This window comes from Hafnia sp. HMSC23F03 (assembly GCF_001816025.1).
Taxonomy (GTDB): Bacteria; Pseudomonadota; Gammaproteobacteria; order Enterobacterales; family Enterobacteriaceae; genus Hafnia; species Hafnia paralvei.
In genome coordinates, this window is record NZ_KV824232.1 from 85,024 (window position 1) to 141,934 (window position 56,911).

At 48.3% G+C, this 56,911-nt stretch carries 55 protein-coding genes and 1 tRNA gene (2 of these 56 running past the window's edge); 34 read left to right on the top strand and 22 right to left on the bottom strand.

What is annotated here, in order from left to right:
- The 4 genes from HMPREF3091_RS14260 to HMPREF3091_RS14275 all read left to right on the top strand — a co-directional run.
- Positions 1 to 32 (top strand) — tRNA-OTHER (locus HMPREF3091_RS14260) (it extends 52 nt beyond the left edge of the window).
- Between the two features lie 118 nt (positions 33 to 150).
- Entirely contained in the window at positions 151 to 720 is a 570-nt protein-coding gene (locus HMPREF3091_RS14265) for an LOG family protein (RefSeq protein ID WP_070716547.1), read from the top strand.
- A gap of 136 nt (positions 721 to 856) precedes the next feature.
- Entirely contained in the window at positions 857 to 1,666 is an 810-nt protein-coding gene (gene xthA, locus HMPREF3091_RS14270; protein WP_004093055.1) for an exodeoxyribonuclease III, read from the top strand.
- Between the two features lie 5 nt (positions 1,667 to 1,671).
- Entirely contained in the window at positions 1,672 to 2,091 is a 420-nt protein-coding gene (locus HMPREF3091_RS14275) for a pyrimidine (deoxy)nucleoside triphosphate diphosphatase (RefSeq protein WP_004093054.1), read from the top strand.
- A gap of 69 nt (positions 2,092 to 2,160) precedes the next feature.
- Here HMPREF3091_RS14275 and HMPREF3091_RS14280 read toward each other — a convergent pair whose 3' ends face one another.
- The 5 genes from HMPREF3091_RS14280 to HMPREF3091_RS14300 all read right to left on the bottom strand — a co-directional run bounded on the left by HMPREF3091_RS14280 (position 2,161) and on the right by HMPREF3091_RS14300 (position 7,325).
- A complete protein-coding gene (locus tag HMPREF3091_RS14280) occupies positions 2,161 to 2,460 on the bottom strand; it encodes a DUF1496 domain-containing protein (protein ID WP_004093053.1) in 300 nt (99 codons plus the stop codon).
- A complete protein-coding gene (locus tag HMPREF3091_RS14285; RefSeq protein WP_070716549.1) occupies positions 2,457 to 4,376 on the bottom strand; it encodes a DNA topoisomerase III in 1,920 nt (639 codons plus the stop codon). Before HMPREF3091_RS14285 ends, HMPREF3091_RS14280 begins: the two co-directional genes overlap by 4 nt.
- Positions 4,376 to 5,509 carry a tRNA 2-selenouridine(34) synthase MnmH gene (gene mnmH / locus HMPREF3091_RS14290; RefSeq protein WP_070716551.1) on the bottom strand — a complete coding sequence of 378 codons (1,134 nt, stop codon included), beginning with the start codon at positions 5,507 to 5,509 and terminating at the stop codon, positions 4,376 to 4,378. Before mnmH ends, HMPREF3091_RS14285 begins: the two co-directional genes overlap by 1 nt.
- Positions 5,509 to 6,552, bottom strand: a complete 1,044-nt coding sequence (gene selD, locus HMPREF3091_RS14295) for a selenide, water dikinase SelD (RefSeq protein WP_070716552.1) — start codon at positions 6,550 to 6,552, stop codon at positions 5,509 to 5,511. The genes mnmH and selD overlap by 1 nt, the downstream gene beginning before the upstream one ends.
- Before the next feature lie 224 nt (positions 6,553 to 6,776).
- On the bottom strand, positions 6,777 to 7,325 hold the full coding sequence (locus HMPREF3091_RS14300; protein ID WP_070716555.1) for an NAD(P)H nitroreductase: 549 nt from the start codon (positions 7,323 to 7,325) through the stop codon (positions 6,777 to 6,779).
- A gap of 428 nt (positions 7,326 to 7,753) precedes the next feature.
- Between HMPREF3091_RS14300 and sppA the strand changes: the two genes are divergently transcribed.
- The 3 genes from sppA to pncA all read left to right on the top strand — a co-directional run bounded on the left by sppA (position 7,754) and on the right by pncA (position 11,466).
- The gene (gene sppA / locus HMPREF3091_RS14305; protein ID WP_070716557.1) at positions 7,754 to 9,604 is read left to right on the top strand and encodes a signal peptide peptidase SppA; all 1,851 of its coding nucleotides are present in this window, start codon (positions 7,754 to 7,756) and stop codon (positions 9,602 to 9,604) included.
- A gap of 173 nt (positions 9,605 to 9,777) precedes the next feature.
- Positions 9,778 to 10,794, top strand: coding sequence for an asparaginase (ansA, locus tag HMPREF3091_RS14310; RefSeq protein WP_004093044.1), 1,017 nt, complete (start codon positions 9,778 to 9,780; stop codon positions 10,792 to 10,794).
- Between the two features lie 36 nt (positions 10,795 to 10,830).
- Positions 10,831 to 11,466, top strand: a complete 636-nt coding sequence (pncA, locus tag HMPREF3091_RS14315) for a bifunctional nicotinamidase/pyrazinamidase (protein ID WP_070716558.1) — start codon at positions 10,831 to 10,833, stop codon at positions 11,464 to 11,466.
- Positions 11,467 to 11,537: 71 nt separating this feature from the next.
- Here pncA and HMPREF3091_RS14320 read toward each other — a convergent pair whose 3' ends face one another.
- Positions 11,538 to 11,813 (bottom strand): YeaC family protein, encoded by a 276-nt coding sequence (locus HMPREF3091_RS14320; RefSeq protein WP_004093042.1) that lies wholly within the window; start codon positions 11,811 to 11,813, stop codon positions 11,538 to 11,540.
- Between the two features lie 75 nt (positions 11,814 to 11,888).
- Positions 11,889 to 12,302 (bottom strand): peptide-methionine (R)-S-oxide reductase MsrB, encoded by a 414-nt coding sequence (gene msrB, locus HMPREF3091_RS14325; protein ID WP_008813743.1) that lies wholly within the window; start codon positions 12,300 to 12,302, stop codon positions 11,889 to 11,891.
- A gap of 482 nt (positions 12,303 to 12,784) precedes the next feature.
- Between msrB and gapA the strand changes: the two genes are divergently transcribed.
- Entirely contained in the window at positions 12,785 to 13,780 is a 996-nt protein-coding gene (gapA, locus tag HMPREF3091_RS14330) for a glyceraldehyde-3-phosphate dehydrogenase (protein WP_008813744.1), read from the top strand.
- Between the two features lie 97 nt (positions 13,781 to 13,877).
- Positions 13,878 to 14,750, top strand: coding sequence for a D-hexose-6-phosphate mutarotase (locus HMPREF3091_RS14335; protein WP_070716676.1), 873 nt, complete (start codon positions 13,878 to 13,880; stop codon positions 14,748 to 14,750).
- 64 nt (positions 14,751 to 14,814) lie between these two features.
- Here HMPREF3091_RS14335 and HMPREF3091_RS14340 read toward each other — a convergent pair whose 3' ends face one another.
- Complete coding sequence (locus HMPREF3091_RS14340) at positions 14,815 to 15,558, bottom strand: MipA/OmpV family protein (protein ID WP_070716560.1); 744 nt, start codon at positions 15,556 to 15,558, stop codon at positions 14,815 to 14,817.
- A 472-nt stretch (positions 15,559 to 16,030) separates the two neighbouring features.
- On the opposite strand from HMPREF3091_RS14340, the gene HMPREF3091_RS14345 reads away from it, so the two are divergent.
- From HMPREF3091_RS14345 to HMPREF3091_RS14355, 3 genes are all read left to right on the top strand, one after another.
- Positions 16,031 to 17,965, top strand: a complete 1,935-nt coding sequence (locus HMPREF3091_RS14345) for a PrkA family serine protein kinase (RefSeq protein WP_004093037.1) — start codon at positions 16,031 to 16,033, stop codon at positions 17,963 to 17,965.
- Positions 17,966 to 18,070: 105 nt separating this feature from the next.
- A complete protein-coding gene (locus tag HMPREF3091_RS14350; RefSeq protein ID WP_004093035.1) occupies positions 18,071 to 19,348 on the top strand; it encodes a YeaH/YhbH family protein in 1,278 nt (425 codons plus the stop codon).
- A gap of 161 nt (positions 19,349 to 19,509) precedes the next feature.
- Positions 19,510 to 21,285, top strand: a complete 1,776-nt coding sequence (locus tag HMPREF3091_RS14355) for an ABC transporter ATP-binding protein/permease (RefSeq protein ID WP_070716562.1) — start codon at positions 19,510 to 19,512, stop codon at positions 21,283 to 21,285.
- A 58-nt stretch (positions 21,286 to 21,343) separates the two neighbouring features.
- On the opposite strand, the gene ompC is transcribed toward HMPREF3091_RS14355, so the two are convergent.
- On the bottom strand, positions 21,344 to 22,447 hold the full coding sequence (gene ompC / locus HMPREF3091_RS14360) for a porin OmpC (protein WP_070716678.1): 1,104 nt from the start codon (positions 22,445 to 22,447) through the stop codon (positions 21,344 to 21,346).
- A gap of 476 nt (positions 22,448 to 22,923) precedes the next feature.
- Between ompC and HMPREF3091_RS14365 the strand changes: the two genes are divergently transcribed.
- Positions 22,924 to 23,178, top strand: coding sequence for a hypothetical protein (locus HMPREF3091_RS14365; protein ID WP_035503451.1), 255 nt, complete (start codon positions 22,924 to 22,926; stop codon positions 23,176 to 23,178).
- Positions 23,179 to 23,190: 12 nt separating this feature from the next.
- Here the strand turns inward: HMPREF3091_RS14365 and HMPREF3091_RS14370 are convergent, their stop codons facing one another.
- Positions 23,191 to 23,430, bottom strand: a complete 240-nt coding sequence (locus HMPREF3091_RS14370; protein ID WP_070716564.1) for a YceK/YidQ family lipoprotein — start codon at positions 23,428 to 23,430, stop codon at positions 23,191 to 23,193.
- A gap of 335 nt (positions 23,431 to 23,765) precedes the next feature.
- Here HMPREF3091_RS14370 and HMPREF3091_RS14375 point away from each other — a divergent pair, with 335 nt between their 5' ends.
- The 3 genes from HMPREF3091_RS14375 (at position 23,766) to HMPREF3091_RS14385 (ending at position 25,869) form a co-directional block, all read left to right on the top strand.
- A complete protein-coding gene (locus tag HMPREF3091_RS14375) occupies positions 23,766 to 23,981 on the top strand; it encodes a YccJ family protein (RefSeq protein WP_004093025.1) in 216 nt (71 codons plus the stop codon).
- A gap of 65 nt (positions 23,982 to 24,046) precedes the next feature.
- Positions 24,047 to 24,616: a 3'-5' exonuclease gene (locus tag HMPREF3091_RS14380; protein WP_004093023.1), complete on the top strand. Its 570-nt coding sequence runs from the start codon at positions 24,047 to 24,049 to the stop codon at positions 24,614 to 24,616.
- Between the two features lie 53 nt (positions 24,617 to 24,669).
- A complete protein-coding gene (locus tag HMPREF3091_RS14385; RefSeq protein ID WP_070716566.1) occupies positions 24,670 to 25,869 on the top strand; it encodes a multidrug effflux MFS transporter in 1,200 nt (399 codons plus the stop codon).
- A gap of 74 nt (positions 25,870 to 25,943) precedes the next feature.
- Here the strand turns inward: HMPREF3091_RS14385 and dadX are convergent, their stop codons facing one another.
- Positions 25,944 to 27,014 carry a catabolic alanine racemase DadX gene (gene dadX / locus HMPREF3091_RS14390; RefSeq protein ID WP_070716569.1) on the bottom strand — a complete coding sequence of 357 codons (1,071 nt, stop codon included), beginning with the start codon at positions 27,012 to 27,014 and terminating at the stop codon, positions 25,944 to 25,946.
- Between the two features lie 88 nt (positions 27,015 to 27,102).
- On the bottom strand, positions 27,103 to 28,407 hold the full coding sequence (locus HMPREF3091_RS14395; RefSeq protein ID WP_070716571.1) for a D-amino acid dehydrogenase: 1,305 nt from the start codon (positions 28,405 to 28,407) through the stop codon (positions 27,103 to 27,105).
- Positions 28,408 to 29,118: 711 nt separating this feature from the next.
- Here HMPREF3091_RS14395 and HMPREF3091_RS14400 point away from each other — a divergent pair.
- Positions 29,119 to 30,654 carry a SpoVR family protein gene (locus HMPREF3091_RS14400; RefSeq protein WP_070716573.1) on the top strand — a complete coding sequence of 512 codons (1,536 nt, stop codon included), beginning with the start codon at positions 29,119 to 29,121 and terminating at the stop codon, positions 30,652 to 30,654.
- A 93-nt stretch (positions 30,655 to 30,747) separates the two neighbouring features.
- On the opposite strand, the gene fadR is transcribed toward HMPREF3091_RS14400, so the two are convergent.
- A complete protein-coding gene (gene fadR, locus HMPREF3091_RS14405) occupies positions 30,748 to 31,467 on the bottom strand; it encodes a fatty acid metabolism transcriptional regulator FadR (protein ID WP_004093015.1) in 720 nt (239 codons plus the stop codon).
- 297 nt (positions 31,468 to 31,764) lie between these two features.
- Between fadR and HMPREF3091_RS14410 the strand changes: the two genes are divergently transcribed.
- Positions 31,765 to 32,052, top strand: a complete 288-nt coding sequence (locus tag HMPREF3091_RS14410) for an alpha trans-inducing factor protein (protein ID WP_070716575.1) — start codon at positions 31,765 to 31,767, stop codon at positions 32,050 to 32,052.
- Positions 32,053 to 32,298: 246 nt separating this feature from the next.
- Here the strand turns inward: HMPREF3091_RS14410 and HMPREF3091_RS14415 are convergent, their stop codons facing one another.
- Positions 32,299 to 32,607, bottom strand: a complete 309-nt coding sequence (locus HMPREF3091_RS14415) for a hypothetical protein (RefSeq protein ID WP_139146219.1) — start codon at positions 32,605 to 32,607, stop codon at positions 32,299 to 32,301.
- Between the two features lie 378 nt (positions 32,608 to 32,985).
- Here HMPREF3091_RS14415 and HMPREF3091_RS14420 point away from each other — a divergent pair, with 378 nt between their 5' ends.
- Entirely contained in the window at positions 32,986 to 33,399 is a 414-nt protein-coding gene (locus tag HMPREF3091_RS14420; RefSeq protein WP_004093005.1) for a hypothetical protein, read from the top strand.
- Positions 33,400 to 33,553: 154 nt separating this feature from the next.
- On the opposite strand, the gene fsa is transcribed toward HMPREF3091_RS14420, so the two are convergent.
- Positions 33,554 to 34,219 (bottom strand): fructose-6-phosphate aldolase, encoded by a 666-nt coding sequence (gene fsa, locus HMPREF3091_RS14425; protein ID WP_004093003.1) that lies wholly within the window; start codon positions 34,217 to 34,219, stop codon positions 33,554 to 33,556.
- A 156-nt stretch (positions 34,220 to 34,375) separates the two neighbouring features.
- On the opposite strand from fsa, the gene HMPREF3091_RS14430 reads away from it, so the two are divergent.
- The 4 genes from HMPREF3091_RS14430 to HMPREF3091_RS14445 all read left to right on the top strand — a co-directional run bounded on the left by HMPREF3091_RS14430 (position 34,376) and on the right by HMPREF3091_RS14445 (position 38,789).
- Positions 34,376 to 35,275, top strand: coding sequence for a glycyl-radical enzyme activating protein (locus HMPREF3091_RS14430; RefSeq protein ID WP_070716579.1), 900 nt, complete (start codon positions 34,376 to 34,378; stop codon positions 35,273 to 35,275).
- A gap of 4 nt (positions 35,276 to 35,279) precedes the next feature.
- Entirely contained in the window at positions 35,280 to 37,712 is a 2,433-nt protein-coding gene (locus HMPREF3091_RS14435; protein ID WP_070716581.1) for a formate C-acetyltransferase/glycerol dehydratase family glycyl radical enzyme, read from the top strand.
- Between the two features lie 73 nt (positions 37,713 to 37,785).
- Positions 37,786 to 38,547, top strand: coding sequence for a DeoR/GlpR family DNA-binding transcription regulator (locus HMPREF3091_RS14440; protein WP_004092998.1), 762 nt, complete (start codon positions 37,786 to 37,788; stop codon positions 38,545 to 38,547).
- A complete protein-coding gene (locus HMPREF3091_RS14445; RefSeq protein WP_070716582.1) occupies positions 38,544 to 38,789 on the top strand; it encodes a DUF2164 domain-containing protein in 246 nt (81 codons plus the stop codon). Before HMPREF3091_RS14440 ends, HMPREF3091_RS14445 begins: the two co-directional genes overlap by 4 nt.
- A 39-nt stretch (positions 38,790 to 38,828) precedes the next feature.
- Here HMPREF3091_RS14445 and aphA read toward each other — a convergent pair whose 3' ends face one another.
- Positions 38,829 to 39,542: an acid phosphatase AphA gene (aphA, locus tag HMPREF3091_RS14450; RefSeq protein WP_004092994.1), complete on the bottom strand. Its 714-nt coding sequence runs from the start codon at positions 39,540 to 39,542 to the stop codon at positions 38,829 to 38,831.
- Between the two features lie 334 nt (positions 39,543 to 39,876).
- Here aphA and dinI point away from each other — a divergent pair, with 334 nt between their 5' ends.
- Positions 39,877 to 40,125: a DNA damage-inducible protein I gene (gene dinI / locus HMPREF3091_RS14455; RefSeq protein ID WP_008813764.1), complete on the top strand. Its 249-nt coding sequence runs from the start codon at positions 39,877 to 39,879 to the stop codon at positions 40,123 to 40,125.
- A 197-nt stretch (positions 40,126 to 40,322) separates the two neighbouring features.
- On the opposite strand, the gene tehA is transcribed toward dinI, so the two are convergent.
- A complete protein-coding gene (gene tehA, locus HMPREF3091_RS14460; protein ID WP_070716584.1) occupies positions 40,323 to 41,342 on the bottom strand; it encodes a dicarboxylate transporter/tellurite-resistance protein TehA in 1,020 nt (339 codons plus the stop codon).
- 235 nt (positions 41,343 to 41,577) lie between these two features.
- Between tehA and HMPREF3091_RS14465 the strand changes: the two genes are divergently transcribed.
- The 4 genes from HMPREF3091_RS14465 (at position 41,578) to HMPREF3091_RS14480 (ending at position 44,410) form a co-directional block, all read left to right on the top strand.
- Positions 41,578 to 41,865, top strand: coding sequence for a hypothetical protein (locus HMPREF3091_RS14465; protein ID WP_070716586.1), 288 nt, complete (start codon positions 41,578 to 41,580; stop codon positions 41,863 to 41,865).
- Between the two features lie 168 nt (positions 41,866 to 42,033).
- Positions 42,034 to 42,288 (top strand): biofilm formation regulator BssS, encoded by a 255-nt coding sequence (gene bssS / locus HMPREF3091_RS14470; RefSeq protein WP_004092990.1) that lies wholly within the window; start codon positions 42,034 to 42,036, stop codon positions 42,286 to 42,288.
- Between the two features lie 207 nt (positions 42,289 to 42,495).
- Positions 42,496 to 43,608 carry an N-methyl-L-tryptophan oxidase gene (gene solA, locus HMPREF3091_RS14475; RefSeq protein ID WP_070716587.1) on the top strand — a complete coding sequence of 371 codons (1,113 nt, stop codon included), beginning with the start codon at positions 42,496 to 42,498 and terminating at the stop codon, positions 43,606 to 43,608.
- Between the two features lie 175 nt (positions 43,609 to 43,783).
- Positions 43,784 to 44,410, top strand: a complete 627-nt coding sequence (locus HMPREF3091_RS14480) for a response regulator transcription factor (protein WP_070716589.1) — start codon at positions 43,784 to 43,786, stop codon at positions 44,408 to 44,410.
- Between the two features lie 109 nt (positions 44,411 to 44,519).
- On the opposite strand, the gene proP is transcribed toward HMPREF3091_RS14480, so the two are convergent.
- On the bottom strand, positions 44,520 to 46,061 hold the full coding sequence (proP, locus tag HMPREF3091_RS14485; protein ID WP_070716591.1) for a glycine betaine/L-proline transporter ProP: 1,542 nt from the start codon (positions 46,059 to 46,061) through the stop codon (positions 44,520 to 44,522).
- Between the two features lie 602 nt (positions 46,062 to 46,663).
- On the opposite strand from proP, the gene HMPREF3091_RS22510 reads away from it, so the two are divergent.
- Positions 46,664 to 46,756 (top strand): DUF2770 domain-containing protein, encoded by a 93-nt coding sequence (locus tag HMPREF3091_RS22510; RefSeq protein ID WP_321573297.1) that lies wholly within the window; start codon positions 46,664 to 46,666, stop codon positions 46,754 to 46,756.
- A 61-nt stretch (positions 46,757 to 46,817) separates the two neighbouring features.
- Here HMPREF3091_RS22510 and HMPREF3091_RS14490 read toward each other — a convergent pair whose 3' ends face one another.
- Positions 46,818 to 47,864: an AI-2E family transporter gene (locus HMPREF3091_RS14490; protein ID WP_070716593.1), complete on the bottom strand. Its 1,047-nt coding sequence runs from the start codon at positions 47,862 to 47,864 to the stop codon at positions 46,818 to 46,820.
- Positions 47,865 to 48,152: 288 nt separating this feature from the next.
- Between HMPREF3091_RS14490 and HMPREF3091_RS14495 the strand changes: the two genes are divergently transcribed.
- The gene (locus HMPREF3091_RS14495; RefSeq protein ID WP_004092977.1) at positions 48,153 to 49,625 is read left to right on the top strand and encodes a MocR-like pyridoxine biosynthesis transcription factor PdxR; all 1,473 of its coding nucleotides are present in this window, start codon (positions 48,153 to 48,155) and stop codon (positions 49,623 to 49,625) included.
- Positions 49,626 to 49,641: 16 nt separating this feature from the next.
- On the opposite strand, the gene HMPREF3091_RS14500 is transcribed toward HMPREF3091_RS14495, so the two are convergent.
- The gene (locus HMPREF3091_RS14500; RefSeq protein WP_070716595.1) at positions 49,642 to 50,691 is read right to left on the bottom strand and encodes an oxygen-dependent tRNA uridine(34) hydroxylase TrhO; all 1,050 of its coding nucleotides are present in this window, start codon (positions 50,689 to 50,691) and stop codon (positions 49,642 to 49,644) included.
- Between the two features lie 217 nt (positions 50,692 to 50,908).
- On the bottom strand, positions 50,909 to 51,469 hold the full coding sequence (locus HMPREF3091_RS14505) for a helix-turn-helix domain-containing protein (RefSeq protein WP_004092973.1): 561 nt from the start codon (positions 51,467 to 51,469) through the stop codon (positions 50,909 to 50,911).
- A gap of 142 nt (positions 51,470 to 51,611) precedes the next feature.
- Here HMPREF3091_RS14505 and HMPREF3091_RS14510 point away from each other — a divergent pair, with 142 nt between their 5' ends.
- A complete protein-coding gene (locus tag HMPREF3091_RS14510; protein WP_070716598.1) occupies positions 51,612 to 52,586 on the top strand; it encodes a DMT family transporter in 975 nt (324 codons plus the stop codon).
- On the opposite strand, the gene HMPREF3091_RS14515 is transcribed toward HMPREF3091_RS14510, so the two are convergent.
- The gene (locus HMPREF3091_RS14515; protein ID WP_070716599.1) at positions 52,527 to 53,423 is read right to left on the bottom strand and encodes a LysR family transcriptional regulator; all 897 of its coding nucleotides are present in this window, start codon (positions 53,421 to 53,423) and stop codon (positions 52,527 to 52,529) included. The genes HMPREF3091_RS14510 and HMPREF3091_RS14515 overlap by 60 nt on opposite strands.
- A gap of 128 nt (positions 53,424 to 53,551) precedes the next feature.
- Here HMPREF3091_RS14515 and HMPREF3091_RS14520 point away from each other — a divergent pair, with 128 nt between their 5' ends.
- The 3 genes from HMPREF3091_RS14520 to HMPREF3091_RS14530 all read left to right on the top strand — a co-directional run.
- Positions 53,552 to 54,430: an MBL fold metallo-hydrolase gene (locus tag HMPREF3091_RS14520; RefSeq protein ID WP_070716601.1), complete on the top strand. Its 879-nt coding sequence runs from the start codon at positions 53,552 to 53,554 to the stop codon at positions 54,428 to 54,430.
- Positions 54,431 to 54,568: 138 nt separating this feature from the next.
- Positions 54,569 to 55,003, top strand: coding sequence for a DoxX family protein (locus HMPREF3091_RS14525; RefSeq protein ID WP_070716602.1), 435 nt, complete (start codon positions 54,569 to 54,571; stop codon positions 55,001 to 55,003).
- Between the two features lie 542 nt (positions 55,004 to 55,545).
- Positions 55,546 to 56,911, top strand: the 5' portion of a protein-coding gene (locus HMPREF3091_RS14530; RefSeq protein ID WP_008813778.1) for a peptide MFS transporter. It continues 155 nt past the right edge of the window; only the first 1,366 of its 1,521 coding nucleotides appear in the window; it begins with the start codon at positions 55,546 to 55,548; its stop codon lies beyond the right edge, outside the window.

Consider the following 56,911-nt stretch of genomic DNA (forward strand, 5'->3'; position numbering starts at 1 on the left):
CTTCGAAGGTTCGAATCCTTCCCCCACCACCATCCTTTCTTATTGCAGTGCAATCCCCATACAACGTTGTCGCATTCTGAATCATCTCCTTGAATTCCTTGTACCAATCCGCTATACCACTGTTTTTCTCTCCAGCAGTAAGGTTCTGTCATGCGTAACAATATCTGCGTTTTTTGCGGCGCGAGTGAAGGCGTATCTCCAGATTATGCCGACGCAGCAAAACGCTTAGGTCATACTCTGGCTCAGCAAGGACGCCGTTTAGTCTATGGCGGCGGCAACAAGGGCTTGATGGGAATATTAGCTAATGCGGTACTCGATGGCGGTGGTGAAGTACACGGCGTCATCCCTCAGCGTTTAGTCGAGGCTGAAACCGCGCATTACGGCTTGACCTCACTCGATATTGTTCCTGATATGCATACTCGTAAAGCGCGCATGGCAGAGCTATCTGATGGTTTCATCGCCCTACCCGGCGGCATTGGCACCCTTGAGGAGCTGTTTGAAATTTGGACCTGGAGCCAGATTGGATATCACACCAAACCAATCGCATTAATGGACGTCAACGGCTATTACGCGAAGCTTATCGAGTTTCTGCGATTCAGCGCCGATCAGGGCTTTGTGCGACAGCAATACATCGATACGTTGATGTGTTTACAAGATCCCTTGGCCTTGCTAGATCAATTTGACCACTATCAGCCGCATAATCTGAACCGGTGGGCGTAATCGGTTAGCCTCTGCGATTTCTGAATCGCACGGCTTTCTGCTACTATTCACCGACCACTGTAGTTAATAACTGTTCGTTAACAACTTTTGTTAGCCGCTGTTTATTAGCAAGAATTCTTCAATATGGCCTGCGCTTATGAAATTTATCTCTTTCAATATTAATGGACTGCGAGCTCGTCCACATCAACTCGAAGCCATCATCGCCAAACATCAGCCTGATGTGATCGGTCTGCAAGAAACTAAAGTCCATGATGATATGTTCCCACTGGCTGATTTGGAGCATCTGGGCTATCACATTTTCTATCATGGTCAGAAAGGACATTACGGCGTTGCCCTGCTCACCAAAGAGCAGCCATTGGCCGTACGTAAAGGTTTTCCTACTGATGAGGAAGATGCTCAGCGCCGCATTATCATGGCCGATATCGCGACACCAACCGGCGTGCTCACCGTCATCAACGGCTATTTCCCACAGGGCGAAAGCCGCGACCATCCAATAAAATTCCCAGCCAAGACCAAGTTCTATCAAGACCTGCAAAACTATCTTGAGACAGAGCAGACCCCTGCTGGGCAGGTGATTGTCATGGGCGACGTGAACATCAGCCCGACAGACAGCGACATTGGCATCGGCGAAGAGAACCGCAAGCGCTGGCTGCGCACGGGCAAATGCTCATTCTTGCCGGAAGAGCGTGAGTGGATGGACCGCCTGAAAAATTGGGGGCTAATTGACACTTATCGCCAAGCTAATCCAGAGCGTAACGATCAGTTCTCGTGGTTTGACTATCGTTCAAAAGGCTTCGATGAAAATCGTGGTCTGCGTATAGATTTAGTCTTAGCCAGTCAGTCATTGGCCGAGCGCTGCATTGATACGGGCATCGATTATGAAATCCGTGGTATGGAAAAACCGTCTGACCATGCCCCAATCTGGGCTGAGTTCAAGCTGGCATAATCACGATGACAGCCTCTAAACCCATTGACGTGGTAGCCGCGATCGTCGAGTTTCGCGGCAAGATCCTGCTGGCGCAACGTGGCGATCATAAGGATCAGGCTGGATTATGGGAATTTCCCGGCGGTAAGGTCGAGCCCGGTGAAACGCAGCCGGAAGCCTTGTGCCGAGAGTTACGAGAAGAGCTGTCGGTAACATGCAGCGTTGCAGACTATGTGGCGAGCAGTACGTTGAAACTGGAGAACAAAACCATTCATTTGCATGCGTGGCGCGTTCAACACACTGAAGGGGAATTCACGGCAAATGAGCATGCGGCTCTGGTGTGGGTCACGCCACAGGAAGCAGAATCCTATCATTTAGCGCCAGCCGACGTCCCTTTGCTGAAAGCCTATCAAACCAAACTGGAATCACTTTCGCGGCAGGATTGATTAGCCATTAGCCTGCCGTTGAATTCCGCCCTTAACCTTTTTAAGCCGGGGCGGAGTTCAACAAAATGACTATTTACTTAATACAACCCAGCGTAAATTGTTGGTACTTAATACATTTTTATCTGCCGTGCACTGCAATAACACGCCTTCGGCTTTAACCACCGCCCCTTCTGAGTAGCTGCGATTATCATAGATACAGCAGCGTGGACAGTTAACGTTGCTGTCGGTATTGCTATAGCCGTTCGTATTGTTGAGGATCTCTGGAGAAACCGGCACTACCACATCAATACCCTTATTATGATTTGCCCACGCCGAGGCGCTGAGCAGCACCACTGGCAATACCCAGAATCCTATCGAACTCTTTTTCATGCCTTGTTCTCCTTTGCTTTAGGCTTATATTTTCGCTTGGCGCTCTTTTCCGCTGCGGGTGGCAAACCACGGAACGCCTGCGGATTTCGATTGCTACGCGCCTGATCGATAAGCTGATACAAAGTACCCACCAAAGGCTGCATGAAATCCTGATAGCGTCGCGTTTTTTCACTGATTTGCGTCAGCGTGGCTTCCCAATCAGCCGTCATATCTGGACGAGCAGCAATCTCCGGTAAACAGTGGATCAGTGCTCTGCCCGCTTCTGACGAATGAATATAGCGACCCTTTTTGTACAAAAATGTACGCCGGAACAACAACTCTATAATTCCGGCACGCGTTGCTTCGGTACCTAAACCATCGGTTGCTCGCAGGATTTTCTTTAGCTCTTTATCTTGTACAAAGCGTGCGATACCCGTCATCGCTGATAATAACGTCGCATCGGTAAACGGACGTGGCGGCTGAGTTTGACGCTCCATCAGCTCACCTTTTTCACACAGCAACTCATCGCCTTTGGCTACCACCGGCAATGGAGAACCTTCATCTTCGTCATCTCGCTCCTTCGCTCCCAGCAACGCTCGCCAGCCTGCTTCAGCTAAGAAACGTGCCTTAGCGACAAATTTGCCGTTAGCGATATCCAGATCGATAACGCATTTACGGTACATGGCATCGGGGCAAAACTGCATGAGATACTGACGAGCGACTAGCGTATAAATTTTGCGTTCATCGTCGCTCAAATTGATATTCCCAGCGCGGGCGGTAGGAATAATGGCGTGGTGGGCATCAACTTTTTTGTCATCCCAACAGCGGTTACGTTTGTCAGGATCAACCGCCGCCACCTGTTGCAGCTCTGGAACGTGCGATGCAATCGCATTCATCACCGCATGACGTCCAGCAAAATGCTCTTCCGGCAGATAGCGGCTATCTGAACGCGGATAGGTGATCAATTTGTGAGTTTCATACAGGCGTTGACAGAGATCGAGAACCTGCTGGGCGCTGAGATTAAAACGCTTGGCGGCTTCGATCTGCAGCGTGGAAAGTGAGAACGGTAACGGCGCGATTTCTGATTCACGTTTGTCATTATAGCCCGTCACAATCGCGGGTTGCCCTGCGATACGCTTGATGACGTGTTCAGCTAACGCCTTGTTGAGTAAGCGCCCCTCTTCGTCCTGATGAGGCTCACAAGACTCACTGGGCACCCACATCGCAGTAAAGCGCTCTTCTGCAGGAGTAACGATATGCGCTTTGACTTCATAGAAATCTTTGCTGACGAAGTTTTCAATCTCTTCGTCACGGCGCACCACCAGCCCCAGTACGGGCGTCTGTACGCGCCCAACCGACAGCACACCGTTGTAACCCGCATTCCTGCCTAAAATGGTATAAGCGCGGGTCATATTGATGCCGTATAGCCAGTCGGCACGGGCGCGAGCCAGCGCCGATACGCACAGCGGAATAAACTCGCGGTTATCGCGTAAACGCGACACCGCACGTTCCACCGCCTGCGGGTTTAAGTCATTGATCAGGCAACGCTGGACGTTTTGGCGCTTTTCTGGCGCAAGCTCCAAATAATCCAGTACCTCGTCAACCAGTAACTGCCCTTCGCGATCCGGGTCACCGGCGTGAATCACTTGCTCCGCCTCACCCAGCAATCTTTTGATCACATTGAGCTGCTTGGCAACCGAAGGCTTTGGCTTAAGCTGCCACTTCTCGGGCACGATGGGTAAATCAGCTAGATTCCACCGCGCATAGCGTGTGTCGTAGGCATCGGGCTCAGCCTGTTCGAGCAAATGTCCAACACACCACGTGACAGTGTCACCTGAGCCACAAGAGATATAACCATCACCGCGGCGGTGAGGTTTTGGCAGCACGTCAGCAATCGCGCGCGCCAGGCTTGGTTTTTCCGCAATAAACAGACGCATCAGTCACCGTAAGTCTGGCTGGTCGCCAATAAATAGTCCTTAACTTCCGAGTAGTTACCTCGAAAGACAATACGCTCCGCTTTCTTTTCCAGTTGATAGCGGTACATCGGGTCGTAATATTCATGCAAAAGCGGCACTAGCCATGCCAGATGCCCATCACTATTTCGCGTTTCGCGTTGCTGAGACAGAGCCTGTTCCAGATACTGTTTCAGCTTGGCGTAACGCTCCATGCCTAGACGTTTACGAATCGCGAATAAACCGTGGTTTAAATACTCGACGTAGTTATCCCAACCCTGCTCACGTCCGTAAACGCGCTCGAACTCCACACGCATCAGGTCGATATACTCTTCCTGTAGGCGCAGCACGCGTGTTTCAAACGGATCGTCCACGACCGCCACCGGCGCTTTTTGCATCTGATCATAAAAACAAACGGGCAGATGATTCGAGCCGATAATTCGTCCCTCGTCTTCAAGGAACCAATGACGGATACCTGCATCTTGTTTCTTTAACAAATCAACCGCTAAGCGATTTTCGAAATCGACTTGGCTGCTTTGGCTGACCAGCGTTCGTCCAAAAGACGATCCGCGGTGATGTGCAACGCCTTCAAGATCGATTCCCGCCGCCAGCTCGCGCAGCATACGGGTTTTACCACTGCCAGTATTACCGCCGATCAATACCATCGGCAACAGTGACGCTTGCTCGGTCGCTTGAATGGCGTAGGTGCGCAACGCTTTGTAACCGCCCTCGATCAGAGGATAGTCCACGCCGCTTTCATGCAGCCATTGCTGAACGATATGCGAGCGCAATCCGCCACGAAAACAGTAGATGTAGCCCTGCGGGTGGCGTTCACACTGCTCACGCCATGCGGCAATGCGCGCATCACGCACTGCGCCATACACCAGCTCGTTGCCAAGCTTGATCGCCGCATCTTGCCCATGCTGCTTGTAGCAAATCCCCACGGCTTCACGCTCACTGTCGAGCATTAACGGCAGATTTTGAGCGCTTGGAAAAGCACCTTGTTGGAACTCAACGGGAGCGCGAACGTCAATAAGCGGAACATCATCGACTAAAATGCGGTGGTAATCCGCGCTGTCAGCTCGAGAGCTGACCCGCGAATTAGAGAGCAAAACCATTACCGCACCTCGATAAGAGGCTGATCTGGCTGTCGTACATGCAGCTCACCGATAGCGCTAAGCGTCAGGCCAAAGCGGTTAGCCACCTCTTGCACCTGAGCTTCTGCTTCTGGCAATACTGCCAACAGTAAACCGCCAGACGTTTGTGGATCACACAGCAGCTTGCGTTGCAGCTCAGTCATTTCCCCCACAAGATGACCGTAACTTTCAAAGTTACGCCCCGTTCCGCCCGGTACACAGCCTTCATGAATATAGTTTTCTACGTCCGGCAGCTTAGGCACTTGGTCAAACCAAATAGTGGCCTGCAGATCCGAGCCCTGACAGATTTCGCTCAGGTGTCCCAGCAAACCAAAACCAGTGACATCGGTCATGGCGGTAACACCGACAATATCGGCAAAGTCAGCGCCCGGCTTATTAAGCTGACACATGGTTTCGGTCGCCACGCCTTGATGTTCTGGACGCAGTTTGCTTTTCTTCTCCGCGGTGGTGAGTACACCAATCCCTAATGGTTTGGTGAGATACAACTTACACCCCGATTGCGCAGCGCTATTTTTCTTCACGCGATCGGTACTCACCATACCCGTTACCGCTAAGCCAAAGATGGGCTCAGGAGCATCAATAGAATGACCACCCGCCAGTGAAATTCCCGCCTGTTGGCAAACAAAGCGTCCGCCTTCAATCACTTTCTGGGCGATTTCCGGTGCCAATTTGTCTACCGGCCAGCCCAAAATAGCAATCGCCATGATTGGCTTACCGCCCATCGCGTAAATATCACTAATCGCGTTAGTCGCGGCAATTCGACCAAAGTCGAAGGGATCATCCACGATAGGCATAAAGAAGTCGGTAGTGCTGATAATGCCAATGCCGTTGCCGATATCATAAACGGCTGCATCATCACGGGTTTCATTGCCGACTAACAGATTCGGATCGACAAACTTAGCTTGTTCACTGTGCAGAATGGTTTCTAACACTTTAGGCGAGATCTTACATCCACATCCCGCCCCATGGCTGTACTGAGTCAAACGAATGGCTGGCGCAGTCATATCTACTCCTTTCCATTAATCCTCAAATTAGTTGGGATTGCTGTGCATACCGCTACGCAGCAATTTCGACTAAGGAGGTTGGTAGTCAAAAAAAATCTATGACTGCTATGTTAGCGCTTGGAGGCTAACTTAGTAAGGGAGCGGAGAAAATACCGGAAAGATCTGTGGAATAAATCGTTTGATTGCGCAGTAAACCAGCAAAAATGGCTCACTGCGCAGAAAAATTAGAAGGCGCTGACAAACTTGCTGCTGTCTAACGGCGCAACACGAGCGGCTTTAAGCTGCGGCGTTCCGAGATACAAAAAGCCCACAATTTCATCCTGTTCACGACAGCCAAATGCCTCACGAACCTTAGCGTCGCTGGTCCATTTACCTGTACGCCAAATACCATTGAACCCTTGCGCCTGCGCGGCCATTTGCATCGCCATGACTGCACAGCATGCAGAAGCCACCTGTTCCCACTGCGGTACTTTGGTTTCAGTGTTGCAATGGGCTACGATAGTGATGATCAATGGTGCGCGGAACGGCGCATTTTTTGCCTTCTCAATACCTTTTTCATCCAGCTGTTCTTCCAGCGCAATAGCGTGTAACAGCGAGCTTAAGCGTTCCTGCCCTTCACCTTCTACAGTAATAAAACGCCACGGTTGCAGCGCGCCGTGGTCTGGCGCACGTAAGCCCGCTTGATAAATAGCTTCTAATGCATCGCCGGTTGGAGCCGGTGCCGTCAAACGTGAAGCAGAGCGGCGTTGTAATAAAAGTTCAAGCGCATCCATAACGATCTCCAAAATGATCTTTTTCTAATTGATAACTGTTATCAACATTATCACGATTTGTTAACCTGTACCTCATCGTTTTTGCGCGGCATAGGGGCATAGCATAAGCTCTAGTCTAAATGGCAAAGGTGTTGAGGCACCATTATGCTTGTTACAGTAATATACGGCACAGCAACCGTAACTCTGGCATAGTGAAAGCATCGTTAATCGCCGATGTTTTTCAGATACTGGCGAGACGGTAACCCAAAATAATTCGAGTTGCATTGAAACGGCAAGTAAGTGACAAATTCGTCTGGAACAGATTTGAACAACGCTTGTATTGACGTGCGGGATGAGTCACTAGGTTGAGACGAATAACGAACGCCGCCAACAAAATGCCGCTTGCAGCATGACGGGTATAAGACAATTAAATTTTATATGGAGAGCACATGCACTTTTTGTGGAGATGCATTTCAGGTGTGTTTCGATGGACCTGGCGGATACTAAATTTCATCCGTGAGTTTATTTTGAACGTATTCCTGATCCTACTGATTTTGGTCTGCGTGGGAATTTATTTCCAGATGCAAAGCAAGCCGGTCGAACCGGTAAAAGGTGCGCTACTGGTTAACCTTACCGGCGTCGTCGTCGACAATCCGGCGATCAGCAATAAATTTAGCCAGTTAGGCCGAGAGATCCTTGGGGCAAACAGCAATCGCCTGCAGGAAAACTCCCTGTTCGACGTGGTTGATATGATCCGTCAGGCAAAAACTGACCCTAACATTACCGGCATGGTGTTATCGCTCAATGATTTCGCCGGGGCCGATCAGCCATCACTGCAATATATCGGTAAAGCGCTGCGTGAATTCCGCGATAGCGGTAAGCCTATCTTTGCCACCGCTGATAGTTACAATCAAGCTCAGTATTATTTAGCTAGCTATGCCAACAAAATTTACCTCTCCCCGCAGGGCGTGGTCGATTTGCACGGTATGGCCACCAACAATCTCTATTACAAAACGCTGCTCGATACGCTGAAAGTCAACACTCATATCTTCCGCGTAGGCACATACAAATCAGCGGTTGAGCCAATGATTCGTGATGATATGTCTCCTGCTGCGCGCGATGCCGACAATCAATGGCTGAGCGGTATGTGGAACAACTATCTGACCACGGTGGCGGCTAACCGCCAAATCACTACGGATCAACTGTTCCCTGGCGCAGACGGCATATTAAAAGGTCTGCAGGCCGTTGGTGGAGATACAGCGAAATATGCGTTAAGCAATAAGCTGGTTGATGCGTTGGCTTCGCGCTCTGAGGTAGAGAATCTGTTCACCAAAGCCTTCGGTTGGAACAAATCAACCAAGGATTTCAGCGCGATCAGCATGTATGACTACACACCTCCGGCGGCGAAACAAAGCGGTAGCGAAATTGCGGTGATTTTCGCCGATGGTGCAATTATGGACGGAGAAGCGACGCCGGGTAATGTAGGTGGCGATACCACCGCGAATCAAATTCGTGATGCGCGCTTGAATCCGAAAATCAAAGCCATCGTGCTGCGCGTAAACAGCCCGGGTGGCAGCGTATCGGCCTCTGAAGTGATTCGCTCTGAGCTGGCTGCTGCGCGTGCTGCAGGTAAACCGGTCGTCGTTTCTATGGGCGGCTTAGCGGCATCTGGCGGCTATTGGATTTCAACTCCGGCGGATTACATCGTGGCGAGTCCAAGCACGCTAACGGGTTCTATCGGTATTTTCGGCGTCATCAACACTTTCGAAAATACCTTAGATAGCATCGGCGTTCACACCGACGGTGTGGCCACCTCGCCGTTAGCTGACCTCACGGTTACCAAACCGTTGCCAGAAGCGTTCTCACAAATGATGCAAATCAACATTGAGAATGGCTACAAAAACTTTATCAATCTGGTCGCCAAAGCACGTAACAAAACCCCAGAGCAAGTTGATGCGATTGCACAGGGCCGCGTGTGGTTAGGCTCTGACGCCAAGAAAAACGGTTTGGTCGATCAACTGGGTGACTTTGATGACGCGGTGAGTAAAGCAGCCGAATTAGCCAAGCTGAAAACCTATCAGTTGAACTGGTTCGTGGAAGATCCGAGCTTTGGCCAAATGCTACTAGGCCAATTTACCGGCTCAGTGCAAGCTGCACTGCCATCAGCGGTTCGAGCGATGTTGCCTGAATCTTTGGTGCGCATCTCCGCGCTGCTGAAAGATAAAACAGACTGGATGTCTACGCTAAATGACCCACAAAATCGCTATGCGCTCTGCATGAGCTGCGGTGATGTGAAATAACGGTTAGCCAGCTCTTTAAGAGTATCTAGCTACAGCCCACCGAATTTGTTAAACCATTATTCTGGTTTATCGGCTCGGTGGGCTTTTTTTATTTGGCGTTAGCCCTATAATCCACTGCAATAAGTAATGACGTCTAATCCACTGCGAAACGCTCACCAAACAGAATCCAAACCATGCAGAAGAAATCCATTTACGTAGCCTACACGGGCGGTACCATTGGCATGCAACGTTCAGAAAACGGTTATATCCCTGTTTCTGGACACCTACAACGCCAATTAGCCTTGATGCCTGAGTTTCATCGCCCTGAAATGCCTGATTTCACCATCCACGCCTACGAGCCGCTGATCGACTCTTCCGATATGACGCCGGAAGACTGGCAGCATATTGCTGACGATATTGCCGCCAACTACGATAGCTACGATGGATTTGTGATCCTGCATGGCACTGATACGATGGCGTTTACCGCCTCGGCACTGTCTTTCATGCTAGAAAATTTAGCCAAACCGGTGATTGTAACCGGCTCACAAATTCCATTAGCCGAACTGCGTTCCGACGGGCAAACCAACCTCCTTAACGCGCTGTATCTCGCGGCGAACTATCCGATCAATGAAGTTTCTCTGTTCTTCAATAACAAGCTGTTCCGAGGCAACCGCACGACCAAGGCGCATGCCGATGGCTTTGACGCTTTCGCGTCCCCTAACTATCCGATGCTGCTTGAGGCCGGAATTAACATTCGCCGTATCGCACCATTGATGAATCAACTGCATAGCGAACCGTTAAAAGTACATCAGATAACGCCACAACCGATTGGCGTGGTGACGATCTATCCGGGGATTTCAGCTGACGTTGTGCGTAACTTTTTACGCCAGCCAGTTAAAGCGTTAATCCTGCGCTCCTATGGCGTGGGCAATGCGCCACAAAAAGCCGATCTGCTGGCGGAATTACAGGAAGCATCTGACCGCGGAATTGTGGTGGTCAATCTGACTCAATGCATTTCAGGCCGCGTTAATATGGAAGGCTATGCCACCGGAAATGCGCTGGCGCACGCTGGCGTGATTAGTGGTTTTGATATGACGGTTGAAGCGGCGCTCACAAAGCTGCACTATCTGCTATGTCAGAATCTCACCCCTGAGCAAATCCGAGAGCAAATGAAGCAGGATCTGCGCGGCGAACTGAGTGTAACCGATTAGTCATCCTCATCCATGACGATGAAAAAGGAATTGCCAATGTCAGCAGCATTATTGCTTATCGATCTACAAAATGATTTTTGCCCTCGCGGGGCGTTGGCGGTTTCTGAAGGTGATAGGGTTATACCTATTGCGTTGAAAGCGATCGATATCGCGCAACATCAAGGTATGCCGATTGTCGCAACACAGGATTGGCACCCAGCCCATCACGGCAGTTTTGCCAGTCAGTCGGGGGGAAATGTTGGTGAGGTGGGCGAGCTCGCGGGTCTAGCACAGGTTTGGTGGCCCGATCACTGCGTTCAAGGTTCTGCGGGGGCGCAATTCCATCCTTCTCTGGATAGCAATGCCTTCGATCATGTTGTGCAAAAAGGCACCGACGAATCAATCGATAGCTACAGCGCATTCTTTGATAACGGTCAGAAAGCCTCAACCGAGCTGCATCAGTGGCTTCAGCATCATCAGATCGACAAGCTCTATATTATGGGATTAGCGACCGACTACTGCGTGAAGTTTTCAGTGTTGGATGCACTACAGCTAGGTTATCAGGTCGTGGTCATTACCGACGGCTGCCGTGGCGTTAATATCCATCCTGATGACAGCTCAGCGGCACTGCAAGAAATGCAGGCGCATGGCGCGGTATTATCTCGTCTAGACGAAATTGCGTTCTGTGTGTAACGGATACACCACTTCGGGTAAAAAATTATAAGGGCGGGCACACACCGCGCTCGCCCTCTTCTCTTTTAACGCTACGCTTCTGGTTTCAAACGAATAATCGCGTCGCGCTCAAACCCTTTTTTAAAATCTTGTTTACTTTTCATCTCGATCTGACCTTGGGTATTGATACTCATATGCTGAGCATCAGTGTTATGTCGCGACTGCCATAACATCACCATCTGCAGACTGTTTTCCTTCTGCTCGGGCGTTAGACTCACGCCATCCGGCCACTTTCCCAGTTCTACCGCCGTCATTAATCGCTGATAAATCTCCGGCGTCATCGCGGCCAGCAAATCGTCAAGTTCCATTTTAAACCTCACTAAGATGCACTTTGCTGAATCGTTTCTTCTGCGCTATAATAAGCACATAGAAAAAGAGTTTCGTTAGCCCTGAGTCTTTTCGCCCGAGTCTTCATCGGTGAAGCTGAGTGAAGCAGAATTCACACAGTAACGTTCACCGGTTGGCTGAGGCCCATCAGGGAAGACATGCCCCAGATGCGCATCACAATGAGCACAGCGAATTTCGGTACGCTGCATGCCATGTGAGTTATCTTCAAGATAACGAATAGCATCTGCGCTGACAGGCTGGTAAAAGCTAGGCCAGCCGCAGCCGGAATCATATTTGCTGTTTGAGTAAAACAGTGGACTGTTACAGCACAGGCAGTGATAAATGCCGTCCTGTTTATTGTGTAGCAGTTTGCCGCTGAATGGCGGCTCAGTGCCCCGCTGTTGTGTAACATAGCGTTGCATCTCAGTTAAATCGTTTGGGTGTTGAGTAGAGAAATCGTCTTTAGCCATTTGTGCGTTCTCAAAGAGTTGTTTTAATTTATTGCCGCTCACTTTTTTTGGCGATTAATTATAACAAACAGTTAACAATGGTTCAGCCGATTTTGGTCTAAACTGTTTAGCGAAGCGGCGGCAGCCTCATTTTTGTGACAAGCATCACAAATGAGAGTCGAGATGGATTGAGACTCAAAGGACTGCCCCCATGTATAATCCGAAAAGAGTGTTAATTGGGAGCGTGTAATTACTGTTCGTGTCAGGTTTGTGCTTTGATTTACAGCAAGAATTGACACGATTCCGCTTGACGCTTTATAAGGTTTTTGTAATTTTACAACCAACCTTTTATACCCTAAATAATTCGGGTTGCAGGAAGGCGGCAACTGAGTGAATCCTTAGGCGCTTACTTCGGTAAGTGAATTCGGTAAACAAAAGCAGCCAACGCACATGCAACATGAATTAGGACGGGAATATTCACTAACCAATAGCTGGTGGAATATATGACTATCAAAGTAGGTATCAACGGTTTTGGCCGTATCGGCCGTATTGTTTTCCGTGCTGCTCAAGAACGTTCTGACATCGAAATCGTTGCAATCAACGACCTGTTAGACGCTGAGTATATGGCTTACATGCTGAAGTACGACTCTACTCACGGTCGTTTCAACGGCACTGTTGAAGTTAAAGATGGCCACTTGGTCGTTAACGGCAAAACTATCCGTGTTACCGCAGAACGTGATCCGGCTAACCTGAAGTGGAACGAAGTCAACGTTGACGTTGTTGCTGAAGCTACCGGCCTGTTCCTGACTGACGAAACTGCACGTAAGCACATCGCTGCTGGTGCTAAGAAAGTCGTTCTGACTGGTCCTTCTAAAGACAACACCCCTATGTTCGTTATGGGTGTAAACGATAAAACTTACGCTGGCCAAGATATCGTTTCTAACGCATCTTGCACCACTAACTGCCTGGCTCCACTGGCTAAAGTTCTGAACGACAAGTTCGGTATCGTTGAAGCGCTGATGACCACTGTTCACGCTACCACCGCTACTCAGAAAACTGTTGATGGCCCGTCTCACAAAGACTGGCGCGGCGGCCGCGGCGCATCCCAGAACATCATCCCTTCTTCTACCGGTGCTGCTAAAGCTGTAGGTAAAGTTATCCCTGAGCTGAACGGTAAACTGACTGGTATGGCGTTCCGCGTTCCTACCCCTAACGTTTCCGTTGTTGACCTGACTGCACGTCTGGAAAAACCAGCGTCTTACAAAGACATCTGTGCAGCAATGAAAGCCGCTTCAGAAAACGAACTGAAAGGCATTCTGGGTTACACCGAAGATGACGTAGTTTCTACTGACTTCAACGGCGAAGTTTGCACTTCAGTATTCGATGCTAAAGCTGGTATCGCGCTGAACGACAACTTTGTGAAACTGGTTTCTTGGTACGATAACGAAACTGGCTACTCAAACAAAGTTCTGGATCTGATCGCTCACATCTCTAAATAATTTAGTGATAAGCTGATGAGAGGGCGACATTCGTGTCGCCCTTTTTTTTGGTTTTTGCACCTAGCATATGAAGGCCAATCTAATGTCACAGCAAAATCTGTCTGAAAAGATCTTCTCCCTGCCCGTTCAAGAACAAATCACTCCCTATATTTCCCAACGCCAGATCGACGAACTGCCCGTTGTCGTGGTTAATCATCCGAAAGTACGTGCTGCGGTTACCTTGCAAGGCGCACATTTACTGACGTGGCAACCGTCCGGCGAGAAACCTGTTTTATGGCTGAGCAGTGAATCTGCATTCAAAAATGGCGTAGCCATTCGCGGAGGTATTCCTATCTGTTGGCCATGGTTTGGCCCAGCAGGACAGCCTGCGCACGGTTTCGCTCGTAATCTGCCGTGGACATTAACTGCACATGACGAAGATGAGAATGGCGTGATCTTAACCTTCACGCTTGAGCAAAGCGCTGAAAGTAAAAAATACTGGCCACATGATTTTTGCCTGATTGCCCGCTACAAGCTAGGCGCAGAATGTGAGATGGAGTTGGAGTCTCACGGCGAATATGATTATGCCGCGGCGCTGCACACCTACTTCAATATCGGTGATATTACGCGTGTTGACGTGAGTGGCTTAGGCACTCCATATATCGATAAAGTGAACCCAGGCACGGGAGAACAGCAAGGCAACCTCACTTTTGCGACTCGCATCGACCGCATTTATACTGCGCCAGAACCTTTTAGCGTCATTACCGATAAAGCGCTGCAGCGCGTGATTGAAGTACACCACCACAACAACACCGATGTTGTCGCGTGGAATCCATGGTCTGAACTCTCTGTAAGCATGGCCGACATGCCAAACGACGGTTACAAAACCATGGTCTGTGTCGAAACCGCGCATGTCACTAGCCCGCTGAAAGCTTCCGTCGATAACCCGACTCGCCTCTCTGTCACGCTGCGTACTCATGCACTGCGTTAATCCGACGTGACTCGCTGACAAAAAAGGGACGCTCAATGCGTCCCTTGTTATTAAGTATTACCGATTAGAAGGTGTATGTCACACCCGTCCACAGCAGACCGCTGTAGCTCTTATCAATCATCGGGCTGTCTTTAACTTCATCGCTCAGGCGGATATAACGACCAGTGAAGAATGCGTTCCAACTGCTGTTAATCTGATAGCGAGCGGTTAACTCAACGTATGGGTTCCAGCTATCGTCAGCCGTATAGCGCTTGTAGCCGCTACGGTTAGACTCGCTGCCGCTAACGCCGAAGTAGTAATCGTTCTGGTTAGAGCTATTCCATGTCACACCCGCGCCCGGCGTGAACGACCATGCACCAGCGGTGATCGGGAATAAATACGCGGCATCGGCAATTAAACCGTTGCTGTTATCCAGAATGTCACCGGCAAATGAGGTACGGATAGAACCCCAGTCTTCTTTATGCGTATAAGCAACGCCAGCCATCACGGTTGAGTGACGGTTGCTCAGCTGTTTCATGTGGCGATCGTCGCTGTCGCTTGCTTTAAAATGCAGCGGATTATAGAAAGCCATTAAGCTAAGCTGATTCTGCTCATCCTTCCACAGGTAGTAACCAGCGGTCAGACTGCGGAAATAAAAATCATCGCCTTCATAGTTAATAATTGGAACAGGATATACGCGATCGTTATTGCCGCGATAAGGATCTGGACTCACTAAAGCTGATGCGCCCAATGACCAGGTTCCAGCCTGCGCAGCACTTGTCGCTGCCAGCACTAACAGCCCTAGCGTAGTTAATTTTAATGTTTTCACGTTTTTTCTTGTCCCTAACTAAATAGTCTATAAACAACGCGCTGATTGTAGACCAAAAACTTGTTTTAAGTCGATTTTTTACAAAATTGTTGGAACATTCGGAATCATTAACCTCATCAAACAGGCTATGCCGAAACACGGCTCGTTATCGCCGTCGTTTTTATATATTTCTTATAACGTCAATAGCATAAATAAATATTTGTCATAGCGGATTCGGCGAAAATATTGGCAGTCTTGTATTTTTTTCGTCTTAAATGCTGGATTTATCGCTTTTTACTCAAATTTATCCAGCATTTATCTCTGAATACTTTTCAAAACGCCGAAAACATTTATGCAAATCTTGTCTGTCGGTAACTTGACCAACTGAGGAAAGCCGCTCATAACAATATGGTAACAGTTTCAAAATTTTAACCCCCAAAATGAAGACTGTTACTTTTTTGTTCCCAACCATTTTATCAGGACGGGCATCGCTATGAACATATTTGACCACTATCGCCAGCGTTACGAAGCTGCCAAGGACGAAGAGTTCACACTGCAGGATTTCCTTTCCATCTGCCGCCAGGATCGCAGCGCCTATGCTAACGCCGCTGAGCGTCTGCTAATGGCTATCGGCGAGCCTGCCATGATCGACACCGCGCTTGAGTCCCGCATGTCGCGTTTGTTCTCAAACCGGGTCATAGCCCGCTACCCTGCTTTTGAAGAATTCTATGGCATGGAAGAAGCCATTGAACAAATCGTGGCGTACCTCAAACATGCCGCGCAAGGTCTGGAAGAGAAAAAACAAATCCTGTATCTGCTGGGGCCGGTCGGCGGTGGTAAATCATCACTGGCTGAACGCCTCAAAGCGTTGATGCAGCGAGTTCCCATTTATGTTCTGAGCGCCAACGGCGAACGGAGTCCGGTTAACGATCATCCGTTGTGCCTGTTCAATCCTCAGGAGGACGCCAATATTCTGAATAAAGAGTATGGTATTCCGCCACGCTATCTCGGCACCATCATGTCGCCGTGGGCAGCAAAACGCCTGCATGACTTTGGTGGCGATATCACTAAATTTAAAGTGGTTAAAGTCTGGCCGTCTATTTTGGAACAGATTGCCATTGCGAAAACCGAACCCGGCGATGAGAACAACCAAGATATCTCTGCGCTGGTGGGTAAAGTTGATATTCGTAAACTCGAAAATCATGCCCAGAACGATCCTGATGCCTATGGTTATTCCGGTGCGCTATGCCGTGCAAACCAAGGGATGATGGAATTCGTGGAAATGTTCAAAGCGCCAATCAAAGTGCTGCATCCGTTGCTGACCGCGACTCAGGAAGGCAACTACAACGGCACCGAGGGCATTTCCGCCCTGCCGTTTAACGGCATTATTTTGGCGCACTCTAACGAATCAGAGTGGGTGACGTTCCGTAACAACAAAAACAACGAGGCGTTCCTTGACCGTGTTTACATCGTCAAAGTGCCTTACTGCCTGCGCGTCTCCGAAGAGATGAAAATCTACGACAAACTGCTTAACAACAGTGAGTTGGATCATGCACCGTGCGCCCCCGGTACGCTGGAAACGTTGGCTCGTTTCTCAATCTTGTCTCGTTTGAAAGAGCCGGAAAACTCCAGCATCTATTCAAAAATGCGGGTGTATGACGGCGAAAGCTTGAAAGACACCGACCCTAAAGCTAAGTCATATCAGGAGTACCGTGACTATGCGGGCGTGGACGAAGGGATGAACGGTCTTTCGACGCGTTTCGCCTTTAAGATCCTGTCACGCGTATTCAACTTCGATCATGCCGAAGTGGCCGCCAACCCGGTTCATCTGTTCTATGTGCTTGAACAGCAGGTTGAGCGTGAACAGTTCCCGCAGGATGTCGCAGAGAAATACCTTGAGCATCTTAAGGGTTACCTGATCCCGAAATACGTCGAGTTCATCGGCAAAGAGATCCAGACCGCGTATTTGGAATCTTATTCCGAATACGGTCAAAATATCTTTGACCGCTATGTCACCTACGCCGATTTCTGGATTCAGGATCAAGAGTATCGCGACCCCGAAACCGGCCAACTGTTTGACCGTGAGTCACTAAACGCTGAGCTGGAGAAAATTGAAAAACCAGCGGGTATTAGCAATCCGAAAGATTTCCGCAATGAAATCGTTAACTTCGTGCTGCGTGCCCGCGCTAGCCATAATGGGCATAACCCAAACTGGACGAGCTACGAAAAACTGCGCACCGTTATCGAGAAGAAAATGTTCTCCAATACCGAGGAGCTGTTACCCGTTATCTCGTTCAATGCCAAAACCTCTACCGATGAGCAGAAGAAACACGACGATTTTGTCGACCGTATGATGGAGAAAGGCTATACCCGCAAACAGGTTCGCCTGCTGTGCGAGTGGTATCTGCGAGTTAGAAAATCATCATAATACGCGTAACCAAGACCGTGTCGGCCATTGGCCGACACGGCTCACCCGAGTTGGCAGACGGGAAATTACGGCGTATTTCAGACGGTAACGTCGTTTGGGGGAAATATGGCCTATTTCATTGATCGGCGATTGAACGGTAAGAATAAAAGCATGGTCAACCGCCAGCGCTTTTTACGCCGCTATAAGTCGCAAATAAAACATTCCATTGCTGACGCTATAAATAAACGGTCAGTGACCGACGTTGAGAGCGGAGAATCCGTTTCCATTCCCAATGAAGACATCAGCGAACCGATGTTCCATCAAGGACGCGGCGGCGAGCGTCATCGCGTCCATCCGGGCAACGACCATTTTGTGCAAAACGACCGCATTGAGCGTCCACAAGGCGGTGGTGGCGGTGGCGGAAGTGGCCAAGGTGAAGCAAGTAAAGACGGCGAAGGCGAAGATGAATTCGTTTTTCAGATTTCCAAAGACGAATATCTGGATCTTCTATTCGAAGATTTAGCGCTGCCTAATTTACGGAAGAATCAGTACAAACAGCTGACCGAGTATAAAACCCATCGTTCAGGTTTTACCTCAAATGGCGTACCCGCCAATATCAGCGTGGTACGCTCATTACAAAACTCCTTGGCGCGTCGCACGGCGATGACGGCAGGAAAACGGCGCGAACTGCATGAATTGGAGAACGTGCTGGAGCAGTTGCGTCATAGCGAACCAGCGCAGCTGCTGGAAGAAGAACGTATTCGTAAAGAAATTGCGGATCTGCGTCAGCGCATCGACCGGGTTCCGTTTATCGATACGTTCGACTTACGCTACAAAAACTACGAGCGTCGGCCTGAACCCTCCAGTCAAGCGGTCATGTTCTGTCTGATGGACGTCTCCGGCTCGATGGATCAGGCCACGAAGGATATGGCAAAGCGTTTTTACATCCTGCTCTATTTGTTCTTGAGCAGAACCTATAAAAACGTGGATGTCGTGTATATCCGCCATCACACTCAAGCCAAAGAAGTGGACGAGCAGGAGTTTTTCTACTCGCAGGAAACCGGCGGCACGATTGTCTCAAGTGCGCTGAAACTGATGGATGAAATTGTACGCGAGCGTTACAACTCGGCCGAGTGGAACGTTTACGCAGCGCAAGCATCCGACGGCGATAACTGGGCCGATGACTCACCGCTTTGCTCTGAGCTACTGGCAAATAAATTGCTGCCGCAGGTGCGGTATTACAGCTACATCGAAATCACCCGCCGAGCGCACCAAACGCTATGGCGTGAGTACGAAGGTCTCCAACAACGTTTTGAGAACTTTGCGATGCAGCATATTCGCGAACCCGACGATATCTACCCGGTATTTAGAGAACTGTTTCAGGCCCAAGTGAATAAGAATTGAGTCCCTCCCAAACCGCCAACACAGCTGTGAATGTCGTTGGCGGTTTTCTGTTCGATCTCCCCTGACACCTTCATTTACAACTGAACATTTGTGAGATTGTGCTGTCTGTCACAATCTAGAGAACAGTTTTTTTGTCACTTTTGCATCAGGAATATCGTCTTATGCAGCAACCTCTTCACCGAACAACACACTGGTCAGAAGTGTGGCAGCTCATTAAGCCCTATTGGGTTTCTGAAGAAAAAGTCAGCGCCTGGACTCGACTCATTGCGATTATCGCCCTCACGCTGGCAGGCGTTTATATCAACGTTCTGTTCAACGAATGGAACCGCGTCTTTTACGATGCGCTGCAAAATCGCAACTACGCCGTGTTTAAGGCGCAGTTAATCCGATTTAGCTATCTGGCGGTGATTTTCATCATCATTGCCATCTATCGGATCTATCTGACACAGGGGCTGCAAATGCTCTGGCGTCGCTGGATGACTGAGAAATACATGAGTAAATGGCTGTCCCATCAAGCCTATTACCACACGGAAATTCAGCAGACCATTGATAACCCCGATCAGCGTATATCTCAGGATTTAAACGCGCTTACCAACGGCACCCTATCGTTAAGCCTCGGGTTGCTCTCCAGTCTGGTGACGCTGTTTTCTTTTGTTGCGATCCTATGGACCGTCAGCGGTTCGATCTCATTCATGCTCAACGACCATGAGTTCGTTATTCCCGGCTACATGGTGTGGTTTGCCCTGCTGTATGCGGGCATGGGCTCAGTATTGATTTGGTGGATTGGACGTCCACTGGTTGGGCTAAGCTTCGACCAAGAGCGCTTTGAAGCGAACTTCCGTTTCGGCCTGATCCGTATCCGTGATAACGCCGACCCGATTGCGCTTTATCATGGTGAACAACAGGAAAAAAACCAGCTCAGCGGTCAATTTGAAAATATCCGTAGCAACTGGTGGTCGATCATGCGCCTGACCAAACGCTTGAACGTCGCTTCAACGTTTTACGATCAGTTCGCCAATATTTTCCCCATTTTGGTCGCATCACCACGCTACTTCTCAAACGCTATTCAGCTCGGCACATTGATGCAGGTGGCTTCCGCGTTTGGACAGGTTCAGGGAGCACTGTCGTGGTTCATTGGTGCGTTTACCGATTTGGCATCATGGAAAGCCTGTGTCAACCGTTTAGCGGGCTTCAATGCGGCCATCTCTGCGATTGAACAGCAGCCAAATACTATTTCCCGCACGGTCACCAGTGACAGCGACGATTCGCTGATTGCGCGCGATCTTTCGCTGTGCCTGCATCAGGGACATGAACTCTTCAGCCATGTTAATTTACACGCACGCCGTGGTGACAAAATCCTTATCACCGGTCCTTCCGGCTGTGGTAAATCAACGCTGTTACGCGCTATCGCCGGAGTTTGGCCTTATGGTCATGGAGAGATTTCTCAGCCAGACAGCGATAAGAAAAGCGTATTGTTCCTGCCACAGCGTAGCTATTTGCCGATTGGCACACTACGCGATGCGCTGTGTTATCCACGCGGATCACAAGGCGTTAGCGATGAAGAATTACAACAGGTGTTGAAGGCGTGTCGTTTACACCACCTGCATCAGGCATTGGATATTCGAGCGAACTGGACACACCAACTGTCTCCCGGCGAGCAACAGCGCCTGTCGTTTGCCCGTGCTTTGGTGATTAAGCCCGATGTGCTTTATCTCGACGAAGCCACCAGCGCTCTGGACGAAGAAACCGAGCAGCGCGTTTATCAGTTGATCAATGAAGAACTGCCAGATACCACCCTGATCAGCGTGGCGCATCGCAGCAGCGTGGCGCCATTCCATAATATACGCTGGAAATTTGTGAAGCAGGCCGATGCTAATCAGGAAGAAGCATATTACTCAGCCCCATCGGTGATCGAAATCAGTTCACTGAACCCTTAAATAGTCACCCCACCATTCTTTTAAAAATGGCGGGGTTCTATCGCTGTGCGCTAATGAATTAGAACTGATAAACCAGCCCCAATGCCACTACGTCATCGGTATTCAAATTCAGCGGATTATTATCATTGAGCTGATTAATTTTGTAATCAACAAAGGCTGACATGTTTTTGTTGAAGTAATAGGTTGCCGCTACGTCGATATATTTCACCAGATCCGCATCGCCTACCCCTTCAATATCCTTACCTTTTGACTGGATATATCCCAGCGATGGGCGCAGGCCAAAATCAAACTGGTATTGAGCAATCACCTCGACGTTTTGTGTTTTATTGGCCAAGCCTTTAACGCTGGTATTCACGCCATTGATCTCCGCCGTCCCTGAAATAGGCGTCATATTTCGCGTTTCTGCATACATTGCGGCCAAGTAAACGTTATTAGCATCATATTTTAAGCCCGCCGTCCACGCATCCGCTTTATCGCCATGACCAAAGGCTAAATTCTGCTGAGCCTGAGTACGGTCGGAAGACGCATAGGCTCCACCGATCGAAATGCCATCGACAATTTCATACGTGGTTGATAGCGAGTAACCATCGCCATTTTGCTTAGTAATATCGCGATCGTTTTCATTTTTGCCCTGATATTGCAGTGCAAAGTTCAGACCATCAACCAGCCCGAAGAAATCGCGGTTACGGTAAGTGGCAAGCCCGGTACTGCGCCCTGTCATGAAGTTATCGGCTTTGGTATAGCTGTCGCCACCAAACTCAGGGATCATATCCGTCCACGCTTCCACGTCATACAGCGCACCATAGTTACGCCCATAGTCAAATGAGCCAAACTCACTGAATCGCAAACCAGCAAAGCCTAAGCGTGTTTTGGTTCCCGTAGCGCCGTCGCTTTCAGCGCGGTTAGCGGCAATCTGATACTCCCACTGACCAAAACCCTGCAAGGTATCGTTAATCTGGGTAACACCTTTGAAGCCAAAACGTACATAAGACTGGTCGCCATCCACCGACTGATTATCTGAAAGATAGTGTTCAGCCTTTACGCGCCCATACATATCCAGCTTATTGCCATCTTTATTGTAAACTTCTGCGGCATGCAAAACAGGGGTTGCCAAAGAAGCAACGGCTAAAGTCATCATCATTGCCAGCGCGTTTTTTTTCATTTTTTCATCCATCGAAGGGTTATCTGCATTAAATTTTGTATGCCTTTCATCTCACAACCTCTGAAGGCGAAGATGTTTTACCGGATGGAGATGAAAATTTTATTGCAGAAATAATACTTCTGATGACATCGATTTAGGCTTAATAAACCTGAGGATATTTTCCAGAAAAACTTCGGTTAATTAAGCACCTAATAAAAAGTCTTGGAAACGTATTAGTATCTCGGATAATAAGCAGCGCTAATTTTTTGCGTCACAACAGAAATATAAAAATGTTTGCTAACATTTTTTAAATTATCAAAAGCCCGATTTGGGATAGGCATGCGGAAAACAAGGCTATACTTCTGAGGTTTTGTTACCTAGCTCGATTGTTATCTTGGACAACTAAAATTCATCCCTTGAAGCGCAATGTTTTAAACGCGATATTAAAAAAACATGCTTAAACACCTGCGCTTCAGCACTCATACAGGAATTTACCGATGAATACCTTGCTGATTGATGATGTGGCTCAGAGCTTATTTCGCAGTGAAGTTTCGAAAATTATTGGTGAAGCCGTTAGCGATTTAGTCGGCGCAGAAGGCGATATCGTATACGGGAAATTAATCAACTCACTGGCTCATTCTGCCGATCAGGAAACCAGCATAGCGCGTAAAACGCTATTATTAAGTGCCATCGATCGTTTGATCGGAGATGAAAACCTGCTGCGTCGTAAACGATTAGTCGAAAGCAAATAATTCAGAACGAACTCAGTCGTATGGGCCATGCTTAGCATCAAATGGCAACATAAACGTATCGGCAATCAGCGAGAACGGCACATCCAGCGCAGTCACATAGCGCCATGGGCTGTCGCGTAAATCCCACTGTACTCCCGGATAATATTGATATCCGTGTCCCTTCCCTACTGTTCGGCTAATGATGCTCCCGCAACCGCTGAGCGACGCAGCACATACCATCAGCAATAGATATTTTGGCCATAAAGCTGTCATCAAAAAGTCTCTCTATACACTCAATAGATTTCAGGCGGCAAGTGAGTCCCAATGAGCTTACATAAGTCAGTGATTAGGGGAGCAAAAGCAGCCAACGTATCGGAAGCCTGAAAGATGACGATTATAGTTCAAGCAATAAGCGGCATCGAAGTATATATCAGTGGCTAGATGCGAATACCTGCGATAAGGTAAAACACAAGCGGCTCGGGGATTTTGTCGATGCACTCTGAGGTAAGTGGTTAAATTTATAGCACTTGGCCTGACAAAACTAACCCACCAGCGAAAACAGGTTCATACTAGATCAGGTTACTTCGATCGTATCTAAGGAGACCGTTATGTCAGATCCACATCATATTGCCGAATGGGCGCGTCTACGTGAAACCTCTATCGAAATCGCACACGCTATTTTCGAATTAGCGAAGAACGACGAAGTTCTAGCACAAAAAATTTGGGACGAAGGCAGCGATGAAGTATTGCCTCTGGCGTTCTCTAAAACAGATAAAGATGAGTTATTTTGGGGCGAAGAGACTATTTTCCGCGCCAACGTATAGCTCATTTTTGCTCAGATAATGCCCGTTTATCGGGCATTTTTTTTCTCATCAACGTTAGGATCGCTATGCACCACCTCATGCTGGATATTGAAACGCTGGATACCACCCCGAGCGCGGTGATCCTCTCCATTGCCGCCGTGTTTTTCGAGCCGTTGACAGGAGAGCTGGGCGAAACTTTTTCTGCTCAAATTAGCCCACAAAAACCACAGCCTAACCGAACGATCAGCGCCGATACCGTCGCATGGTGGGCGCAGCAGTCTGACGCCGCGCGTAAAGAGGCCTTTTCAGGCACAGAAACCTTAAAGAAAACGCTGACGCAATTTAGCCGATTTATTCACATCAACAGTAGCGATAAAATCCATGTTTGGGGCAACGGTAAAGAGTTTGACTGCACCATACTCGAACATGCCTACCAGCAGTTGGAGATGGCCTGTCCGTGGGATTTTTGGCGCACTCAGGACGTTCGCACTTTAGTGACGTTAGCCAGAACGCTGGGCTTTGACCCGAAGAAAACACGCCCTTTCGAAGGGGTTCCACATTTGCCATTAGACGATGCCTGCCATCAAGCACGCTATGTCTCAGATATCTTCCGTTCCTTACGTGTGATACCGTCGGCGCTAGAAAATCATCATTAATATCTGATAAGTTCCACCTGCTTAACTGACCACAAAAAACATAAAATAAACCTATGCGAAACTATATTCTGCTCCTGCTCAGTCTTGTCTTATTTGGCCCTTTGGGGATAGACCTTTTCCTGCCGACCATCCCCGCTATTGCCGCGGATTTTCAGGTTAAAAACGAAGTCATTCAGTCCACGATCTCACTGTTCCTTTTGGTGATGGGACTGGGACAGCTTATCGCGGGGCCTCTGGTTGATAAGTTTGGTCGACGTCCTATCGCGCTAATCGGCATTGCCCTGTATATCATTGGCTCAACCGTCGCCGCGCTGTCCAACTCTTCGGATATTTTTGTGCTCGCTCGCGTCATTCAAGGATGCGCCGTATGCTGCACTGGCGTGGTGTGCTTCAGCGGCGTTCGCGATCGTCTGAACGGTAACGAAGCGGCGAAAGCATTTGGCTTTCTCAACGGTACGCTAAACATTGTGCCAGCGTTAGCTCCGTTACTCGGCGGCATTCTGGCCGAGTTGTTTAACTGGCGCGCTCCGTTCTGGTTCCTCGTGTTTTATGCCGTCGTGGTTTTCGTCATTATCGCTATTTGGTTGCCAGAAACCCGCCCAGCCGACACGAAACCGGTAAAGGGTCTTCCGTTAAAACAATATGCTCGTATTCTAAGCAACAGCCGCTTCTTACGCTTTGCGCTGGTTAACGCTGGCGCGATGGGAATGGCGATCACCTATGTCTCCTTCGCGCCTACCGTACTCATGACTGAAGGTAAACTTTCTCCGCTGGTGTTCTCGCTTATCTTTGGTGGCAACGGCTTTTGGATTTTGTTCGTCAGCCTCATCGCCAATAAAGTGATTCAGCGTGCGGGTCGCCCGTTCTGTCTGATGCTGGGGACTCTGCTAATGGCATTAGGTAGCATCGGTCTTTTTGCGGGGATGCACTTGCTGCCAGTCGACGCCAGTCAGCACTGGCTGAGCTATATGCTGCCCGTAGCCAGCGCCTGTGCGGGTTTAGCCTTTATCATGGGGCCTGCCACTAGCTATGCACTAGAGCCTTATTCTGACGAAGCCGGGATTGCGTCAGCGCTGGTAGGATTTGTGCAGATGGCGATAGGATCCTGCATCGCGCTCATCGCCATCGCACTCCCGATGGCAGCCAAACCCACTTTAGCGCTAGTGATGCTGTTAGGGGCGGTGCTCGCGCTCTCTGCGCGCTTACTGAGCAGCAAACTAAAGGGGCGCGTTAAATCGGTTCATCAAGCTTAACCGTCCTAAAAAAAGAGCGGAGCACCATGAGATGTTCCGCTCTTTTTTATTGAGCTAAGCAAGATACTTTTCCGTCATAACACCGTTACAGGCACTCTCGGGGCCACGGCACAGAGTAATTCATAACCAATAGTCCCTGCGGACTGCGCAACATCATCTACCGGCAGGTTTTGCCCCCACAGCTCGACAGATTCACCGATTTGCACTTCTGGCAACGCGGTTAAATCAATGGCTAGCATATCCATTGAAACCGTGCCTAGTAACTGAGTACGTTGCCCGCTAACCCATACCGGTGTTCCCGATGGCGCATGGCGTGGATAGCCATCCGCATAGCCGCAGGCCACAATACCTATTCGCTGAGGTTGTACCGCCTGATAGCGGCTACCGTAGCCAACGCTATCGCCTGATTGCATGTTTTGGATAGCAATAATTTCGCTGTGCAAGCTCATGACCGGACGTAAATGGCTTTCCGCAATATCATGCCAGCGACCGGTTGGCGATGCCCCGTAGAGAACAATACCTGGTCTGACCCAATCGGCGTGCGTCGGTTGATGCCACAGCGTAGCTGCCGAATTTGCCAAACAGCGCGGTGCTGAAATATCAACGGCGGCCGCATTAAACGCAGCCAGCGGTGACTCCACGCCCAGATGGTTATCGGCATTAGCAAAATGGGTCATCAGCGTAATTTGATCCACGTTCGGCAGTGCTCGAGCGGAATGATAAATCGCCATCAATTGCTCAGGCATAAAGCCTAAACGGTGCATACCGGTGTTCACTTTCAGATAGATATCAACCGGCGCGCTTAAACGAGCTCGTCCTAACATTTGTAACTGTGATTCATTATGGATTGTCGTGGTTAGACGGTATCTATCAATGAGTTGTAGATCCTGCGGTTGAAAGAACCCCTCTAGCAACAGGATTGGCCCCTGCCATCCCTGCTCACGCAGTAAAACCGCTTCTTCGATGTCGAGTAACGCAAAGCCATCGGTTTTTGCCAACGCTCGCCAGATACGACTTAACCCATGCCCGTAGGCGTTTGCTTTGACTACCGACCAGATTTTAGCCTCTGGCGTCTGCTGACGGATCTGATCGAGATTGTGAGTTAACGCCGACAAATCGATGGTCGCACGAATGGGACGAGGCATAGTCCTCTCCTATAAAAATAATCCTAAAATGCAGGTGAACCGCAGCCGCGCAGGAGGAATAGCAATCCTCCCGCGGCGTGTTTAATTGTTAGTGTGCGGTATGAATATCGCTTAGGCTACGTCCGCTCTGTTGGCGAAAAGATTTGTCATAGCGTGCGACAGAAAGATCTTCAGATGGAATTGCTGGCGTGACGCCTGAAATAATATCCGCCAACAGTTGACCGGAACCACAAGCCATAGTCCAACCTAAGGTGCCATGCCCGGTATTTAAATAGAGGTTCTTGATCGGCGTTTTGCCAACCATTGGCGTGCCGTCTGGCGTCATTGGACGTAGTCCAGTCCAGAATTTGGCCTGCTCAATATTACCGCCGTTTGGATAGAGATCGCGCACCACCATTTCCAGCGTTTTACGTCGTGCGTCCAATAAATGTGTATTGAAGCCCACAATCTCAGCCATTCCGCCGACGCGGATCCGTTGGTCGAAACGCGTAATAGCAATCTTATACGTTTCATCCAAAACGGTAGACACTGGCGCGCCGTCCGGACGCGTAATCGGGATGGTCAACGAATAGCCTTTCAGCGGATAAACCGGTATCGCTAGCATGTCGTGCAACAGTGCCGTTGAGTAAGAGCCAAAAGCCACGACATAGGCATCACCCGTGATAACGTTGTTCCCGCATTGCACACCCGATATCTGATTTCCCTGTTTTAACAGGCGATCGACCGACGTGTTAAAACGGAACTCGACACCTTCACGCTGCGCCATTGTCGCTAACTGTTGAGTAAACAACTGACAATCACCGGTTTCGTCATTAGGCAGTTGCAGACCACCGGTCAACTTATGCTGTACCTGCGCTAAAGCAGGCTCCACCGAGCCAAGCTCTGCGGCTTCCATTAACCGATAGGGAACGCCAGCGTCTTTCAGCACATCGATGTCACGAGCGGCATTTTCAAACTGCTGCGCGGTACGAAACAGTTGTAGAGTCCCTTTTTGGCGACCTTCGTAATGGATGTTGGTTTCTGCGCGTAGTGCTTTCAGGCAGTCGCGGCTATATTCAGACAGGCGAACCATGCGAGATTTATTGAGCGCATAGTGCGAGCTATCGCAGTTACGCAGCATTTGCCACATCCAGCGCAGCTGATCGGTAGTGCCATCCAACCGGATAGCCAAAGGCGCATGGCGTTGAAACATCCATTTGATGGCTTTCAACGGCACCCCAGGCGCAGCCCAAGGTGCAGCATAACCGGGCGATATTTGTCCTGCGTTTGCCGCACTGGTTTCGAGTGCAGGACCATCTTGTCGATCCAGCACCACCACCTCATGGCCAGCCCGCGCCAGATACCAAGCACTCGCGACGCCGACTACCCCACTCCCCAGCACGATAATACGCATAGACAACTCCACATCCCGATGGTTAAAAGCACAATATTCTGGTTACACAAAAATAACCAAATATAAAAATCTGACCAACAACTCTTACTGCAAATGTGAATGAAATCACGATTATTTCAATGTTGCGATATATCGACAGGGTTTAGCTTCCAATACCAAAATAAATTTAATTAATTGAAAAACAAAGAATTTCAAAATATCATCAATTACATATTTGCAACATCTAGCTTAAGCATATGACATTCGTGATGGCTTTGCTCTTATCTGGCTTTTACTTTATGTTGCGTAAATTTTTATCACCGCAGCTAGTTCTGACTCATTAGTAACAAACCTCTCACTCTCTCTATTATTGAGTGGATATCTGGAATATAACGGTGATTTTTACTCTCACACTTGTGGAATTCACCCCTAGACCTTTCCCTAGCACAACCATCACCTACCTCACTAAAAACCATTTAAAATGCAAAACTAAAAACCAATTATTTAGCTAAAAGGCAAAATAAAACTCCGATAAATTGCATTTTTATCGCCACCGGATTCTCCCCTTTAGCGAGCCAACCGCCCTAACGAAGCCACTTTAAGTCACTGGTACCGCGACAAAACATCTCGCTTTTTCTCCCTTGAGCTACGCTTGTTACAGGGTCTACATATCTGATAGATCCGCTGACAAAGAATCCACTGACAATCATGTTTTCGTCGGGAGATGCGCTAATGACTATTTCAACTCGCAAGCAGGCACGGGAAGCCGCCACCCTAAGTGATGGCCCAGATTGGACGTTCCCGTTGCTACAGGAATATTTAGATCAAATCGATCGCGTCGCGAAGCATTATCGACTGGATACCTACCCGCATCAGATTGAGGTCATTACCGCTGAACAAATGATGGATGCCTACTCTAGCGTCGGTATGCCCATCAACTACACCCATTGGTCGTTTGGGAAAAAATTTATCGAGACCGAGCAGCTGTATAAGCATGGTCAGCAGGGGTTGGCTTATGAAATTGTCATCAACTCCAACCCCTGTATTGCCTATTTGATGGAGGAAAACACCATCACCATGCAGGCGCTGGTGATGGCACACGCGTGTTACGGACATAACTCATTTTTTAAGAACAATTATCTGTTTCGCAGTTGGACAGATGCTAGCTCCATCGTCGATTATCTGCTGTTTGCTCGTCACTACATCAGCGAATGTGAGGAGCGTTATGGCGTGGATGAGGTCGAACGCTTGCTGGATTCTTGTCATGCATTGATGAATTACGGCGTCGATCGTTACAAGCGACCTCAGAAAATATCAATGGAAGAAGAAATTGCGCGTCAGAAGTCACGCGAAGCGTATTTACAAAGTCAGGTCAACGACTTGTGGAAAACACTGCCTCGTCGTGAACGCGAAGAACAAGCAGTTGAAGCTGTACGCTTTCCCAGTGAACCACAGGAAAATATTCTCTATTTTCTAGAAAAGAACGCGCCGTTGCTGGAACCATGGCAGCGTGAAATTGTGCGCATCGTGCGCAAAGTAAGCCAATATTTTTACCCGCAGAAGCAGACTCAGGTAATGAACGAAGGTTGGGCTACCTTCTGGCACTACACCATCCTGAATCATCTCTACGATGAAAATTTGGTTAGCGATCGCTTTATGTTGGAGTTTCTACACAGCCATACCAACGTGGTGTACCAACCTGCCTACAACAGCCCGTATTACAGCGGTATTAATCCGTACGCGCTCGGCTTCGCCATGTTCCAAGATATCAAACGCATCTGCCAAAATCCGACAGAAGAGGATCGCCACTGGTTCCCCGCCATTGCCGGTTCTGATTGGCTAGAAACGCTGCACTTTGCCATGCGTGACTTTAAAGATGAGAGTTTTATCAGCCAATTTTTATCACCAAAACTGATGCGCGATTTTAGACTGTTTACGGTATTGGATGATGATAGAAATAACTATCTGGAAATTGACGCAATCCACAACGAAGAAGGCTATCATCGGATCCGCGAACAGCTTTCAGCCCAGTACAATCTCAGTAATCATGAACCGAATATTCAGGTGTGGAACGTTGCATTGCGCGGTGATCGCTCTTTAACCCTGCGCTATGTGCCGCATAATCGGGCGCCGCTGGATAAAGGGCGACGCGAAGTGCTAAAACATCTGCATCGCCTATGGGGTTTTGATGTTTATTTAGAGCAGGTAAACGAAGAGGGTAACGTTGAGCTGTTGGATCGTTGCCCTCCTCGGCCCAACCAGCTTTAATATTTTGGCACTTTAGCCAAATGCAAAAAGGGCGCTAAATGCGCCCTTTTTCTATCTTATTTGCAATGTGATCAACGACGAAGCAATCAACAACTAGCGACGGCCTTCAGCCAAGTCGCTTGGGATGGACCCCTGCATGCTATGCCAAATAGCACCGCTGTCTTTACCGTAGTTACGCACATACTCCATGACTTTCTCGTAATTCTGCTCATGACACAGTTGGCTCAGCTTGGCATAAAACGACAGCGCAAGCTTACGCGCGTCCGGATTAGAGAAGTAATAGCGCCCTACGCGAGTATATAGACCTTTCAATCCATTGAGGATTAATCCATAGATTGGATTGCCCGAAGCAAATGCCAAGCCACGGAAAATGCCATAGTCCAAATCGGTAAAGGCTTCAGCGTGATCTTCTACCGTTTCGGCCTGTGCCAAAATCTCTTGAACTTTATCAGGATGCTGGCGAACCGCGGTGCGGATAAAAATAGAAGCGATGTTGGTGCGTACGGATAACAGGTTATCAATAAGCTGCGGAACGCTGTCGTGATCGAGGCGAGCCAATGTTTCCAGAATGTTTAACCCTGAGGTTTCCCAGAAATTATTCACTTTTGTTGGTTTACCATGCTGAATCGTTAACCAACCATCTCGCGCTAAACGCTGTAGAACTTCACGCAGAGTGGTGCGAGTGACACCAATAAGCTCAGATAGCTCACGCTCCGCTGGTAAGATTGATCCAGGTGCAAAGCGGTTATTCCAAATACTTTCAATGATATACTCTTCTGCAAACCCTGCTGGACTCTGCGCCTTAATAACCATATTTTTGACGTTCCGTAACGACGATATTCCACTAATAACATAGGCTCATCATACCAGATCGACTATGGCTGATATAGCATTGATGCTCGCGATTATACGAAACAATAGATCATTCATCACAAAAACCATCTCATCTTGCGGCGGTAATTATGTTGCATGCCTGCATTTCTATGTAAAAAACTCAATCTCTGCTTAACACTTCCGTAGCAAATAAGAATAAAACTCAATTAGATCTGGATTGATAGTTGGCATGAGAGTTAAAATAACAATCGTTATCAATCATGTTCAGAGGACAGTATGGATCTTGCAGGTATTTTGATTAGCGCATCCTGTGTGTTGACGACTTCCGCCCTGCTGGTGACGGTCTATGGTGGCAACGGTATGCCACGATTTTTCCGCAAACCTCAGCCTAAGTCTGAACCACAATACCAACAGTCAGTCGAGGCCTCAGCGTTAGAAGATGGCAAATCTCCTGATGTTGGCGACCTCAATATTTCATTGCCAGCCATGAGCGCAATGGGCGATCTGAATATCGCTCTCCCTGTTGCTCAAACCGTGATCGGTGATATCAGAGAAGCGTACTAACATTTACATTTCTCTCTGGCATAGAAAGAAAACCACCCTGTCAGGTCTCACTCACAGGGTGGAAATAATTATATCTTTGGCACGGCTAATAATCTTACTGGTAGTAAAGAAGGCTTTAAGCATCCGCTAGAAAGTATTGGATGATGTCTATTTGTCAGCGTTTCCACTCTGTTCTAAAAATAAGATTAGGCTTCAGTTGCCATCTCACCCCACTCACGCTCAACTGTGGGAAAGATACCCCGCAAACTACCTCTCTTCCATTAATGCCACTTTACCCGTTTTGTAAATAATGACCATGAACGGTGCCGCGCTATAAACGGTGGCTTTGTCGTTGGTTTCCTCAATAGCTGCAGGAGAGCCATTAATCGTAACCCACCCGTTCTTACCGACCACTTCCGCGTCGTTGCCCTTCCATATTTTGACCTTTACGGCCGCTTTCGCTTTCTGAGCGTGTTGCACAGGAAACTGTAAAAGGTCTAGTTCCAGTTGCCGATTAAATTCAGGCTGAGCTAGGTGTGCGGATACGCCACCCAACACCATGTTAGGAACCAACACACCAACCTTCAGTTCTCACTTGATCGTGATGACGTATTTAATTTTGAACAGGATGATTTTGTCCACTTTTCATGAATAAGAAATGTCGCAATTCTTGTTGATGAAATAAGCGGTCAGGAGACCGTAACGCAATAATTCGCAGTATTTATGTATAATATTTAAAAAATAATTGAAGCGAATCGTAATCAAGTTCCGCGTGATGGGCTCGGTTTAGCTGACCTCCCTGTTCTGAGAATCTATAGCGCATCAGATATTGTCCAACACACTGATAAATTATCACCGGATGTGCTTGCAGCTATCCAAGACACGTTTACGTGCTAATCGTGCAAGTCGGAACCATTCAAGCCGTATATTAAATAATGAAGGTAGATTGAAAATATGTTGAGCACCAAAAGCACTCTGATTATTGGCGCGTTAGTCGTTGCCGTTGGGTGTGTGAGTTTTGTCAAAGGGCGTGAAGCAGGGAATGATGCGCGGGATCGTTTTCATTTGAATCAGGATTTAAGCGGCAGTCTTGCAATGAAATGTGAAAGTTTGATTGCAGATAAACCGAGAAATAACTTTGTTTACATTGATTTTGGTAAACAGACTATTTACTACAATGGAGATGAACTATTCAAATACACGAGCTTTACCGTATTCGCCAGTAGTCGAGGTGTTTCGTATAGTTTATTAGATACTCACGCAAAATTCGCCAGCATCACTCAGCTAGGCAACTATGCGCGAGTCTCTTTACGAGATGGTGACCATACCATTAACTATATGGACTGTGAGACTCAGGATGAGCAATAGGTGTGAAGCGATTATTTATTACGACAGGATAATGAGTTAGGCACTGCCGTAGCCATACGTTCAAATCCCCCCATTAAATCTGAACGTTTCAAACAAAAAACGGCATCCTAAAATGCCGTTTTCTGCAACGCGTTATAAAAACACAAATATTTGATTAGCCCAGCACGTTAGTACCAAAGGCTCCTTGCCAGTCTTGCTCAAATTTCTCAACCGCAGACTGCACCGCGGGACTGAGCAGCATTTGCTCGGCGATATCAATAGGCAACGTAATGGCTTCGCAGCCCGCCAGCATGCAATCTAAAGCCTGACGAGGCGTTTTGAAGCTGGCCGCTAGCACGCGGGAATCAGGGGCATGCATTTTTAGTAACTGATGTAATTCGCGCACCATACCAATGCCGTCACCGCCCTGCGCATCCACGCGATTCACATAAGGTGCCACATAAGCGGCTCCCGCCATTGCCGCCAGCAGGCCTTGACCTGCACCGTATACGGCTGTGCCTAACGTCGCGATATTCATCGTGTTCAGCTTCTTGATTGCCGCTAACCCTTCAGCCGTGGTCGGTATTTTCACAATAACACCAGAGACGCGTTCAGTCATCATGACCGCTTCGGTGACCATGCGCTCGGAGTCATTCGCTATGACCTGCGCAAAGAGTTTACCCGTACCACCTAACGCATCTCGCAGCGCCGGCAAAACTTCCCACAGTGATTTGCCCTCTTTGGCAATGATGCTTGGGTTAGTGGTGACACCCTGCAATGGCAAAACGCGCGCCAATCTTTTCACCGCAATAACGTCTGCCGTATCCAGATACAGTTCCATTTACTTCCCCTCACGAAAATGTGCTCAACGTCTTATTGTGAACACTATAAAGCATTAAACCCATCTCGAGTTGATCAATGTCAAACTAACTTTCATTCGAAAGTGCATTAATCTTCGTTAGTAATATTTGCGCAATTAATACGCTTCGGAGTTCGCATGCTATTCAACCTGCAACGCTATTCCACTCATGACGGCCCAGGTATCCGCACCGTGGTATTTCTCAAAGGATGTTCTTTGGGTTGCCGTTGGTGTCAAAACCCAGAAAGCCGTTCACGTAAACGTCAGGTGCTGTTTGATGCACGTCTGTGTATCGAAGGCTGTCAGCTATGCGAACAATGTGTGCCACAGGCCATTCTTCATGGCGGTAGCGGCATTACGATCAACCGTGAAGCACTCAGTGAAACCGATTTAGATCGTTTGCAAGAATGCTGCCCCACTGGCGCGCTCTCTGTGTGCGGAACCACGCTGGATCTGGATGAAGTGATGGCCACCGTGATGCGCGACGCCCCTTTTTATCAGCGTACCGGTGGAGGATTAACGCTCTCCGGCGGCGAACCATTTATGCAACCCGAAACCTGTTCTGAATTACTCAAACGTTGCCATGAGCACCAAATCCATACCGCGGTAGAGTCCTGTCTACACGTGCCTTGGCACAATATCGAACCCAGTCTTGAGTACCTAGACCTGCTATTGGCCGATCTCAAACACGTCAACGCAGACACCTTTAAGCAGTGGACTGAAGGTTCTGCAAAACGCGTTATGGATAATTTTTGTCGTCTTGCCCAGCGCGGTGTAAATATGACCATCCGAGTACCGCTTATTCCCGATTTCAACGCCGATGAAGCGTCTATTCGCGCCATCACCGATTTTGCCGCTAATGAGCTTGGCGTAAACGAAATTCATTTTTTGCCCTACCACACCCTTGGTATTAACAAATACCGCCTGTTGGATATGCCCTATCTAGCCGCGGATAAACCATTGGATAACCCAGAGTTACTCGACTTTGCGCAGCAATACGCCCGCGACAAAGGTCTAACGGCTCTGCTACGAGGATAATGCTATGACTCAACTTGATTTGACTACGCTGTCGCCACGCATTCGCGCACACAAAGAAACTCTGATCCATATTGCTAAACCGCCGGTATGTACCGAACGCGCTCAGCACTACACCGCAATGTATCAGCATCATCAGGATAAGCCATTACCCGTTCGCCGCGCGCTGGCATTGGCTCACCATTTGCAGCAGCGCACGATCTGGATTAAACACGATGAATTAATTATTGGTAATCAGGCCAGCGAAGTCCGTGCCGCGCCAATATTCCCAGAATACACCGTCAGTTGGATTGAGCAGGAGATCGATGAGTTAGCCGATCGTCCTGGCGCAGGGTTCTCTGTTTCAGCGGAAAACAAAGCGGTATTACACAAAATTTGCCCATGGTGGCGGGGACAGACGGTACAAGATCGCTGCTACGGTATCTTTACCGATGAGCAGAAAGCCTTGCTAGCGACGGGCATTATCAAAGCTGAAGGGAATATGACCTCCGGCGATGCCCATCTGGCGGTGAATTTTCCGTTGTTATTAGAAAAAGGTTTGGATGGCCTGCGTGAAAAAGTCGATGAGCGTCGTGGCCGTTTGCAGCTCACAGACTGGGATGACTTGCATAAAGAGCAGTTTCTTAAATCTATCGATATCGCATTAGCCGCGCTGAGCGAGCACATTTTACGTTATGCTGAATTAGCGCGAAAAATGGCGAAGCAGGAAACCCGTGCCGAGCGCCAATCTGAGCTCATTCATATCGCTGAAAACTGCGAGCTGATTGCCCATCAGCCACCGCAAACATTCTGGCAGGCACTCCAACTCTGTTATTTCATCCAGTTGGTATTACAGATTGAATCCAATGGTCATTCGGTTTCGTTTGGCCGCCTCGATCAATATCTCTATCCGTGGTACCGCCGCGACGTGGAGTTAACTCAGCATATCAGCCGTGAATTTGCGATTGAGCTTCTGCAGGGTTGCTGGCTGAAACTGCTCGAGGTGAACAAAATCCGTTCGGGTTCTCACTCTAAAGCGTCTGCGGGGAGCCCGCTGTACCAAAATGTCACCATCGGTGGACAAACACTGCTAAACGGGCAGCCGTGTGACGCGGTTAATCCCCTCTCCTATGCGGTGTTAGAGTCTTGCGGCCGTTTACGCTCAACGCAGCCAAATCTCAGCGTCCGCTATCATGCGGGAATGAGTAATGATTTTCTTGATGCCTGCGTGCAGGTCATTCGCTGTGGCTTCGGTATGCCTGCGTTTAATAACGATGAAATTGTTATTCCAGAATTTATCAAGTTAGGCGTTGAACCGCAGGATGCCTATGACTATGCCGCAATTGGCTGTATTGAAACCGCCGTCGGCGGTAAGTGGGGGTATCGCTGCACCGGCATGAGTTTTATCAACTTTGCTCGGGTGATGCTCGCTGCGCTGGAGCAAGGACGTGATGCCACCAGCGGCAAAGTTTTCCTCCCTCAAGAGCGCGCCCTGTCGAAAGGCAATTTTGATGATTTCGAACAGGTCATGCAGGCATGGGACGAGCAAATTCGTTACTACACGCGCAAATCCATCGAAATCGAATGTGTGGTTGATACCGTGCTGGAAGAAAATGCGCACGACATCATTTGCTCTGCGTTGGTTGACGACTGCATCGAAAGGGGCAAAAGCGTGAAGCAAGGCGGAGCCAAATACGACTGGGTATCCGGCCTACAGGTTGGGATCGCCAATTTGGGTAACAGCTTAGCCGCCGTGCGTAAACTGGTGTTTGAGCAAGGCGCCATTGGTCAACAACAACTGGCCGCCGCATTGGAAAATGACTTTGACGGTTTAGACGGAGAACTGCTGCGCCAGCGCCTGATGAACAACGCGCCTAAATACGGCAACGACGTAGATGACGTCGATAATCTGCTGGTTCGTGCTTATCAAACCTATATTGAGGAGCTGAAGCAATATCACAATACCCGCTTTGGTCGCGGACCTATCGGCGGCACCTACTATGCGGGAACGTCGTCCATTTCCGCCAACGTGCCTTTTGGTGCCGCCACACAGGCCACGCCGGACGGACGCAAAGCCAACACACCTTTAGCCGAAGGCGCTAGTCCAGCATCAGGAACCGACCACCTCGGGCCAACGGCGGTATTTAACTCACTGGCTAAGTTGCCGACCCAAGCAATACTGGGCGGCGTATTGCTGAACCAAAAATTGAATCCGGCAACGCTCGAAGCTCCTCGCGATCGTGAAAAGCTGATGCTGATGTTACGCACCTTCTTCGAAGTCCATCGCGGCTGGCACGTTCAGTACAACATTGTTTCACGCGAAACGTTGTTAGAAGCCAAAGCACATCCAGAGCACTATCGCGACCTCGTTGTTCGCGTCGCAGGCTATTCTGCCTTTTTTACGGCCTTATCTCCTGACGCTCAGGATGATATTATCGCCCGTACCGAACATACGCTTTGATGTGTGGCGACTCATCTCTGAACCATCGGTGGCTGCGGCCACCGATGTAATACGACGCTAAGCCAAGGAACTCATGAATTCAAGACAGCAAGCCATTCTGCAATATGTTAACGATCTACGCCGCGTCAGCGTGGCAGATTTGTCACGTAATACCGGCGTTTCAGAAGTTACTATCCGTCAGGATTTGAATCTGTTGGAAAAACGTAACTACCTAAAGCGCATACATGGCTACGCCGTTGCCTTTGAGAGCGACGACGTTGATGCTCGAATGATGATTAACTTCACCCTAAAACAGAAGCTTGCCGCCTATGCCGCCTCGTTGGTCAACGATGGCGAAACCATTTTCATCGAAAACGGCAGCACCAACGCCCTACTGGCTCGCTATTTGGCAGAACGCAAGCGGGTCACGCTGATCACGGTCAGTACCTATATCGCTCACTTATTAAAAGAAACCGAGTGTGAGGTCATCCTGATGGGCGGCCTGTATCAAAAAGGAAGTGAAACCATGGTTGGGCCACTCACCCGCCAATGTATTCAGCAGGTCTATTTCAGCAAGGCTTTCCTGGGTATTGACGGCTATCATCCCGAAACCGGTTTTACCGGACGCGATATGATGCGCGCCGATGTTGCCAATACGGTGCTAGCCAAGGGCGTGGAAAATATCATACTTACCGACTCGTCAAAATTTGGGCAAATTCATCCTAACCCGCTGCAACCGCTGAAGGCCATTTCTCGCGTCATTACGGATTATCGCCTTGACGATGGGTATAGAGATCATCTTAAAAAACAAAATATTCTTGTTGATACCGTTTATGAAGATCAGGCCATGCTATGAGTGAAATAACGTTCAGCCGTGACCAAACCGCTCACATGGTGGATAAACTGCAAAAGTATCTGCAACGCGAATTAGATGTGGAAATCGGCGATTTTGACGCTGAGTTTTTGCTGGATTTTTTCGCCAAAGAACTCGGCGCGCATTTCTATAACCAAGGTATGGCAGACGCACTACGCGTGGTGGAAGAAAAAACTGAAAGTCTGGTTGATACTTTAACCTGGCTGCAAAAGCCGGTTGATTAACTTAGCGAAGCAGACATTCTGCCCCGCTAAATCTATGCATTAGTATTCAGAGTTGACGATAACCTCTTCCCCCAACGCACCGGCCTTCGGCAACGGCTGGTAGCTTGAGTTTGAAGCACGCAACACGCGGATACCTCGGATCCCAACATCACGAGCCGCGTTGATGTCGCCATCAGAATCGCCGTAGTAAATCTTAATCTTCTTGTCCTTAATCCAATTCACCTTAGTATTTTGCCCCGGCAAATCACCTGCAAAGATCACCGAATTCATACTGGCAGCCGGAATTGAGAAATCGTCGCGCAGCGTCTCTGTCACCGTTTCAGTTTTGGTTGGGCTGCGTCCGGTGATGAAATAGATGCTATCCCCGCGTTTTAGATGCATGGCGATCAAATCTTTGCCCACCTGCTTTGGCATACTGAAACTATCCCAGCCGTTATTCATCTTTTCCCAAAACTCAGGATTCTTCAGATAGCTTTGATCTTGTGGCGAATATTCCTTCTGTCCACGATAAAAACCGGGGCTGGAAAAAAGTACGGTATCGTCAATATCAAAGCCGACTGCCATCGCAGGAATGCCTTGTAAACTGTTCTCAATCTGTTCTACGGACACCCAGTGAATTGGCATTTGGTGCGCCAATTGGGCCACGGTAACCCCAGCATTAAGCGGCGTATCCGTTGATATCTTTGCTTGTACCGAGTGGTTTAGACCAATCACAAGAGCGATAGCACTGAGTGCCAAGGTAATCTTACGCATGGAGAATCCTTTTATTTGTTGTTTTTCACATAAAATTGCTTCTATACCCAAACTAAAACGTCGCCAATGGAGCGTTGCATAGCCAAGTTATCGCTAGTTTACCTAGGATCTTTATCACAATTAGGTTTCATAATATGCAGCATAAACATTAGAAAATGTGCACTGGCTCGAATTTGGCGTGCTACGCAGAAGCATAAACCGGAGGCGGTTCGCAGATTCAGGGAAAAGTGTGGTGATAACGACTGAGAAATCAAAAAATATTGCTTGTACAGTATTGCGTTAGATTTACAGTGACTGTATACATATACAGTATATTGTGAATGCGGAGGCGACCATGCGCATTGAATTAACTTTGGATAAACGCAACAAACTCCCAGAGGGTGCTCTGGAAGCATTAAACCATGAATTTTCTAAGCGAGTAAACCATATCTATCCTGATACCGCTGTACAGGTACGAATGACTAACTCGAATACGCTGACCGTTATGGGTGGCTTAAAAGCGGATAAAGAACGCATCGAGGAAGTCCTGCAAGAGACGTGGGAAAGTGCCGATGACTGGTTCGATAACGGATTTAGCGAATAACTCAATTCAACAGCATAAGAAAATATCAATCTTGTGCCAATAATAGGCCTAGTTCACTGCCTGTAATGGGTGACAATAGGCTATGAGTTCCATCTCCGTTAGCCATAGGCTATTTCTACGGATATCTGCGGATATAATAAAATACGTAGGCCGGGAGTCGCTTCCCGGCTTTTTTTACCTAGTGCTAACGACATTTTTCATTCACCGAGCTTACAGCACGGCCTTTCGCTACGTGGAATCAAACGCCCCTGTAATAACAAGATCAGCGTTTTAATCATCAGCAGCGCGATCACCCCGTTAGTGAAAATAAACATCGGTACAGCAAGCGCCACGAACAACCCGTCCTGTTCACCCACGCTGAGGTGCAAAGCGGTGGTCGCGAGCGCTGAGATACCAAATGAAAAACTCCAGAACGACGCGTTAAACGGCTGTTTTAAATACCAAGGCATCAGCCTGAGCATAAAAATCAGCTGCAACAAACCATAGCCAAATAGCATTTTGGCGACAAAATCGGTGTGCCCGCCGTTGACGCTGAGATAGGCACTGCATGCCACTAGCGCAGGCGCTAGCTGGATCCCTAGCGATGTACGCACCGGTTTTGCCATCTCTCCGTGACTACGCAGCCGGTGTAGAATTGCGGGTTCTAGACTCAGCCATGAAAATACGCCTGCGCCAAAAAACATAATTCCCAAATCGTGAAAACCCAGCGCACCACACGCCATCGCGCTGATGAAATTATTCGCGACCGTTGGTAAATATAGTCCTGGAGTGGTGGCCTCTGCCGGATGTTCACCACGCCATAATCCCGCACTTTGCCATGCGGCATAGCACAGCTGTACGCAGGCCCCCACAGAAAATAGGATTTCGGCTAAAAGACGCGTCTGTGGATAAGCCGCTAGCCCAATGGATACCAGCATGGTCGTCGCAGGAAAAAGGCTGACAAAACTACCGGTCAGCGGATGGCGCATTTCGGCAACGACCAACGAGGGATAACGTAAAAGGCGGTATACAAAAGCAAACGCTAAACTCAGCCAAATAAGCGTGGCGACCGCCACTAGCCCTTCCCCAACCAGAGGCGATACCGGCCAGATCGTTGATGCGTAACGCCACGCAAACCCCATACCGATGATGCCCAGCACCATACCAAAGTATCCAGCGGGGATATTGATGACTTGAGGAGCGCGCTCAAGCGTCGAAGGGTGCAAAGAACTATTCATGAAAATCTTAACCAGCCAAAAACGGGACGCAAATTATAGCGGATACGGCTTTGAATGGATCGCCTTTCATCCTACAAAAGCGAAAAGTAGCATTCTTTTTACTAGTTATGCCTTTTGCTCGCGCTCATAAATCTCCTTTGTCTGATGGTATTGGTATAAAGGAGTGGTCTACGCTTAACTTAAACATGTGGTTTAGATTTCATACCCTAGGACATTTACCAGAGGACCAGCAGTAATGAACAGCGACAACCCTGAACATGCAATGACATTTGGTGAGCTTCTAGAACTGATTCACGATCAGCAACGAAGAATCAATGTGTTGGAAACGGCCTTTTCCTATCTGGCATTCGGACTCGAGAAAAAAAGCTGCCAATTGCTGACTCATAGCTTGAAATTAGAAGCCAACAACCAAACCTATGATGAAAAGACGCAACAGTATTTCGCCAAGCTCGCTGAACTGTTTGAAACGCGTAATTCAGGACTGGGAGACATTCCATCTACTAACAGCGATCGCGTCAGCTAAAGTCTACTTTTTAGCCAAACCTGCATCACAAAACATTTTTTTAACAAAAGAGTGAAAAAAAGCGCCATTCAAACAGTTAGATGCGTATACTGAAAGTGCCCACTCATTATGGGCCACATAGATCCTGGTTAGTAGCTCACGACAGTCACTATGTTATAGGGGGTCTTTATGAATGGAAAAGATGAAGTAATTCAGACACACCCAGTGGTTGGTTGGGATATTAGTACTGTTGATAGCTATGATGCTCTAATGATTCGCCTGCACTATCTTTCTTCACGCGATCAAGATCCTGAGAAAGCGGAAGTGGATCGCACGCTGTGGTTAACCACAGATGTCGCACGGCAGCTCATTGACATCCTTGAAGCCGGAATTGAAAAAATAGAGTCCTCGGAATACCAAGACATTGATTACCTTAAACATTAGTATAGTTATGCAACACTAAAACACCGCCCCTCACAAGGCGGTGTTTTTTTATCTTTAGATTGCCCTACGCCTTCGGTGCAGAGGTTATCATCAGGTTGTAAAATAGATCGTAGATATTGTGTATTCCTGATGATGGAAACAACACAATACTGGTTTCAAACAATAATGGCGCACTCATGGAACAAGCCATGACTCGGAGGATCCTCTATGAAGTACGATTTAGCTATCGTTGGCTGTGGCTCTGTCGGTGCAGCGGCCGGCTACTATGCCGCCATGTCCGGCCTCAGCGTACTCATGCTCGATAGCCATACCCCGCCCCATCGTCATGGTAGCCATCATGGCGATACTCGTATTATCCGTCACGCCTATGGCGAAGGTGAAAAGTACGTTCCGTTAGTGCTTCGCGCGCAGCAACTTTGGGAGAAACTGGAAGAGGTGTCCGCCGTCCAACTTTTCCATCGTAGCGGTGTGCTTAACATCGGTCCTGCCACGTCTGAATTCATGCGTAACGTAGAAAACAGCGCGACGCAATATCAGCTCAATGTTGAAAAAATGAACGCCAGCCAGCTACAACAACGCTGGCCAGAATGGACTGTCCCCGATGATTACGTCGGCATATTGGAAGCCAACGCGGGATATCTGAAATCAGAATTAGCGGTTGGGCTACTGAATGAGAAAGCAGCTGAAGCGGGAGCGACGTTACATTTTAACTGCCCGGTGACTGCCATTACCCCTGAACAGGACGGCGTTAAAATCTCTACCGCCGAGGGTGAATTCAGCGCAACGAGAGTAGCAGTAACGGCCGGAACCTGGGCAAAAACATTGCTACCTGAACTCCCCATGACGCCGGTGCGAAAAGTCTTTTCTTGGTATCAGGCCGATGGGCGCTACAGCGAGAACAATAAATTCCCTGCGTTTACCGTTGAAACTCCCGATGGAGATCAGTTCTATGGTTTCCCATTCAACAATGATGGATTGAAACTCGGCAAACACAACGGCGGCCAGCCGATCGATGCACCTGAACAACGCCGTCCGTTCGGCTCCAATCCTCAGGATGGTAGCGAAGTTTTTGGCTTTTTACGCCGGTTCTTACCCGGTGTCGGCGTTTGTTTGCATGGTGAAGTCTGCACTTACGATGTTTCACCCGATGAGGATTTCATTATCGATACTCTGCCAGACGCCCCTCAAATCAGCGTTGTGACGGGGTTAAGCGGTCATGGTTTCAAATTCGCTACCGTTCTCGGCGAAATTATCGCACTACAGGCTGCTGGGAAACCGGTTCCGTATGATCTTTCTGCGTTCAAACTTAATCGTTTCTAATTTATTGCCTGTCTGCCCGCATGCCTATGCGGGCAAGTATTAATAAAAATCATCAATAAACAGTTTGAACGTTATTTTTAAATTGACAACCACGGTTTAAAACCACTAAGTTAGAAGGGATTTGATTATATAAACACAAGTGCTCGACATAACACGTTATTTTCAAGGATGATGAATGAACGTATTAATTGTAGACAAATGTCTTTACACACGAATAGGTATTTCTTGTTTTTTTTCGGAAGCACCTGCTATAAATATTCACCATGTGAATTCAGTCATTGACGCTTCCGAACAAAATGATATGCCTAACCCCGATGTTATTCTGGTAAATCTGACAGATTATTGTCGAATTAATGGGCAAGATTCAACGCTACTCAATTTCTTCAGCCATTTCTCTTCAGCTAAAATATTCATATACATCGATACTGAATATCCGAACAGCGCCAGACCGGTGATACTAGACTGCCATGTCTATATCATTAATAAACAAAAGCTAATTCCACTACTAGCCACCCTGTCAGACCTTCATCTCAAGCCTAATCTGCAAAAAACGCTACAGCAATATTTTGGCGATTACCCGGTGCTCACTGAACGCGAGTCCTCTATCATCCAATATTGGATGGAAGAAATGCCTAACTATAAAATTGCGCGTAGGCTCAATATATGCAGTCGCACAGTTTATGTTCACAAGCAACATATTACCGAAAAGATGCATGTCAGAAATCGTCTAGAGTTTTGCTACCTCTATAACGTTATCAAATATGTTATTTTTCCACCACCGACAAGAATAACAACAGCTTAATTCAAACGTAAAAAGCCCGAACTATCGGGCTTTTTTATATCAAATACTTTTATATCGTGATGTAAATTATTGCATACTTATTTATACAACAATTAAATGATGCAATGCATTAATTTGCAGTACCTTGGTTATTTTGTAGAACAAGGTCATGCTCTTTTCGCTGGCGGCGTAAGCGTAGCTTATGGATCAGTGCTTTAGCCTCAGCCTTTGTGGCAACGGCTGGAGCCGAACCGCGTAGCGGTTTACGTGCAGTTTCACGCATAAACATCACCGTGATCGCGCCAATCACACCTGCCCCCATCAAATAGTAAGCGGGTACCAGATGATTCCCCGTGGTAGACACCAGCCATGAGGTAATCAGCGGCGTAGTACCACCAAACAATGAGACGGAGATATTAAAGCCGACGGCCAACGCACTATAGCGTGTTTGTGTGGTGAACAGCGCAGGCAGTGCCGATGGCATGGTCCCACTAAAGCAGGTATGCAATACGCCTAAAATCATGAGTCCAGCAAACACCGCCCACATACTGCCAGTGCCAATTAACATCAGCGATGGAATAGCCAGTACAATTAAACCAAGCGCACCAAACATAATCACCGGTTTACGTCCTAACCTATCGTTCCAGTGACCCCATAGTAACGTCAGCGGCATCATGATAAACATCACCACCATAATCAGCATCAGGCCACTCAATTCGCTCAGTCCTAACACCCCGGTTAAGTAACTCGGCATATAGGACGTCAGCATATAGTTTGAAACGTTAAACAACAGTACTAAGCCGATACATTTCAGCATCTGCTGCCAGTAGGTTCCCATCATTTCGAACAGCCCCATTTTTGGCTTGCTCTCTTCGATAGCTTCCTGCTTTTCCATATGCTTTTGGAACGCTGGCGTTTCTTCCAGTTTCAGGCGGATATAGAGACCAAATAGTCCCAAAGGCGCGGCAATAAAGAACGGAATTCTCCAGCCCCAAGCAAGTAAGGTTTCCTCTGGCATCGCTGCGGTTAACCCCGTGACCAACATCGCACCGAGTAAATAACCACCAAAAGTACCAAATTCTAACCAGCTCCCCATAAATCCGCGGCGTTTGTCCGTGGAGTATTCCGCGATAAAGGTCGCCGCACCACCATACTCACCACCGGTCGAAAAACCTTGTACCAAGCGAGCAACCAGCAACAATATAGGCGCCGCAATACCAATACTTTCATAGCTAGGGATCAGGCCGATACAGAATGTCCCTACCGCCATCATAATCATGGTGAAGGCCAGCACCTTCTGGCGACCGATTCTATCGCCTAAGGGACCAAAGACCATTCCGCCCAATGGACGAACTAAAAATGCCGCAGCAAAGGCGGCGAAAGTCGCAATCAACTGCGCCGCCGGACTTCCGCTTGGGAAAAAGACTTTACCGATGGTGACGGCTAAAAAGCTGTACACACCAAAATCGAACCACTCCATAGCATTACCTAGCGCAGCCGCGCCAACGGCTCGCTTGAGCATGCTGCGGTCTACGATGGTGATGTCATCGACGGTCATTTCTGGTTTTTGATTTGTTTTCTGACTTTTACGCCAGAAAGCGAGATGTGAAGAATGTGGTTGCGCGCTATTCTCTCGCGAATTGGATACGAGTGTATCTTTAGGATCAGTCATAGTTACCCTTGATGTGCATTAAATTAATTCTCAGCAGCACCATAGATTTCGCGTCCCCGTAATTACGGCTTAATCACATTTAAGGATCGCAGCGTGAGGCGAGATCTATGCAGCAGCGTTAACGAAAGCTCGTTAATTTTACCGGTGAAATTATTGTATTAATTATCGCTCCTTAGCTGTTTTTTTATTTCTCGCTTGGTCTTTACATATCTTTATATTGACACATTTTAGTGACATTGGTCAAGTTTTTGACTTTTTGTCTAAGATAATCCCTCACTAATTTCCCGACGTTATTAACCTAAAAGAATCAAGCAAATAACCTTATAATTCAATCAAATAAAATAAAATCACCGCCATTTTCAAAGCATGTAAAAGCGGTAAATCACAGGCTGAAATCAGGAAGAAATATGCCCATTTTTTTGAGGGAAATTGCAGGGCAAATTGACAAAAAATGACGACCTCACCAAGAAAAAATGCTGTTCAAAATAGTCACAAAAAAGTGGATATAAATATCCGTGTCACATTGTGATTTGAAATATAAAAAATTATAATTTCCACAACGACAATTTTGAGTAGCACTCATGTTTGACAAATTAATTCAGATGATTATTAACAATGTTCGTAGCCATCTGGTCTTTTATCTCGCCATTTCGCTTTTGCTACTCCTGTTAGATATTTACCTTTTCTACACTTAAAACCGCCCTCTTACCGTCTCCCCCTTCACGAATAGAAGGGGGTAAGCAGCACAGCGAGTGTCTAAGACGCTTTCTGCTCGTCAATACCTTCCCCCAGTAAAACGGCAAACCGAGAGCCAACCGGAGTCAGTTCCAGAAGAATTTTCACGACAATCGTTAGCGGTACGGATAGCAACATGCCTATCGGCCCCAGCAGCCATCCCCAAAATATCAACGATAGAAATACCACCAGCGTTGATAATCCCAAACCACGCCCCATAACTCGTGGCTCCAGAATATTGCCAAACACCATATTGATGGCGATATACCCTGAAGCCACCATGACAGCATCACCAAAACTGTTAAACAACAGCGCTTGAATAACCGGTGGAATAGCGGCAATCACCGACCCAATATTCGGAATATAGTTGAGAACAAAGGCTAAAACGCCCCACATCATGGCAAAACGAATCCCCATCAGATGCAGCATGAGCCATACCACTACGCCCGTAATCAGGCTGATCCCCGTTTTAAGCGCCAGATACTGCGTTACACCGTCGAGCGCGCGCTGAATACTCCCCATTCCTGCATCGGCGTTTGATAGGGATTTGCGCAATTTATAAGGCAAATGAGGAACTTCCATCAGCATAAATACCACGGTCATCAGCAACAGAAACAGGCTCGACATGGCGCCCGATAGCTGCGTAACAATTCGTGTCGCCATATTCATCACCACACCTGGATCAAAATGGTTTGCCAACTCTACGGGGGAAAAGTTTAGATTTAATCGCTCTGCAATATGCTGCAAGGCCACCAATTTGCTGGCGAGCATCCCACGATATTGTGGCAGTGTTCGGCTAAAGTCATTCAACGACGATCCCAACATGCCAATCATTAGCGTCAAACCCAGAATGATGATGACCAACACCAATCCCACCGCGGCGGAACGAGGCAGGCGTAGCTTCATTAAAACTTTGACCAGCGGGTTGAGAATGATGGCCAGAAACAGTGCCAGAAGAAATGGCACAATAATCTCTGACGCGGCGCGAACGCCGGCTAAGATAATGACTAAGGCTGAAGCCATAATCGCGATACGCGTCCCCTGAGCGCTCAGTACAGTTCGGGACATAGTATTTCCTTGTATAAATGCATCCTGATCGGCGCGTTCCACCCCCCAATCTTTGCTAACCCAATATTTTTCGCCAGCTGTCTCTATTCAGAAACCCTAACTCGTTATAGATTATCGCAAGAAAGCTTCTCATGACCAATGTGGGTAAACAAGATCCGCGAATGAGATGCATTGATAAGTAATTAATTGATTGTAATGTATTTAGTGTCAACATATTGATGGTTACCCCATTCAACTTGCTAAAATCACGTATACTGGCGTTTTTACTCTCTTTGATCCGGATTCCGAATGCTGTCGTTTAACCTCGATCGCCACGACTCATTGTCGCTGCAAAAACAGATTTATCAGCAAATTCATACGGCGCTACACAACGGAGTGTTAACCAATGGAGAACGGCTGCCATCCATTCGAGAACTCGGAGAGAAGTTACAGGTTTCGCGCAACACCATCACCGCTGTATATGAAAAACTGGTGCTTGAAGGGTTTATTGCCAGCCGCCCAGGCGTTGGCTATAACGTCATCCGCTCTTCTCGCGTTGAACTACCTGAGATAAAAACACCGCAGAGTGATTTAGATCATCCGCCAAGCGTATTGCAAACTCAGGCTCCAGACACCTATGTAGACGTCGATAGCCCGATGTTCTTCAGTCTGGGAAATCCAGATGAATCCTCATTTCCGTGGCAGCGTTGGCGCAGTTGGAATAATAAGGCGTCACGCAGCAAACATCTTTTGATGACGCGCTACCATCCACCTGCAGGTCTGATGTCTCTACGCCAAGAGCTGGTGAAGTATCTGGCCAATGCACGTGGTATTCATACCGACCCTGACCACATCATCATTACTAATGGCGTTCAAGAAGGACTCGCCTTAGTCGCGCGCACGCTGCTAACGCCGCAGGAGCATATTGCGGTTGAATCCCCCTGCTATTCCGGTGCATGGAATTTGTTCAGTAGCTGTACGCCACACAGGCACGCCATTCCCGTTGATGACTTTGGTCTACAAACAGAGCGCTTACCAAATCAGCAATGCGCACTCGCCTATGTAACCCCCTCTCACCAGTACCCCGTGGGAGGAACGTTACCGCTCGAGCGACGAAAAACGCTGCTCGAATGGTCGCGACGTTCCAATGCGTACGTGATTGAAGACGACTATGACACCACGTTTCTTTATGGGACTCAGCCACTGCCCGCACTTAAATCGCTAGAAAATGCTAATAACGTGATTTATCTCAGCAGCTTTTCAAAAACGCTGGGGCCTGGAATGCGAATTGGTTTCATGGTGTGTCCTGAGCGCTTGGTGGAACCCATTCTAAATTTAAAAGCGCTGTGGAATCACGGCGCAAGCTGGCTTTATCAGCAATTTTTGGCCGATTTCATGCATGATCAAGGCTACCACCGCCATTTGCGTAAGCTGGAAATTGAATACGGCGCGCGGCAAAAACTATTGTGTGAAGGCCTAATGGCGCTTTTCCCACAAGCGAAGTTGCTCGGCATCTCTTCAGGTTTACATATCACCTTAAAAACCGCGCTATCTGCCGATACCGTAAGTCAGCTACGTGAGCGTTGCCTACATGAGGGGGTGCGTTTCGACACCTTAGGCAGCATGTGTAACGGTTCCGAGAATGCCTATCTGGCAGAAAATCAAGACACGCTGATGTTGTTTGGTTTCAGCGCACTGTCGCAGGGACATATTCGGTTGGCGCTCGAAATCATCGGCAAAGCCTGCCGGGAACTGGGAATTTCGTCCTCCGGCAAAGCTTGATAGGTCACCTGATAGATTATTCGTCGCGGTTGGGAATACGAAGACGCAGCGGTTTGTGGCGTGATTTATTAAAAATCATATTGCCGTTTTCACGCCCTGCGCGACGAGCGCGCTGCTCCTCTATCGGCAATACACTTTCCTCCTGACACTCGGGGCTACAACAGCCGCTGTACTTCTCGGCACAGGCAGGACACTGAATAAACAGTAAATGGCAGCCGTCGTTTAAACAGTTGGTGTGCGTATCGCACGGAGTCCCGCACTGGTGACAATGCGATATCACGTCGTCGGTAATACGCTCGCCCATGCGTTCGTCGAAAACGAAATTCTTGCCGATAAACTTCAGCGGTAGCCCCTGCTCACGAGCACGACGCGTGTATTCTATAATTCCGCCTTCCACATGATAAACGTTGTTAAAGCCGTTATGCAGCATGTAGGCGCTGGCTTTTTCACAGCGGATACCTCCCGTGCAATACATAACAATCTTCTTGTCTTTATCCTGCTGAAGCATGTCCACCGCCATCGGGAGTTGCTCGCGGAAAGTATCGGATGGAACTTCCATGGCGTGAGTAAAATGGCCGACTTCATATTCATAGTGGTTACGCATATCCACAAAAACAGCATCAGGATCGTCCAACATGGCGTTGACCTCTGCTGCATTGAGATATTGCCCCACGTTCGTCGCATCAAAACTTGGGTCGTCGATACCATCAGCAACGATACGTTCGCGCACCTTCATACGTAGCACCCAGAATGATTTCCCATCGTCATCTAGCGCCACATTCATTCGCAGACCGTCAAAATCGGGATGAGCCTGATATAGGGCCGCCTTCATAGATCCATAACGGCTAGCTGGCACCGAAATCTGCGCGTTTATGCCTTCTTGGGCAATATAAATTCGCCCAAAAACGCTGAGCTCACGAAAAATGATATACAGCGCATCACGAAAGCGTTGCGGATCGTCGATACGGCAATATTTGTAAAATGAAACCGTAGTGCGCGGCTCGGTTTCAGCCAGCATGCGGGCTTTCAGTTCCTGATTTGAGATTTGGTTATGTAACACTGGCATGGTGTCCATTTCCTTTTATATTTGGCGTTGCAGGTGAATCTGGCTAACGTTACCCCGCCATACTGGTCGCTGCATCCGAGCCCACGCATTTACAGGTCAGATACCACTCCAACTATTTTAGTTATAACGAGCAGAAATCGTATAGGGCGGCGATTATGGATATTCATTGATGAATATTCCACCGACAGAGTGTGTGGTTATCTAAAATAGTTGCTCGTCAGACTTCTAGCTGCATCTTGGTTGGCTGCGAATAGTGCACAATGTTATGGAATTTTGCGACCGATGAACCACTATTGCGATAGCTGTGAGTCTGCTCGGCGCAGAAGCGTAAGGGCTTGCTGACGGTAACGTGATGCCACGTTCCTTCTACTTGCACTTCCACCTCACCTTCAATCATCAAAATATCTTCCACAACGCCTTTATCATGCGCATAGGAGTTGTGGATGTAACCTGCCTGTAACGTAATCAGCAGCACCTCATAGCCGAGTTGAGGATCATAGCCAAGCAGTGTTTGAGCGGTAATCGCTTCGTCCTCATGATGAAGGCTTGCAGGTTCCGCGTCGGTTAACTGTTTGGGTAAAAACTCGCTAAATGAGGTTTGTAGACCACTGGAGATGCGCCACAGCGTCACCACCGTAGGACTAGATTCTCCGCGTTCAATCTGCCCGAGCATCGCTTTACTCACACCTGTCGCCTGTGCGGTCTTGTCTAAACTCCATCCCCGCTGCTGACGCAGGTCACGCAATGTTTGTCCAATATGGAGGGAAAGATCGGTCATGAGGTTCTCTTTTTTGTTTGTGCGTTATAACGCACAGTGCTAATCTTTGACCTTGTGCGTTATAGCGCACATGTACGGTGAAAATTGTAGCTCAGTACGCGAATGTCACCAATCGTCTCAAACAAATAATTCGGACATCTCAATGCAGGCTATTGTGTACGGCGTGATCGCCTCCCTATTTTTCGCGTTCACCTTTATTCTAAACCGCGCAATGGAAATTGGCGGGGGTGACTGGATGTGGAGCGCGAGCCTGCGCTTCTGGTTTATGGCGCCCATGCTATTCGTTTTAGTCGCAATGCGTGGCCAACTGCGCCAAAGTCTACGTCATCTGTCTCAAAATATTGGCACTTACCTGCTGTGGAGTACCTTAGGGTTCGGCCTGTTTTACGCCCTAATTACCCTCGCCAGCACCTATGGACCAGGCTGGTTAGTCGCCGGAACGTGGCAGTTCACCATTATCGCTGGATCGCTGCTGGTTCCCTGGCTTGGTGGGAAAGGTGAGCCTCGACACAAAATCCCGTGGTATGGACTACGCTGGTCGCTGCTGATCCTTCTCGGCATTGCCCTGATGCTATGGCAGCAGGCTGAGCATATCAGCGTATTTCAGGCCGTTGCAGGACTGGTTCCGGTACTTGTTGCCGCGTTTTTGTATCCACTAGGCAATCGTAAGATGATGAATATCTGTCATCACAACGTGGATACCTTACAGCGTGTTTTGAACATGACGCTCGCCAGTCTGCCGTTTTGGCTGCTGCTCTCGCTCGTTGCTTACCAGCGCGTAGGATGGCCTTCCACGACTCAGGTCGAACAATCGGTGCTGGTCGCTCTCTTTTCTGGCGTGATTGGCACGCTGCTCTTTTTTGCCGCCACTAACATTGTGCGCAATGACCCCACTCAACTGGCCGCCGTTGAAGCGACTCAGTCTGGTGAAGTGCTATTTACCCTACTTGGCGAAATGATTTTTCTTGGCGCGGCGCTGCCTGCACCGATATCGTTACTTGGTATCACGTTAGTCATTTTAGGCATGATCGCACATAGTCTAGCGTCTACGCGCGGATCAGGAAAAACGCGGGTCAGACGCAAAACGGCTAACCAGAAAATCGAGGAACACACGTAATGTCGCGGGCATGAATTGGCGTGACGTATAAACGCCATATATGCCCAACGTTTCAGGCTGATAGTCAGGTAACACTTCCAGTAGTTGCCCATCTTCTAGCAGTTGATTAACTAAATAACGCGGCAGCAAACTAATACCAAATCCGCGCAGCGTAGCCGACGTGAGTACCGTTGCGCAGTTGGCACTCAGGTTACCGTTCACAGGGATCACAACCGAACTCCCTTGGTATGTGAATCCCCATTGATGATGGGAATAGTGCTCATGTGTTAGGCAGTTATGCTTGCTCAACTGCTCTATTTTTTGAGGCAAAGGATGCCTCTCAGCGTAGGCAGGAGACGCACACATCACGGAATAGCAGGTGCCTAAACGACGAGCAATGAGATTTGAATCGAGCTGGTTGGTGATGCGAATGGCGAGATCAATACGTTCATCAACCAAGTTAAGCGTTTTTTCCTGTCGGCAAATGTCAATTTGCGCCGCTGGATTAAACGTTAAATAGTCACATACGGCATCCGTAAGAAAAGCCTGAATCAACGATTGGCTGCTCGTCATACGCAGCAGCCCTCTCGGCATTTGCTGATTATTATCAACGATCTGTTCAATCTCATCACTCAGCAATAACAGTGCCTGACAGCGGGCGAGAACCTCTTCTCCGGCGCTCGTTAAGCTTTGGCTGCGAGTCGTACGGTGTAACAAACGTCCACCAATCCACTTTTCCAAATCGGCCAGATAGCGGGAAACCATCGCACGTGACAGATTCAGTTTTTCTGCGGCGCGGCTCAAACTGCCTTGCTCGACGACACAAACAAAAACCCGCATCGCGCTGAGTCGATCCATGTCTTTCCCCCTTCAATTTGCTCGATTTGGTTAACAGTATGTCTACCATTCTGACGTATTTCTTTCATTAAATGCTGAATATACTGCCAAACAGTAATAACTCACATTAATAATAAAGGCCTGTCATTATGCAACCCACCATCGCAGTTAAACCTCTGGTTTTGTCGCTTATTCTCGCAGGAGCCGCTTTTGCGGCTCAGGCAAAGCCGCTGGAAATTTCGGTCTATAATCCTGGCGCGACCAGCCTATTCCCCGTCTCATCAGAGCTCATTACCGGCGACAAGGAAGCCGTGCTGATTGATGCACAATTTGAGAAAAAAGATGCTAATGCTCTGATCAATATGATTAAGAAAAGTGGCAAAACGCTGACTACGATTTATATCAGCCACGGAGATCCTGATTTCTATTTTGGTTTGGATACCCTGTTGGCGGCCTACCCACAGGCTAAAGTGGTGGCAACACAGCCCACGGTAGCGCATATCAAAGCCACCCAACAGGCCAAGTTGCAATACTGGGGCCCTCTGATGAAAGATCAGGCTCCAGCGAAAGTCATCACCCCCGATGTGTTACCAGGCAATGAGATTGTGCTTGAAGGCCAGAAACTGATTATCCAAGATCTCGATAGCGCTTCCCCAGATCGTACCTATGTGTGGATCCCATCGCTGAAAGCCGTCGTGGGTGGTGTGCTCGTTTCCGCTAATCAGCATATCTGGACCGCGGATACTCAAACCAAGGCTTCGCGTGAAAATTGGATTATGGCTTTAGACCGCATGCAGGCGCTTCATCCTGAAACCGTCGTTCCTGGTCACTATTTGGGAACCGCACCAAAAGGCGATGCCGCTATCGTCTTTAGCCGTGACTATCTGAAAAAATTTGAGCAGGTACTTAGCACCAACAAAAACAGTCAGGCCGTCATTCTCGAAATGAAAAAGGCTTACCCAACGCTCAAAGATGCTGAGAGCTTAGAGCTCAGTGCCAAGGTGAATACCGGTGAAATGAAGTGGTAATTGGACAGATAATTTGATGTTGTTCATCAAGATTCTCTGATTACTTACGGGCCGTAATGGCCCGATAATCCCCACACTATTTACCCAATACTTTTTCCATTCGTGCAGATAAACGCCCTGCCTACTAAGGATGTAGCAATGATCACTTCATTAAATCAGTCTTTTACACGTTTAACCGATCATCAGGACGGCGGCAAACTATTGCTACGACTCACTTTTGGCCTGCTCATGTTATTCCATGGCATCGCGAAAATTGAGCATGGCATTGGTTGGATTTCAGCCATGCTACAAGAACAAGGCTTACCCAGCGTTATCGCCTATGGCGTATTTATTGGTGAGATCGTGACGCCAATTCTGATCATTTTAGGGCTATTCACTCGCCCTGCCGCGTTGATTTATGCCATCAACTTATTGGTTGCCACTCTAATGGTAGGCACAGGTAAGTTCTTTACCTTGACCGATGTCGGCGCATGGGGACTGGAAAATGAAATGCTGTACTTTATGGGCGGCATTGTCATCATGTTATTGGGCAGCGGACGCTACTCGATTATGCGTAATGAAGCGCTGAGATAACGGAAAACACGCCGCTAGAAATAACACTTTCACTCTGGATTAAATCACCAAGAATGAATTAGCTTCGGCAAGTTTCATTAAGCGCCATGCACGTGAAACTTGCCATAAAACCAAACTCCCCATTTATCCCGCCACTGTCGACTACGCGATATAAAATCACACTAGCATTCCATTGGTCAGAGTATTTGACCAGCAGGCTGACGTCTCGATTAAAAACATGCTATGGCGATGACAACGATTCTTAGCGACTAACATCAACAAAACCTCACAATCGTCGATGTTTACCCTGCTTAACACCTCATTTTCGTTACAAAAAACCAAATAACTGTTCACAAAATAACGATTTTGATGATAAAAAGATGACCTCGCGTACAAATCTATGTTAGTTTCCAAATCCCGCATTATTAATGAATATACGAATAACATGGCAAAAGCCTGATTGTTCATTAATAAATGCTATAAATACAAGAAGTTAAATATTTATATTTTAAGTTATCAATCATACGCTCTCGTTCTTTGCGTATAGTTAATGGGAATACAACATGCAATCCTCTGATAATACTCAGCAAGGCCGTACTTTTCTCGGTCATCCCTATCCGCTCGGTTCGCTGTTCTTCACCGAGATGTGGGAACGATTCTCTTTCTACGGTATTCGTCCCCTTCTGATCTTATTCATGGCCGCCAGCGTTTTCGAAGGCGGAATGGGCATTCCACGCGAGCAGGCTTCTGCTATCGTCGGTATTTTTGCCGGTAGCATGTATCTCGCCGCTCTGCCTGGTGGATGGCTGGCTGATAACTGGCTAGGACAGCGCCGAGCCGTTTGGTATGGTTCGATTCTGATTGCTCTCGGTCACTTAGCCATTGCGCTATCCGCGCTATGGGGCAATACCCTGTTCTTTATCGGCCTGCTGTTGATCGTGCTCGGTACCGGTCTATTCAAAACCTGTATTTCCGTCATGGTCGGCACCCTGTACAAAGATGGCGATTCCCGTCGCGATGGCGGATTCTCGCTGTTTTACATGGGCATTAACCTAGGGTCATTTTTAGCACCATTGGTCACCGGTTTGCTGGTCGGCGAAAAAGGCTGGCACTGGGGCTTTGGTATCGGTGGCCTGGGAATGCTGGTGGCATTGCTGATCTTCCGTTTCTTCGCAGTGCCTTCTATGCGTCGTTACGATCGTGAAGTCGGTTTAGACTCCAGTTGGAATCACGCTGTCGTTGAGCGTAAAAACGTAGGCCGCTGGATTTCACTGTTGGCCGTCGGCGCGATTGTACTGATCGGCCTGCTGTCTTACGGCATTATCCCTATCAATCCTGTGTTGATCGCCAGCGTCATGGTTTATGTGATTGCCGCTTCGGTAACCCTGTACTTTGTTTATCTGTTTGCCTTTGCCGGATTGGCCTCCGAAGAGCGCGTTCGCTTGCTGGTTTGCTTTATTCTTTTGGTTTCCGCCGCGTTCTTCTGGTCAGCGTTTGAACAGAAACCGACCTCATTCAACCTGTTTGCCAACGACTATACCCAACGTCAGTTTGGTGATTTTGAAATCCCAACCGTTTGGTTCCAGTCCCTGAATGCGCTGTTTATTATCATCTTAGCGCCGCTGTTTAGCTGGTTATGGCCAGCGCTGGGTCGCCGCAAAATGCAGCCAAGCAGCATGGTAAAGTTTGTTATCGGCATCCTGTTTGCCGCAGCAGGTTTCGGCATCATGATTTTAGCCGCGCAGGATGTACTGGCAACCAGTGAAGCCGTTTCGCCGTTCTGGTTAGTGGGAAGTATTCTACTGTTAACCTTGGGTGAACTGTGTCTAAGCCCAATTGGGCTGGCAACCATGACCTTACTGGCACCCGATCGCATGCGTGGACAGGTGATGGGACTGTGGTTCTGTGCGAGCTCATTAGGTAACTTAG

Excerpts from the sequence above, each read along its gene's own strand:
- HMPREF3091_RS14265 (WP_070716547.1), top strand. The coding sequence starts at position 151 with ATGCGTAACAATATCTGCGTTTTTTGCGGCGCGAGTGAAGGCGTATCT.
- xthA (WP_004093055.1), top strand. The coding sequence starts at position 857 with ATGAAATTTATCTCTTTCAATATTAATGGACTGCGAGCTCGTCCACAT.
- HMPREF3091_RS14275 (WP_004093054.1), top strand. The coding sequence starts at position 1,672 with ATGACAGCCTCTAAACCCATTGACGTGGTAGCCGCGATCGTCGAGTTT.
- HMPREF3091_RS14280 (WP_004093053.1), bottom strand. The coding sequence starts at position 2,460 with ATGAAAAAGAGTTCGATAGGATTCTGGGTATTGCCAGTGGTGCTGCTC.
- HMPREF3091_RS14285 (WP_070716549.1), bottom strand. The coding sequence starts at position 4,376 with ATGCGTCTGTTTATTGCGGAAAAACCAAGCCTGGCGCGCGCGATTGCT.
- mnmH (WP_070716551.1), bottom strand. The coding sequence starts at position 5,509 with ATGGTTTTGCTCTCTAATTCGCGGGTCAGCTCTCGAGCTGACAGCGCG.
- selD (WP_070716552.1), bottom strand. The coding sequence starts at position 6,552 with ATGACTGCGCCAGCCATTCGTTTGACTCAGTACAGCCATGGGGCGGGA.
- HMPREF3091_RS14300 (WP_070716555.1), bottom strand. The coding sequence starts at position 7,325 with ATGGATGCGCTTGAACTTTTATTACAACGCCGCTCTGCTTCACGTTTG.
- sppA (WP_070716557.1), top strand. The coding sequence starts at position 7,754 with ATGCACTTTTTGTGGAGATGCATTTCAGGTGTGTTTCGATGGACCTGG.
- ansA (WP_004093044.1), top strand. The coding sequence starts at position 9,778 with ATGCAGAAGAAATCCATTTACGTAGCCTACACGGGCGGTACCATTGGC.
- pncA (WP_070716558.1), top strand. The coding sequence starts at position 10,831 with ATGTCAGCAGCATTATTGCTTATCGATCTACAAAATGATTTTTGCCCT.
- HMPREF3091_RS14320 (WP_004093042.1), bottom strand. The coding sequence starts at position 11,813 with ATGGAACTTGACGATTTGCTGGCCGCGATGACGCCGGAGATTTATCAG.
- msrB (WP_008813743.1), bottom strand. The coding sequence starts at position 12,302 with ATGGCTAAAGACGATTTCTCTACTCAACACCCAAACGATTTAACTGAG.
- gapA (WP_008813744.1), top strand. The coding sequence starts at position 12,785 with ATGACTATCAAAGTAGGTATCAACGGTTTTGGCCGTATCGGCCGTATT.
- HMPREF3091_RS14345 (WP_004093037.1), top strand. The coding sequence starts at position 16,031 with ATGAACATATTTGACCACTATCGCCAGCGTTACGAAGCTGCCAAGGAC.
- HMPREF3091_RS14350 (WP_004093035.1), top strand. The coding sequence starts at position 18,071 with ATGGCCTATTTCATTGATCGGCGATTGAACGGTAAGAATAAAAGCATG.
- HMPREF3091_RS14355 (WP_070716562.1), top strand. The coding sequence starts at position 19,510 with ATGCAGCAACCTCTTCACCGAACAACACACTGGTCAGAAGTGTGGCAG.
- ompC (WP_070716678.1), bottom strand. The coding sequence starts at position 22,447 with ATGAAAAAAAACGCGCTGGCAATGATGATGACTTTAGCCGTTGCTTCT.
- HMPREF3091_RS14365 (WP_035503451.1), top strand. The coding sequence starts at position 22,924 with ATGAATACCTTGCTGATTGATGATGTGGCTCAGAGCTTATTTCGCAGT.
- HMPREF3091_RS14370 (WP_070716564.1), bottom strand. The coding sequence starts at position 23,430 with ATGACAGCTTTATGGCCAAAATATCTATTGCTGATGGTATGTGCTGCG.
- HMPREF3091_RS14375 (WP_004093025.1), top strand. The coding sequence starts at position 23,766 with ATGTCAGATCCACATCATATTGCCGAATGGGCGCGTCTACGTGAAACC.
- HMPREF3091_RS14380 (WP_004093023.1), top strand. The coding sequence starts at position 24,047 with ATGCACCACCTCATGCTGGATATTGAAACGCTGGATACCACCCCGAGC.
- HMPREF3091_RS14385 (WP_070716566.1), top strand. The coding sequence starts at position 24,670 with ATGCGAAACTATATTCTGCTCCTGCTCAGTCTTGTCTTATTTGGCCCT.
- dadX (WP_070716569.1), bottom strand. The coding sequence starts at position 27,014 with ATGCCTCGTCCCATTCGTGCGACCATCGATTTGTCGGCGTTAACTCAC.
- HMPREF3091_RS14395 (WP_070716571.1), bottom strand. The coding sequence starts at position 28,407 with ATGCGTATTATCGTGCTGGGGAGTGGGGTAGTCGGCGTCGCGAGTGCT.
- HMPREF3091_RS14400 (WP_070716573.1), top strand. The coding sequence starts at position 29,119 with ATGACTATTTCAACTCGCAAGCAGGCACGGGAAGCCGCCACCCTAAGT.
- fadR (WP_004093015.1), bottom strand. The coding sequence starts at position 31,467 with ATGGTTATTAAGGCGCAGAGTCCAGCAGGGTTTGCAGAAGAGTATATC.
- HMPREF3091_RS14410 (WP_070716575.1), top strand. The coding sequence starts at position 31,765 with ATGGATCTTGCAGGTATTTTGATTAGCGCATCCTGTGTGTTGACGACT.
- HMPREF3091_RS14420 (WP_004093005.1), top strand. The coding sequence starts at position 32,986 with ATGTTGAGCACCAAAAGCACTCTGATTATTGGCGCGTTAGTCGTTGCC.
- fsa (WP_004093003.1), bottom strand. The coding sequence starts at position 34,219 with ATGGAACTGTATCTGGATACGGCAGACGTTATTGCGGTGAAAAGATTG.
- HMPREF3091_RS14430 (WP_070716579.1), top strand. The coding sequence starts at position 34,376 with ATGCTATTCAACCTGCAACGCTATTCCACTCATGACGGCCCAGGTATC.
- HMPREF3091_RS14435 (WP_070716581.1), top strand. The coding sequence starts at position 35,280 with ATGACTCAACTTGATTTGACTACGCTGTCGCCACGCATTCGCGCACAC.
- HMPREF3091_RS14440 (WP_004092998.1), top strand. The coding sequence starts at position 37,786 with ATGAATTCAAGACAGCAAGCCATTCTGCAATATGTTAACGATCTACGC.
- HMPREF3091_RS14445 (WP_070716582.1), top strand. The coding sequence starts at position 38,544 with ATGAGTGAAATAACGTTCAGCCGTGACCAAACCGCTCACATGGTGGAT.
- aphA (WP_004092994.1), bottom strand. The coding sequence starts at position 39,542 with ATGCGTAAGATTACCTTGGCACTCAGTGCTATCGCTCTTGTGATTGGT.
- dinI (WP_008813764.1), top strand. The coding sequence starts at position 39,877 with ATGCGCATTGAATTAACTTTGGATAAACGCAACAAACTCCCAGAGGGT.
- tehA (WP_070716584.1), bottom strand. The coding sequence starts at position 41,342 with ATGAATAGTTCTTTGCACCCTTCGACGCTTGAGCGCGCTCCTCAAGTC.
- HMPREF3091_RS14465 (WP_070716586.1), top strand. The coding sequence starts at position 41,578 with ATGAACAGCGACAACCCTGAACATGCAATGACATTTGGTGAGCTTCTA.
- bssS (WP_004092990.1), top strand. The coding sequence starts at position 42,034 with ATGAATGGAAAAGATGAAGTAATTCAGACACACCCAGTGGTTGGTTGG.
- solA (WP_070716587.1), top strand. The coding sequence starts at position 42,496 with ATGAAGTACGATTTAGCTATCGTTGGCTGTGGCTCTGTCGGTGCAGCG.
- HMPREF3091_RS14480 (WP_070716589.1), top strand. The coding sequence starts at position 43,784 with ATGAACGTATTAATTGTAGACAAATGTCTTTACACACGAATAGGTATT.
- proP (WP_070716591.1), bottom strand. The coding sequence starts at position 46,061 with ATGACTGATCCTAAAGATACACTCGTATCCAATTCGCGAGAGAATAGC.
- HMPREF3091_RS22510 (WP_321573297.1), top strand. The coding sequence starts at position 46,664 with ATGATTATTAACAATGTTCGTAGCCATCTGGTCTTTTATCTCGCCATT.
- HMPREF3091_RS14490 (WP_070716593.1), bottom strand. The coding sequence starts at position 47,864 with ATGTCCCGAACTGTACTGAGCGCTCAGGGGACGCGTATCGCGATTATG.
- HMPREF3091_RS14495 (WP_004092977.1), top strand. The coding sequence starts at position 48,153 with ATGCTGTCGTTTAACCTCGATCGCCACGACTCATTGTCGCTGCAAAAA.
- HMPREF3091_RS14500 (WP_070716595.1), bottom strand. The coding sequence starts at position 50,691 with ATGCCAGTGTTACATAACCAAATCTCAAATCAGGAACTGAAAGCCCGC.
- HMPREF3091_RS14505 (WP_004092973.1), bottom strand. The coding sequence starts at position 51,469 with ATGACCGATCTTTCCCTCCATATTGGACAAACATTGCGTGACCTGCGT.
- HMPREF3091_RS14510 (WP_070716598.1), top strand. The coding sequence starts at position 51,612 with ATGCAGGCTATTGTGTACGGCGTGATCGCCTCCCTATTTTTCGCGTTC.
- HMPREF3091_RS14515 (WP_070716599.1), bottom strand. The coding sequence starts at position 53,423 with ATGGATCGACTCAGCGCGATGCGGGTTTTTGTTTGTGTCGTCGAGCAA.
- HMPREF3091_RS14520 (WP_070716601.1), top strand. The coding sequence starts at position 53,552 with ATGCAACCCACCATCGCAGTTAAACCTCTGGTTTTGTCGCTTATTCTC.
- HMPREF3091_RS14525 (WP_070716602.1), top strand. The coding sequence starts at position 54,569 with ATGATCACTTCATTAAATCAGTCTTTTACACGTTTAACCGATCATCAG.